Annotated in this window: 37 protein-coding genes, 6 tRNA genes, 1 pseudogene and 1 riboswitch (1 of these 45 running past the window's edge); of the genes and pseudogenes, 21 read left to right on the plus strand and 23 right to left on the minus strand. The window is 70.8% G+C overall.

Translation table 11 applies throughout. The features are described from left to right. Positions 1-257: 257 nt before the first annotated feature. Positions 258-806, minus strand: coding sequence for a MarR family winged helix-turn-helix transcriptional regulator (locus N4G66_RS37030; protein WP_261708700.1), 549 nt, complete (start codon positions 804-806; stop codon positions 258-260). Between the two features lie 185 nt (positions 807-991). Between N4G66_RS37030 and N4G66_RS37035 the strand changes: the two genes are divergently transcribed. Then, positions 992-2,266, plus strand: a complete 1,275-nt coding sequence (locus N4G66_RS37035; RefSeq protein ID WP_261708742.1) for an MFS transporter — start codon at positions 992-994, stop codon at positions 2,264-2,266. A gap of 192 nt (positions 2,267-2,458) precedes the next feature. Here N4G66_RS37035 and N4G66_RS37040 read toward each other — a convergent pair whose 3' ends face one another. Together N4G66_RS37040 and N4G66_RS37045 are read right to left on the minus strand one after the other, a co-directional pair. Then, positions 2,459-4,150 (minus strand): ATP-binding SpoIIE family protein phosphatase, encoded by a 1,692-nt coding sequence (locus tag N4G66_RS37040; RefSeq protein ID WP_261708701.1) that lies wholly within the window; start codon positions 4,148-4,150, stop codon positions 2,459-2,461. A gap of 130 nt (positions 4,151-4,280) precedes the next feature. Then, on the minus strand, positions 4,281-5,642 hold the full coding sequence (locus tag N4G66_RS37045) for an NAD(P)/FAD-dependent oxidoreductase (protein WP_261708702.1): 1,362 nt from the start codon (positions 5,640-5,642) through the stop codon (positions 4,281-4,283). Positions 5,643-6,018: 376 nt separating this feature from the next. Here N4G66_RS37045 and N4G66_RS37050 point away from each other — a divergent pair, with 376 nt between their 5' ends. Next, a complete protein-coding gene (locus N4G66_RS37050) occupies positions 6,019-6,798 on the plus strand; it encodes a TetR/AcrR family transcriptional regulator (protein WP_261708703.1) in 780 nt (259 codons plus the stop codon). Positions 6,799-7,129: 331 nt separating this feature from the next. Further along, a complete protein-coding gene (locus N4G66_RS37055) occupies positions 7,130-9,127 on the plus strand; it encodes a sigma-70 family RNA polymerase sigma factor (protein ID WP_261708704.1) in 1,998 nt (665 codons plus the stop codon). A gap of 202 nt (positions 9,128-9,329) precedes the next feature. Here the strand turns inward: N4G66_RS37055 and N4G66_RS37060 are convergent, their stop codons facing one another. Together N4G66_RS37060 and N4G66_RS37065 are read right to left on the minus strand one after the other, a co-directional pair. Next, on the minus strand, positions 9,330-12,956 hold the full coding sequence (locus N4G66_RS37060) for a BTAD domain-containing putative transcriptional regulator (RefSeq protein WP_261708705.1): 3,627 nt from the start codon (positions 12,954-12,956) through the stop codon (positions 9,330-9,332). Between the two features lie 376 nt (positions 12,957-13,332). Further along, positions 13,333-15,426: an asparagine synthase-related protein gene (locus N4G66_RS37065; protein WP_261708706.1), complete on the minus strand. Its 2,094-nt coding sequence runs from the start codon at positions 15,424-15,426 to the stop codon at positions 13,333-13,335. A 930-nt stretch (positions 15,427-16,356) separates the two neighbouring features. Between N4G66_RS37065 and N4G66_RS37070 the strand changes: the two genes are divergently transcribed. From N4G66_RS37070 to N4G66_RS37085, 4 genes are all read left to right on the plus strand, one after another. Beyond that, positions 16,357-17,778 carry an MFS transporter gene (locus N4G66_RS37070; RefSeq protein WP_261708707.1) on the plus strand — a complete coding sequence of 474 codons (1,422 nt, stop codon included), beginning with the start codon at positions 16,357-16,359 and terminating at the stop codon, positions 17,776-17,778. 149 nt (positions 17,779-17,927) lie between these two features. After that, a complete protein-coding gene (lhgO, locus tag N4G66_RS37075; RefSeq protein WP_261708708.1) occupies positions 17,928-19,133 on the plus strand; it encodes an L-2-hydroxyglutarate oxidase in 1,206 nt (401 codons plus the stop codon). Positions 19,134-19,328: 195 nt separating this feature from the next. Further along, complete coding sequence (gene trmB / locus N4G66_RS37080) at positions 19,329-20,165, plus strand: tRNA (guanosine(46)-N7)-methyltransferase TrmB (RefSeq protein WP_261708709.1); 837 nt, start codon at positions 19,329-19,331, stop codon at positions 20,163-20,165. 88 nt (positions 20,166-20,253) lie between these two features. Continuing rightward, positions 20,254-21,600, plus strand: coding sequence for a PrsW family intramembrane metalloprotease (locus N4G66_RS37085; protein WP_261708710.1), 1,347 nt, complete (start codon positions 20,254-20,256; stop codon positions 21,598-21,600). 178 nt (positions 21,601-21,778) lie between these two features. Here the strand turns inward: N4G66_RS37085 and N4G66_RS37090 are convergent, their stop codons facing one another. From N4G66_RS37090 to N4G66_RS37110, 5 genes are all read right to left on the minus strand, one after another. Beyond that, positions 21,779-22,723 carry an aldo/keto reductase gene (locus N4G66_RS37090; RefSeq protein WP_261708711.1) on the minus strand — a complete coding sequence of 315 codons (945 nt, stop codon included), beginning with the start codon at positions 22,721-22,723 and terminating at the stop codon, positions 21,779-21,781. A 254-nt stretch (positions 22,724-22,977) separates the two neighbouring features. Next, a complete protein-coding gene (locus N4G66_RS37095) occupies positions 22,978-24,012 on the minus strand; it encodes a M23 family metallopeptidase (protein ID WP_261708712.1) in 1,035 nt (344 codons plus the stop codon). Positions 24,013-24,023: 11 nt separating this feature from the next. Beyond that, a riboswitch (cyclic di-AMP (ydaO/yuaA leader) is annotated at positions 24,024-24,182 on the minus strand. 305 nt (positions 24,183-24,487) lie between these two features. Continuing rightward, positions 24,488-25,678 carry a PP2C family protein-serine/threonine phosphatase gene (locus N4G66_RS37100; RefSeq protein WP_391858950.1) on the minus strand — a complete coding sequence of 397 codons (1,191 nt, stop codon included), beginning with the start codon at positions 25,676-25,678 and terminating at the stop codon, positions 24,488-24,490. Between the two features lie 175 nt (positions 25,679-25,853). Further along, positions 25,854-25,927, minus strand: a tRNA-Met gene (locus N4G66_RS37105). Between the two features lie 129 nt (positions 25,928-26,056). Beyond that, complete coding sequence (locus N4G66_RS37110; RefSeq protein ID WP_261708713.1) at positions 26,057-27,196, minus strand: dihydrofolate reductase family protein; 1,140 nt, start codon at positions 27,194-27,196, stop codon at positions 26,057-26,059. 85 nt (positions 27,197-27,281) lie between these two features. On the opposite strand from N4G66_RS37110, the gene N4G66_RS37115 reads away from it, so the two are divergent. Together N4G66_RS37115 and N4G66_RS37120 are read left to right on the plus strand one after the other, a co-directional pair. Further along, positions 27,282-27,791, plus strand: coding sequence for a MarR family winged helix-turn-helix transcriptional regulator (locus tag N4G66_RS37115; RefSeq protein WP_261708714.1), 510 nt, complete (start codon positions 27,282-27,284; stop codon positions 27,789-27,791). Between the two features lie 121 nt (positions 27,792-27,912). Then, the gene (locus N4G66_RS37120; RefSeq protein WP_261708715.1) at positions 27,913-28,557 is read left to right on the plus strand and encodes a GTP cyclohydrolase II; all 645 of its coding nucleotides are present in this window, start codon (positions 27,913-27,915) and stop codon (positions 28,555-28,557) included. 105 nt (positions 28,558-28,662) lie between these two features. Here the strand turns inward: N4G66_RS37120 and N4G66_RS37125 are convergent. The 6 genes from N4G66_RS37125 to N4G66_RS37150 form a co-directional block, all read right to left on the minus strand. Then, positions 28,663-28,735 (minus strand) — tRNA-Lys (locus N4G66_RS37125). 121 nt (positions 28,736-28,856) lie between these two features. After that, positions 28,857-30,392: an amino acid permease gene (locus N4G66_RS37130; RefSeq protein ID WP_261708716.1), complete on the minus strand. Its 1,536-nt coding sequence runs from the start codon at positions 30,390-30,392 to the stop codon at positions 28,857-28,859. A 58-nt stretch (positions 30,393-30,450) separates the two neighbouring features. Continuing rightward, entirely contained in the window at positions 30,451-33,537 is a 3,087-nt protein-coding gene (locus N4G66_RS37135; protein WP_261708717.1) for a VCBS repeat-containing protein, read from the minus strand. Positions 33,538-33,784: 247 nt separating this feature from the next. Beyond that, positions 33,785-36,055 (minus strand): DEAD/DEAH box helicase, encoded by a 2,271-nt coding sequence (locus N4G66_RS37140; protein ID WP_261708718.1) that lies wholly within the window; start codon positions 36,053-36,055, stop codon positions 33,785-33,787. 521 nt (positions 36,056-36,576) lie between these two features. Further along, positions 36,577-37,095 (minus strand): hypothetical protein, encoded by a 519-nt coding sequence (locus N4G66_RS37145; protein WP_261708719.1) that lies wholly within the window; start codon positions 37,093-37,095, stop codon positions 36,577-36,579. Positions 37,096-37,287: 192 nt separating this feature from the next. Beyond that, positions 37,288-38,538 carry a serine hydrolase domain-containing protein gene (locus tag N4G66_RS37150; protein WP_261708720.1) on the minus strand — a complete coding sequence of 417 codons (1,251 nt, stop codon included), beginning with the start codon at positions 38,536-38,538 and terminating at the stop codon, positions 37,288-37,290. A 164-nt stretch (positions 38,539-38,702) separates the two neighbouring features. Here N4G66_RS37150 and N4G66_RS37155 point away from each other — a divergent pair, with 164 nt between their 5' ends. From N4G66_RS37155 to N4G66_RS37195, 9 genes are all read left to right on the plus strand, one after another. Beyond that, positions 38,703-39,053: a metallopeptidase family protein gene (locus N4G66_RS37155; protein ID WP_261708721.1), complete on the plus strand. Its 351-nt coding sequence runs from the start codon at positions 38,703-38,705 to the stop codon at positions 39,051-39,053. Positions 39,054-39,313: 260 nt separating this feature from the next. Further along, the gene (locus N4G66_RS37160) at positions 39,314-40,897 is read left to right on the plus strand and encodes a metallophosphoesterase family protein (RefSeq protein ID WP_391858951.1); all 1,584 of its coding nucleotides are present in this window, start codon (positions 39,314-39,316) and stop codon (positions 40,895-40,897) included. Between the two features lie 80 nt (positions 40,898-40,977). Next, a tRNA-Glu gene (locus N4G66_RS37165) sits at positions 40,978-41,050 on the plus strand. A 46-nt stretch (positions 41,051-41,096) separates the two neighbouring features. Further along, positions 41,097-41,171, plus strand: a tRNA-Asp gene (locus tag N4G66_RS37170). A 24-nt stretch (positions 41,172-41,195) separates the two neighbouring features. After that, a tRNA-Phe gene (locus N4G66_RS37175) sits at positions 41,196-41,269 on the plus strand. Positions 41,270-41,452: 183 nt separating this feature from the next. Beyond that, positions 41,453-41,869 (plus strand): hypothetical protein, encoded by a 417-nt coding sequence (locus N4G66_RS37180; RefSeq protein WP_315903736.1) that lies wholly within the window; start codon positions 41,453-41,455, stop codon positions 41,867-41,869. Between the two features lie 285 nt (positions 41,870-42,154). Beyond that, positions 42,155-46,132, plus strand: a complete 3,978-nt coding sequence (hrpA, locus tag N4G66_RS37185) for an ATP-dependent RNA helicase HrpA (RefSeq protein ID WP_261708724.1) — start codon at positions 42,155-42,157, stop codon at positions 46,130-46,132. 95 nt (positions 46,133-46,227) lie between these two features. After that, positions 46,228-46,302: transfer RNA gene (locus N4G66_RS37190), tRNA-Asp, on the plus strand. Positions 46,303-46,641: 339 nt separating this feature from the next. Next, a complete protein-coding gene (locus tag N4G66_RS37195) occupies positions 46,642-46,833 on the plus strand; it encodes a DUF6274 family protein (RefSeq protein WP_261708725.1) in 192 nt (63 codons plus the stop codon). A 467-nt stretch (positions 46,834-47,300) separates the two neighbouring features. Here the strand turns inward: N4G66_RS37195 and bldC are convergent, their stop codons facing one another. Together bldC and N4G66_RS37205 are read right to left on the minus strand one after the other, a co-directional pair. Beyond that, positions 47,301-47,507 (minus strand): developmental transcriptional regulator BldC, encoded by a 207-nt coding sequence (gene bldC / locus N4G66_RS37200; protein ID WP_003949541.1) that lies wholly within the window; start codon positions 47,505-47,507, stop codon positions 47,301-47,303. Positions 47,508-48,119: 612 nt separating this feature from the next. Next, the gene (locus N4G66_RS37205; protein ID WP_261708726.1) at positions 48,120-48,968 is read right to left on the minus strand and encodes a hypothetical protein; all 849 of its coding nucleotides are present in this window, start codon (positions 48,966-48,968) and stop codon (positions 48,120-48,122) included. 223 nt (positions 48,969-49,191) lie between these two features. Here N4G66_RS37205 and N4G66_RS37210 point away from each other — a divergent pair, with 223 nt between their 5' ends. Continuing rightward, the gene (locus tag N4G66_RS37210) at positions 49,192-50,286 is read left to right on the plus strand and encodes a Leu/Phe/Val dehydrogenase (protein WP_261708727.1); all 1,095 of its coding nucleotides are present in this window, start codon (positions 49,192-49,194) and stop codon (positions 50,284-50,286) included. Positions 50,287-50,587: 301 nt separating this feature from the next. After that, the gene (locus tag N4G66_RS37215) at positions 50,588-50,842 is read left to right on the plus strand and encodes a DUF3073 domain-containing protein (protein WP_037615441.1); all 255 of its coding nucleotides are present in this window, start codon (positions 50,588-50,590) and stop codon (positions 50,840-50,842) included. Positions 50,843-51,044: 202 nt separating this feature from the next. Here the strand turns inward: N4G66_RS37215 and purM are convergent, their stop codons facing one another. The 4 genes from purM to N4G66_RS37235 all read right to left on the minus strand — a co-directional run bounded on the left by purM (position 51,045) and on the right by N4G66_RS37235 (position 55,399). Continuing rightward, complete coding sequence (gene purM / locus N4G66_RS37220; protein ID WP_261708728.1) at positions 51,045-52,118, minus strand: phosphoribosylformylglycinamidine cyclo-ligase; 1,074 nt, start codon at positions 52,116-52,118, stop codon at positions 51,045-51,047. Between the two features lie 42 nt (positions 52,119-52,160). Continuing rightward, positions 52,161-53,687, minus strand: a complete 1,527-nt coding sequence (gene purF, locus N4G66_RS37225) for an amidophosphoribosyltransferase (protein ID WP_261708729.1) — start codon at positions 53,685-53,687, stop codon at positions 52,161-52,163. Between the two features lie 61 nt (positions 53,688-53,748). Further along, complete coding sequence (locus N4G66_RS37230; RefSeq protein WP_261708730.1) at positions 53,749-54,540, minus strand: META domain-containing protein; 792 nt, start codon at positions 54,538-54,540, stop codon at positions 53,749-53,751. A 58-nt stretch (positions 54,541-54,598) separates the two neighbouring features. Further along, positions 54,599-55,399: a maleylpyruvate isomerase family mycothiol-dependent enzyme gene (locus N4G66_RS37235; protein ID WP_261708731.1), complete on the minus strand. Its 801-nt coding sequence runs from the start codon at positions 55,397-55,399 to the stop codon at positions 54,599-54,601. Positions 55,400-55,545: 146 nt separating this feature from the next. Between N4G66_RS37235 and N4G66_RS37240 the strand changes: the two are divergent. Further along, positions 55,546-55,959: pseudogene (locus tag N4G66_RS37240) on the plus strand (Uma2 family endonuclease); the annotation flags it as partial. An 89-nt stretch (positions 55,960-56,048) separates the two neighbouring features. Here N4G66_RS37240 and purL read toward each other — a convergent pair. Beyond that, a protein-coding gene (gene purL / locus N4G66_RS37245) for a phosphoribosylformylglycinamidine synthase subunit PurL (RefSeq protein WP_261708732.1) crosses the window boundary here: on the minus strand, positions 56,049-57,671 show its 3' portion. It continues 651 nt past the right edge of the window; only the last 1,623 of its 2,274 coding nucleotides appear in the window; its start codon lies off the right edge, out of view; it ends in the stop codon at positions 56,049-56,051.

Below are 57,671 nucleotides of genomic sequence, written 5' to 3' on the forward strand. Positions count from 1 at the left end.
CTTGTCTTCGCGGCTGTTGGGCCGTTCCGACGTCTCAAACTTTAGCGGATCTTCCCGGCAGTTCCTAATCGGGCCGCCGGACCCAAATCGAATTGAATTCAGGCACGCCGAATTCGCCCCGGTTGGGAGATCGTGCTGGTGGTTTGAGTGCCGCATCAAGCGGCGGAGGTGTCGTCGCAGAACCGTTACGGCCCCGTGGCAACTCGAAGAACCTTACGGATCCGCCAGGGCAGTGTCAACCTCCCCTGTCAAGATCTTTAATCGAGGTCGCTGAGCCGGCCGCCCGCGTCCGGCTGGGCGTCCTCCACCCGTCGGAGCAGGCGGGTCAGGACCTCGCCCAGGACACCCCGGTCCTCGGCGGAGAGGTCCTGGAGCAGGTCCTCCTCGAAGACCGTGGCGAGGCGCATCGCCTCCAGCCACTTCTCGCGGCCCTCGCCGGTCAGCTCGACGATGACGCGCACACGGTTCGACTCGTCACGCTCCCGGGTCACCAGCCCCTCCGCGACCATGCGGTCGATGCGGTGGGTCATGGCGGCCGGGGTCAGGCCCAGTCGTTTGGCGAGCTCGCTCGGGCCGAGGCGGTAGGGAGCACCGGCGAGGACCAGCGCCTTCAGGACCTCCCACTCGGCGTTGCTGATGCCGAGTGCGGCGGTCTGGCGGCCGTAGGCGACGTTCATCCGCCGGTTGAGGCGGGACAGCGCCGAGACGATCTTCTCGACCTGGGGGTCGAGGTCCTGGAACTCGCGCTGGTAGGCGGCGATCTGTTCTTCGAGTGTCGGCTCACTGACGCCGGGGGTGTCGCCCATGGCCCGAGTATCGCATGACGCCGCTTGGCGTCGAAGTCCTTCGAGGTGTAGAGTTCAAGTTCTAACTTTAGCTTCGAAGTCTTCAGATCTGCATCCATGCACGGAGAACGTGTCACCGACACGGTGTCCGGCACGGGCAGGCCCACACGGCTTCACGACCAAAGCAGGTGAACGTGACCAGGGCGATGGGCGCAGCGATGCGCCGGATCCACGTGGGCAACGCGCTCGGCGCGTTCGGGCTCGGCTTTACCGTCCCCTTCCTCTACGTCTATGTGGCGCAGGTGCGGGGACTCGGCTCCATGACGGCGAGCGTCGTGCTCGCCGTCTTCGCCGTGGCCGCTCTCGTCGTGCTGCCGTTCGCCAGCCGGGCGATCGTCCGGCGAGGCCCCCTGCCGGTCTTGCTCGTCGCGCTGGTCACCGCCGCACTCGGTGCGCTGAGCCTCGGGCTGGCGGACAGCGCGACGACCGTGGTGCTGTCGGCGGCGGCGCTCGGTGCCGGGCAGGCCGTGATGCAGCCGTCGCTCGCGACGATGATCGTGGACTGCTCCTCGGCGGACACCCGGTCGCGCGCCTTCGCGACACAGTTCTTCCTGCAGAACCTGGGCCTCGGTGTCGGCGGTCTCATCGGCGGTCACATCGTCGACCCGGACCGGGCGAGCTCCTTCACTTTGCTGTTCGCGATCGAGGCGGCGATGTTCCTGGTGCTGGTCGTGATCATGGCGACGGTGCGGATGCCGCACGCGCCGCGGATCACGGGAGACACACCCCAGTCCAGGGGCGGCGGCTGGAAGCAGCTCCTCGGCAACCGGGCCATGGTGCAGCTGTCCGTGCTGGGCTTCGTGCTGTTCTTCGCCTGCTACGGACAGTTCGAGTCGGGTCTTTCCGCGTACGGCGTCGAGGCGGCCGGGATCTCCACGTCCGCGCTCGGCACGGCGATGGCGGCGAACACGGCGATGATCGTGGTCGCGCAGTTCGCGGTGCTGAAGTTCGTCGAGCGCCGCAAGCGGTCCCGGGTGATCGCCGCTGTCGGGCTCATCTGGGCCGTCGCGTGGCTGGCGGCCGGGTACGCGGGCCTCGGGCACGGCAGCCGGACCATGGCCACGGCGGCCTTCGTCTCGACGTACGCGCTCTTCGGGCTCGGTGAGGCGATGCTGTCGCCGACGGTCGCTCCGCTGGTCGCCGATCTGGCGCCGTCCGGCATGGCGGGCCAGTACAACTCCGCCTTCGCCCTCGTGAAGCAGCTCGCGCTGGCGATCGGCCCGGCGGTGGGCGGCCCGATGGGGGCTTCGCTGCACGGCCCGTACATCGCGACGTTCCTGCTCTTCTCGCTCGGCATCACCGTCCTGGCCGTGCGGCTCGGGCGGCAGCTCACCCCCGTACAGAATCAGCCGTCGCTCGCGAGGAGCCGGGTGGTCGCGCAGGGCGGGGCTCCGGCGGAGCCGGTACCGGCGAACGCCTGACCGCCGGCAGCTGACCGTCGACGCCTGACTGTCAGGCGCCGGCAGGACAGGCGCGGGACGCGGACGGACCTACGACGGCCGCCATCACGTACGACGTGATGGCGGCCGTTTCGTATGCGGATTCCGCCCCCGGAGTGCGACCCCCTGCAGGCGATCCTCCGAGTTCTGTCCTGCGGGTTCCGTCCCGCGGGTTCATCTCTTGGATTCAGCCCCCACGCGCGGGAGCGCGAACTCGCACCACACCGCCTTGCCGCCGCCCGGTGTGCGGCGGGAGCCCCAGTTCGAGGCGATCGTGGCCACGATCGCGATGCCGCGGCCCGCTTCGTCGCCGGGTTCGGCGCGGCGGCGGCGCGGGAGGTGGTCGTCGCCGTCGGTGACCTCGATGATCAGGCGGCGGTCGGTGCGGCGCAGCCGCAGCCGCATCGGCGGGGTGCCGTGCTGGAGGGAGTTGGCGACGAGTTCGCTGGCGGCCAGGACGCCGAGGTCGTGCAGTTCGCCGGGGAAGCGCCAGCTGGCCAGCACGCCGGAGGCGAAGGCACGCGCGCGTGGGGCCGCTTCCATGCCGCCGAGCAGTTCCAGGGCGGCGTTGCGGAAGAGCTCGCCGTCGGGGCCCGTACGGGAAGGGTGCTGGAGGACCAGGACGGCGACGTCGTCGTCGTGGTCGGCGGTGACGCCGGCCGCGCGGACAAGGCGGTCGCAGATCACCTGAGGGCTGCCCGTGGCACCCGCGAGGGCGCGCTCCAGGGAGGCGATGCCCTCGTCGAGGTCCTCGTCGCGGCGCTCGACCAGACCGTCCGTGTAGAGGACGGCGGTGGAGCCGGGCCCGAGCGGCACCGAGCCGGAGGCGTGCAGCCAGCCGCCGGTGCCGAGCGGCGGCCCGGTCGGCTCGTCGGCGCGGTGGATGGTGCCGTTCTCGTCGCGCACCAGGATGGGCAGGTGGCCGGCGGAGGCGTACACCAGCCGACCCTCGTTCGGGTCGTGGATGGCGTACACGCACGTGGCGATCTGGTTGGCGTCGATCTCGGCGGCGAGGACGTCGAGGAGCTGCAGGACCTCGTGCGGCGGCAGGTCGAGACGGGCGTACGCACGGACGGCCGTGCGCAGCTGGCCCATGACGGCCGCCGCGCGGACCCCGCGGCCCATGACGTCGCCGATGACGAGCGCGGTGCGGCCGCCGCCGAGGGTGATGACGTCGTACCAGTCGCCGCCGACCGCCGCCTCCGTGCCGCCCGGCAGGTAGGTCGCGGCGATGCGCAGGTCGTCGGGCTCCTCCAACTCCTGTGGGAGCAAGGAGCGCTGGAGGGTCACGGCGGTCTCGCGCTGGCGGCGCTCGCTGGCGCGCAGCCGCTCGGCGGCCTCGGCGTGATCGGTGACGTCGGTCGCGAAGACGAGCACGCCGCGGCCGTCGCCGTCCGGGGAGGTGTCGACGGGGGTGCAGGTGAACGTGTAGGAGCGGCCGGTCGACACCTTGCGGGACTTGACGGTGCGGGGCTTGGCGCTGCGCAGGACCTGGTCGAGGAGCGGCAGCAGGCCGAGTTCGTCCAGTTCGGGCAGCGCCTCGCTCGCGGGCTCGCCGACGGGGCGGGCGCCGAAGGCCGCCGTGTAGGCGTCGTTGACGTACGAGAGGCGGTGCTCGGGGCCGTGCACGAGGGCGACGAGGGCGGGGACGCGGTCGAGGACCGCGCGCACCGGGAGTTCGTCGACTGCGAGACCGGGAGGGGCGTCGTCGGTGAGCTGCTCGACGCGGGCCGCCGGCACGGAGCCTTCCCCGCGCCGGCCCGGGGCGGCCGTGTGCGCAGTCGTGTGCGCGGCCGTGTGCTCGGTCCGCGCTGCGGCGCGGCGCTGCGTTCCGGGGAGCCGGGCGCTCCAGCGCGTGAAGTTCACAGTGGGGAAAGCCTCGTGTTAGAAGGGCGAGCGGTTCACCCGCCCAAAGTCGTGGACCTGTCTGGCAGTCTGACCGACCGGGCCGACATCCGTCAGACGCCGTCCGTGCCGGTGGAGTTCCTCGGTCCGGTCAGGACGACCCCTTCGGGTCGGTCGGAGGCTTCCCCCCGGCCGCCAGTTCGAATTCCGCACGGGGGTGTTCGAGCGAACCGAGGGACACGATCTCCCGCTTGAAGAGTCCCGCCAGGGTCCATTCGGCGAGCACACGGGCCTTGCGGTTGAAGGTCGGCACCCTGCTGAGGTGGTAGACGCGGTGCATGAACCAGGCAGGATAGCCCCTCAGCTTGCGCCCGTAGACGTGTGCGACTCCCTTGTGCAGTCCCAGGGACGCGACCGAGCCGACGTATTTGTGGGAGTACGTCTCCAGGGGCTCGCCGCGCAGGGCGTGCGCGAGGTTGTCGCCGAGGACCTTCGCCTGGCGCACGGCGTGCTGGGCGTTGGGCGCGGTCTCCTTGCCGGGCTCCGCGGTCACGTCGGGGACGGCCGCGGCGTCTCCGGCCGCCCACGCGTGCGTGACGCCGTCGACGGTGAGCTGGGGGGTGCACCTGAGCCGGCCGCGCTCGTTCAGGGGGAGGTCGGTCGCGGCGAGGACGGGGTGCGGTTTCACGCCGGCCGTCCATACGACAGTGCGCGTCGGGAAGCGCGCGCCGTCACTGAGGACGGCGACCCGGTCCGCGCAGCTGTTGAGGCGGGTCTCCAGGCGTACCTCGATGTTGCGCCGGCGCAGCTGGGTGACCGTGTACCTGCCCATCTCCTCGCCGACCTCGGGCAGGATGCGGTCCGAGGCCTCGACGAGGATCCATTTCATGTCCTCGGGCTTGAGGTTGTGGTAGTACCGCGCGGTGTAGCGGGCCATGTCCTCCAGCTCGCCGAGCGCCTCGACGCCGGCGTAACCGCCGCCTACGAAGACGAAGGTCAGGGCCGCGTCACGGATCGCGGGGTCGCGGGTGGAGGAGGCGATGTCCATCTGCTCGATGACGTGGTTGCGCAGGCCGATGGCCTCCTCGACCGTCTTGAAGCCGATGGCGTACTCGGCGAGCCCGGGGATCGGCAGCGTGCGCGCGATCGAGCCGGGCGCGAGCACGAGTTCGTCGTACGTGATCTGCTCCGCGCCCGCGCCCTCCTCCTCGGTGGCGAGCGTGCTGAGCGTGGCGGTGCGTTTGGCGTGGTCGATCGACTGCACCTCGCCGATGACGATCCGGCACCGGCCGAGGACACGGCGCAGCGGAACGACCACGTGGCGCGGCGAGATCGAGCCCGCGGCGGCCTCGGGAAGGAACGGCTGATACGTCATATAAGGGTCGGGCGAGACGACCGTGATCTCGACCTCGCCCCGCTTCAGTTCGGGCTTCAGCTTCCGCTGGAGGCGCAGAGCGGTGTACATCCCGACGTAGCCACCGCCGACAATGAGAATGCGCGCACGTTCCTTCACCGTCCCATGACGCACCCCGCTCCGGAGTTTGTCCACAGCCCCGACAATTTGTGTGACCGGTCGCCGACAACGTGCAGAGTTGGCCGATTTGCCGGAGTCCAAGGAAAAAGCGCAGGTCAAGGTGGGTGAGGGGGGTACTCGGAGGGGGCGCAACCGGGACGTACCCGGCCCGTACTCCGATCGGGGGGCGCTCTGTGCGGAACCTGCCCCTTCTGAATTGACCCCCTCTCAACTATGTTCGTGTGTCGACGGGGTGTAGGGGGATGCGCTCGGCGAGTCCGTACGACGGGCTCGCGCACAAGCTGTTCCACACGCTCCGGTCTGTCGATGGCGGGGAGTGTCTCCGGGGGGAGACGTCATTACCGGGGGAACGCTTATGCACATTCAGGACTCTCATTGGTCTTCCGCGTCGGCCATCGCACCTGGTGGTGCGATCGGCACGGCGACGAGCGGCAACGGCCGCGGTCCGGCGGACGGATCGCGCACGACGCCGCTGCGTGTGGACGCACAGCGCAATCTGGAACATGTACTGCGCGCGGCGCGCGAGGTCTTCGGCGAACTGGGGTACGGCGCGCCGATGGAGGACGTCGCCCGGCGCGCGCGGGTCGGCGTCGGCACGGTGTACCGACGCTTCCCCAGCAAGGACGTCCTGGTGCGCCGGATAGCCGAGGAGGAGACCTCCCGGCTGACCGACCAGGCCCGCGCCGCACTCGGCCAGGAGGACGAGCCGTGGTCGGCCCTCTCGCGCTTCCTGCGGACGTCGGTGGCCTCGGGCGCCGGACGGCTGCTGCCGCCGCAGGTGCTGCGGGTCGGCGTCGCGGAGGACGAGCCCGAGGCGGACGAGGCACGGGTGCCGCAGCAGCGGTCCCAGCTCGCGCCCGAGTTGCGGCTCGTCGAGCAGCGGCCCGCTCCCGAGGACGAGCCGGTGATCGCCTCGGTGGACGACGCCGGCGCGACGGCGCTGCTCGAAGTGGTCGGCAGGCTCGTCGACCGGGCACGCGCGGCGGGCGAGTTGCGCGCCGATGTCACGGTGGCGGACGTACTGCTGGTCATCGCGACGGCGGCGCCCTCGCTGCCGGACGCGGCCCAGCAGGCGGCGGCCTCGGCCCGGCTCCTCGACATCCTGCTGGAGGGCCTGCGCTCGCGTCCGGCGTGAACCGGACCGAGTTTCTCCGAGCACGTGGGTGTTCCGAGTATGTGCGGGCTCCCGGGCGCGAGTGCGATGTCACCCGCGCCCGGGAGCCTCGCTCGTTCATGACGCCATGCGCCCGTGCCGTCATGGCACCACTCCCGTGCAGGGCGGCAACTTCCGTGCATGCGGCGGCTGTCGACCGTTGACCATTCCCCGAACGAGTGGCAGTTAGTACTGCCGAGCGATAAATCCCCCCGGACGAGTGGTTGGTCCGTACGAGGAGGCTCCGCCCGGGAAGCCTGTGGCACTCTGTCCCGGTATTCGGGTCCGAGTGTGCAGGCGGGGGCTTTCCGCGATGAGTGGTGACGGGCGGGACGAGTCGCTCGGTGACGGTGGCACCGACGGCGGCACGGAAACCGGCGGCTCACCGTCGCGGCAGGTGCCGAGCCAGGGCGGCCCGCACAGTGGAAGTCCGCAGAGCGGAAACCCGGACACCGGCACCGCCGACCCCAGCGTGCCTTTGCAGCGCGACCGGTGGGACCCGCGCGAGGGCAGCGTTCTGCCTCCCCCGCTGGACCCGCCTCCCCCGGTGGACCCGGTCCCCCCGGTGGACCTGCCTCCCCCCGACGCCGGTCTGATCGAGCGGATGCGCGCGGGCGACGACACGGCGTACGAGGAGCTGTACCGCCGGCACGCCGAAGCCGTCCGCCGCTACGCCCGCACCTGCTGCCGCGACTCGCACACCGCCGACGACCTCACGGCCGAGGTGTTCGCCCGCATGCTCCAGGCCGTACGCGGCGGCAGCGGCCCCGAGCACGCCGTGCGCGCGTATCTCCTCACCACCGTCCGCCGGGTCGCCGCGAACTGGACGAAGACCGCAAAACGCGAGCAACTGGTCGACGATTTCGCGGTGTTCGCCGCACAGGCCGTCCGGGGATCCGAGGTCTCCGACGACACCCTCGACCTCGGCGCGGACGTACGCGCGATGCACGAGGCCGAGCAGTCCATGGCCATGCGGGCCTTCCGCTCGCTGCCGGAACGCTGGCAGGCCGTGCTGTGGCACACCGAGGTCGAGGACGAGTCCCCGAGCGAGGTCGCCACGCTCTTCGGCCTCGACGCCAACGGCACCCGTGTGCTCGCCAGCCGCGCCCGCGAGGGCCTCAGGCAGGCCTACCTCCAGGCGCACGTCAGCACCACGCTCACGATGGACGAGGAGTGCGCGCGCTACGCCGACCGGCTCGGCGCCCATGCCCGCGGCGGCCTGCGCACCCGCGCCGAGCGGGGGCTGCGCAAGCACCTGGACGAATGCGCCAAGTGCCGCCTGGCCGCGGGCCAGATCAAGGAAGTGGCCGGCGGCATCCCCGCGGTCGTGCCGGTCGCGGTCATCGGCTGGTTCGGTGCCGCCGGATACGCGAAGGCCGTCGCGCTCATCGCGGGTGGCGCCGGAGCGGGTGCCGCGGGCGCGGCGGCCGCGGCGGGCGGCGGTTCGGGAGGAGCGAGCGCCGGAGGCGGCGCCGCGCTCTCCGAGGGGATCGGCGCACCGGTCAAAGCCGGTATCGCAGCGGGTGTCGTCGCGGTGGCCGCGGCGGCGGTGGCACTCGCCCTGGTCGGCAACGAGAGCCCCGCCCCGCGGCCCGAGGCCGGACCGGCCGCCTCACCCGCCGTCGAAGCGCCGTTGCCGTCGCCGACTCCGCCCAGGAGATCCCCCGCGCCGAATCCGCCGGCGGTGGCTCACACACCGGCACCCACCCCGCCCTCCGAGCCGGGTCCGAAGCCCACGCCGAAACCGGCACCCAAGGCGGCCCCGAGCCCGCCCCCCGCACCGACTCCGACTCCGGCTCCCACTCCGCCGCCGAAGCCCACCCCGACGAAGGCCGACCCGGAGCCCACGCCGACCCCGACGCCTCCCCCGCCCGCCCCGCTCGTCTACCGGTGGAGCGAGCTGGAGTACGACGTCATCGGCGACCACACCAAGCCGGAGATGCGGCTGGGCGAGAGCAGCTGGGTCTGGCGGCGCGACGGAATGAAGATCGCGGACACCCGGTACGCGCACGGCGTGACCGTCCACGGCCGGTCCTCGGTCACCATCGACCTCAACCGCAGTTGCAGCTCGTACGAAGCGATGGTCGGGATCGACGACCTGATGATGGGCATGGGCAAGGTGAGGTTCTCCGTCTCCGCGGACGGGTCTCCCCTGTGGCGGTCGCCGCTGATCGAGGGCGGCGACCGGGCGGTCCCCGTCCATGTGAACCTCACCGGCCGCCGGACGATCCGGCTGGCCGTCGAGCCCCACAGCCCGTTCGACTCGGCGGCGCTGGGGGATTGGGCGGAGTCGAAGTTCCTGTGCCGGTAAGGGCTCAGCGCGAGCCGGCGTCCTTGCGCCACTGAGAGCTCGACTCGGCCCTGCGTACCCGAGGGAGGTACGGGTGCACCCCCAGGCACCGAGACACCCAGGGCACCCCCAGGGCACCCCCGAGACACCCAGGGCACCCCAGCGCACTCCAGGGCACGCCAGGCACCCGACGTACTCGACCTACCCGACGTACAGGTGACGCCTATTGCGCGGGGAGCTCCGCGAGTGCTTCGGTCAGGTCGCTCAGGGCCTCCTCCTGCGTGTAGCCGGAACCCCGGGCGCGCTCGGACTCGTAGCGGTCCGGGCCGAGCGCCGCGAGAGCCGCGGCTTCGACGCGCCGGGCATCGCCGCTCTCACGCTCGGGCCGCGGATCCCCTCCGCGCCAGCGGGTGCCGGCGGCCAGCAGCCGGGCCGCGACCGGGTGGGCACCCACCTCCGTGAGGAGACGCGCCGCGCCCTCGACGAGGCCTGATGCCACCACGTCGGCGCACCGCCCCTCCATCGCGTCCCGCAGCGCGGCGTTCAGCTTCCGCAGGCCGCGCACAGGGCCGGACTCGGCGGCCATGACAATGGCGTCGAGCCAGTCCAGCGCCGCCGTGAACTGCGGTGGCGGGGTGCCCCGGAGACTCTCCACACGCGCCTTCTCGCACAGTTCGCGCGCGAGAGCGACCTCCCCGTCGTCCAGGACCACTTGGGCACGCAGCAGATGGACGAACGCCCGGGAATCCATCACCCCGTACAGGTCGGCCGCGGCGCTCGCCTCGTCCAGGGTGGCCAGGGCCACGGACCGCTCGCCGGCGCGGTAGGCGATCTCGGCCAGCCGCGCCATCAGGAACGGCACCTCGGCATAGGCCCCCACCTCGTAGGCGAGCCGCAGCGCCTCCTCGTACTCGCCCTTCGCCTCGTCGAACCGGCTGCGCGCCATCGCGGCCTCCCCGGCCGCGCTGCACACCTGGGCCCGCATCCAGCGGTCCCCCACCCGTCGGCTGAGCCCGCGCAGTTCCGCCAGGTCCTCGTCCACCCCGGGCATACCTCCGGGGGCGTCGACGGCCACGTGCGTACGGAACATCAGGGCGACACCGATCTCCCATTCACCGCCGTACTCACGGCAGTTGGCGACCGTTTTGTCCATCGCGGGCCGTATGTCGTCCGGATCGCCCAGGAAGTGCGCGGCCATCGGCCAGATGATCCCCGGCATGCGCGCCGCGTCCGGACCGCCCTTCTCGAAAGCGGCTCGCACCCGCCCCACGTACTCCCGCAGCCGGACGTCCCCCCACTCGTCCAGCGGGACGACGTCCACCTTCATGAACAGGTGGAGCATGCGCAGCCGCATCCGCATGGCGTGCAACGGGTGCCGTTCGTCGCGCTCGGGATGATCGAGAAGTGCGCCGACCGGATCGACGCCTTCGAACTCGGAAAAAAGGCTTTCCCCGGCGGCGGACGCGACGGCGACGGAGGTCTCCGCGCCGAGGGCGGTCGACGCTCCGCCGCTCGCGGCATGCAGCCCACTGTCGCCACGGCCACCGCTGCTGTCACCACGGCCACCGCTGCGGATGCCACTTCTGCTCCCACTGCCGACTCCGCTGCCGCTGTGGCTGACGCCACCCGTGCAGTCGCCGCCCGTCGCCGCACGGTCGCCGGTCGACGCATCGAGCAACGCACCCAGCCTCAGAACGAGTTCCGTCCATTCGGCGCCCTCGCGGTGGAAGTTGCGCAGCCACCAGAACCAGCCCATGTCGAGGACCAGGGCACCCGCCTCTTCCTCGTCATGGGCGGCGAGTGTGCGGTGGAGGGCCGCCCGGACGTTGTCGAGCTCGGTCTCCAGGCGCCGGATCCAGGGGAGTTGGCCGGCCGAGCGCAGCTGGGGCTCTGCCTCCTCCGTCAGGGCGCGTACCCACGCGCGGTGGCGCCGCTCGGCAGCGGCGCGCAGTTCGGGAACCTCGGCGGCGCGCTCGGTGGCGTACTCGTGGATGGTCTCCAGCATGCGATAGCGCATCCCGCCACCGACACCGCCCTCGATGCTCCCCGCGCTCCCGGCGCCACCCGGAGCCGGCGGCACCGGATACGGCGCCGCCGTACCGTCCGTACCGTCCGTGCCGTCCGGGGTGGCGACGAGGAGGGACTTGTCGACGAGTGCGCCGATGAGGTCGTCGGCGGGACCGGTGCACACGGCCTCCGCGGCCGCCAGGTCCCAGCCGCCCGCGAACACCGACGCCTCGCGGAGCACGGTCCGCTCGCGCTCGTCGAGCAGATCCCAGGACCAGTCGACGACGGCACGCAGGGTCTGCTGGCGGGGCAGCACCGTACGGCTTCCGGAGGTGAGCAGCCGGAAGCGGTCGTCGAGCCGGTCGGCGATCTGCCGCGGGGTGAGCAGCCGCAGCCGGGCGGCGGCCAGCTCGATGGCCAGGGGCAGCCCGTCGAGCCGTCGGCAGATCTCGTCCATGGCGGCGGAGTCGTGGAGCGCGGTGCCGGCGTCGGGACGCACGCCGGAGGCCCGCTCCATGAAGAGGCGGCGGGCGGAATCGGGCAGGAGCGGCTCGACCGGGCGCACCGACTCGCCGGGGACGCCGAGGGGTTCACGACTCGTGGCGAGGATCGTGAGTCCCGGGCAGCGGGTCAGCAGCGTCTCGGCGAGTTCGGCCGCCGCGTCGATGACATGCTCGCAGTTGTCAAGGATCAGGAGCTGGCTGCGCGGGGCGCAGTACTCGACGAGCAGGGCGACCGGGTCGTCCTGCGGAACCGCCATCTCGTTGGTGATCAGCGCGGTTTCGCGCAGACCGAGGGCGCTGACCACCGCGCCCGGGACCGCCTCGGGCCGGTCGAGCGGGGCCAGCTCGACCAGCCACGCCTGCGAAAGCCCGGCGGCGGCTTCCTCGGCGAGGCGGGTCTTTCCCGAACCGCCCGGTCCGGTCAGCGTGACCAGGCGTGCCCTCTGCACATCCGAACGGATGGCCCCGATCTCGCGTTCCCGCCCGACGAACGAGTTCAAACGGGCACGAATGTTCCCGGTCCGCTGAGCACGGGAGGGATCCCCGGAGCCGGGACCGGCCTTCGGTCCGGACGGCACGGCGCCGCCCGTGCCGGATCGGGGCGCCTGCGGCCCGCGGACATCCGGCGGATCCAGCAACGCGGCGTGCAGGTCACGGAGTTCCGGCCCGGGATCCGCGCCGAGACCGTCCATCAGCCCACGCCGCACGTCCTCGTACGCGGCCAGCGCGTCGGCACCCCGGCCGCTCTCGCGCAGGGCGCGGATGAGCAGAACGTGCAGTGCCTCGTCGTACGGGTGGGCCGTCGTCAGCTCCTTCAGCTCCGGTACGACGTCGACGGCACGGCCGAGTCGCAGGTCCGCCTCGACGCGGCTGCGCGTCGCCTCCAGGCGCAGGGCCTCCGGGCGGGTCGCGGCGGCGCGGTCGGGGAGGTCCGCGAGGGCGGGGCCGTGCCACAGGGTGAGGGCTTCGCGCAGTCGGGCGGCGGCGGTACGGGCGTCGCCGTGGTCGAGCGCGGTCCTGCCCTCCGAGACGAGCCGTTCGAACACGAACAGGTCCACGTCGTTCTCGGCGGCCCGGAGCCGGTAGCCGCCGGTCTCCGAGGTGACCGCGTCCTTCCCGATGGCCCGGCGGAGGCGGCCGACCAGTGCCTGCAGCGCGGCCGGGGCGTCCTGGGGAGGATCGTCCGCCCACACCTCGTCGATCAGGGTGTCCGGGGTGATCGTGCGGGCGGGGTGGCACGCCAGGGCCGTGAGCAGCGCGCGGACCCGGGGGCCGCCCACAGTGACCAGGGCCCCCCGGTCGTCCTCCACCTGGGCAACCCCCAGAATCCTGTACCGCACGCCCCTATTCTCACCGCCTCACCCCGGCTAGGACACCGCGTTACCCCGGCGAGCCCATCACGACTGCCCCCGCCTTCCCGAGTCCCCCGAACCCCGGCCCAGCCACAACCCTGTTTTCGCCCCCTCCGCCCCTGCCCTCCCCCAAGGTCTCGGCTTCGCTCGGCCAGGGGGACCCCCATCACCCCTGGGGCTCCGCCCCAGGCCCCGCTCCTCAAACACCGGAGGGGCTGAATCCTGCCCCCGCAGCCAAAACGTGCGGGGCGGGGTGGGCTGCGCCCAAGCCAGGACGCACCCGCAGGGGTCCTCCGGCGGAAGGGGCCGTGCCACAACGCACCCGGCCCGGCGGCCGGCACCCGATGGCCGGACGCCCGGGGGCTCAGCCCCGTTGAGCCCCCGCCCCCAACGCCCTCCCCTGCGGAACGACCCCCGCGGGAACGGCCCGCTGCCGCGCCGGCGTCCCCGTCCAGCACGTCCCGCGCCGAGCCAGCAACCGGCGCAGCCACAGTTCGAGCGAGACGAGATCGGCCAGCCCGTCGAGGGGCAGCGGCGCCCCCTCCGCGGCCGAGCGCAGCGCCTTGCGGACGACTCGCGCCTCGACCAGCCCCGCCTGGGCGAGCAACGGCGTGTCGAACAGGGAGACAAGGGAATCGGCCGCCACCCGCAGCCCCGTGCGGGCCGCCGCGGCGGAGGACGCGTGGGACGGCGCACCCCACCCGGGAGGCAGATCGGCCACCCCGGCCCCCTCCAGCACCGTACGCAGAATCGCCGCCCTTGCCCCGGGCTGCACCCGCAGCGCCTCCGGCAGCTCACGGCACGCCCGGACGACCTGGTTGTCCAGGAACGGCGTGTGCAGCCGCTGGAAGCGGATTTCGGCGGCCTGTTCCAGGACGCGTACGTCCGCCGCGTGACGGGCCAGCGCGGCACGCGCGCGGAAGTCCCCCGGCCGCTGCCCGGGACCGACGTTCAGCCGCCCCCCGCCCCCTTGGAGGCGAACCGATACTTCAGCCAGCGCCTCCCCGGTCAGCCAGCGCGCCGCGGGCCCGGGTCCGGCCCAGCTCAGCGCGGCCAGCGACGCGCCCACCGCCCCTCCGGGATCCTCGAACCGCCGGTGCAGCAACTGCTCGGCGAGGACGTCGACTCCCGTGCGGTACGGCGTCCGGGCGAGCTTGCGCGCCGCGCCGTACACGCGCGCGGGGACCATCACCGACCCGTCGGCCTTCGTCAACGCGGCGACGGGCCGCACCAGATGGCGCCGCTTGCGGTCCATGAGCAGGTCGGCGAGGCGGGCCGGATGGGCGTCCAGCACCTGCCGCGCGCCGTAGCCCGTGAAGTGGTCCGCGCTGCCGGAGGCGAGCCGCGCGCGGTGGCGTGCCGCCGTCACCAGGGAGGGCCCCGGCTCGTCGGTCAGCGGCCCCTCCAAGTCGGCGTAGGGAAGGGTCTCTTCGCCCCCGGTGACGACCACGTGGTGCAGCCGGGGATTCGCGGCCAGCGTCCCGGCCCGCTCCAGCTCGGCCTCGCGCCCCCGCACGGCGAGGTCGTTGAAGGTCACCGCCAGGAGCCGTTCCCCTGCGCCGGTACCGTGTCCGAGGACCGTGCCGGGCGCTCCGGGAAGGCCGGCGGCGAGCAGTGCGAGGGTCCCGGAAGCGGGCCCTCCGGAAAGGTCGGCTCCGATGCCCGGCACCGGCGTCCCGCGCGCGGCGCGCCGCTCGGCCGGCCCCATGCCGGGCACGGGCCCGGGGTCCACATCGGCGCCCGGCACATGGCGGGGAGCCAGGAGGCGGGCGCGGACGGCCTCCACGAGGGCGTCCCGTACGGCGTCCACGGCGGTCGTGGGATCGGCGGTGGGCGCGGCGACGGCGAGGGAGGCGACGGGCTCGTACCCGGCGATCTCACGCGCACCGGCCCGCAGGATGAGCGTGTGCCCCGGCGGAATGCGGCGCACGCCTTCGTACGGGGTGGAGTCGTGCACCGCGGCCGGTACGTCGGGGGCGGCGAGCATCGCGGCCAGGTGCCCGAAGTCGAGATTGGCCTCGATGAGGTCGGCGAGCGGGAGCGCGGCGGTGGCGTAGGCCGTGCCGCCCGCCCAGGGGGTGTAGAACACGGGCCGTGCGCCGGCGAGATCACCGCAGACGGTCACCCTGCGGTCGACCTGGACGACCGCGGTGTAGCTGCCGGACCAGTTGGTGAGATGGCGGAGTGCTCCGCCGCGCGCGGCGAACAGTCCGACCCGCAGTTCCTCGTCGGAGGCGCCGCAGGTGCCGAGGACGGCGATGCGGCTCTGCGCGCCGGCTTTCACCACACGGACCTCGTCGGGGCGCCAGTCACCGACCGCCCACAGCGGATCGGGATCGCCCCACAGGAGTTGGGAACCCACCGGGTGCACGGTCTCGCCGTCGTTCCCGGTGGCGCCCGCCGAGCCGATCACGGACGCTCTGGCGACGGTGCTGCTCCACCCCACCAACCATCGCATCGTCGCCTCCACAGGCTGTGGACAACCAGTGCACCGTACGAACTCGGCACCATGCTGCCACGAAGGAGGCGTGTGGGAGGGGCCCTGCGGCGGCTTGCACTCCCCGAAGTGCGCCCCTGTGCGGACGCCCGCGCCGTCGCGAGGCGGCCGGGCAACCGGCAAATGCCGTGCAGGCAAGGCCCGTTGAGGCAGCAGGGCGCCGCGGCGCACACCCCCGGGGAATCACCCACGAACGGCCCGGGAACCGCCGCCGATCCGCCACCGGACCACCCCGAGGGCCGCCGAACCCCCCTCCGCCCGGCAGTTGACCCGTCATCCGAGCGAACAGGACGTCCCCGACACCGCCGACGCGCCCTCCGACACCCCGACCAGCGCGCCGGAACCCCCGCGACCACCCCTCCCGCACCACCCGACCCCCGACAGGTCGACGCGAATGCGCCCCCGATACGCTCCCTCAGGACGCCCTTAGCGCCCTCAACTGACGTGGTGGGAGCCCTAATTACCCTCCGGGGCAGCCATCGATTTTCGGCCAAATCGGCGATGGACGGACAAGCGCGGATACGCTCCGTACAGGCCTTGCGCACCGCTTCGGCAACGCACAGTCCGGGAGGCGGAGTTCGCCTCCCGGACCGGTCCGCCGCCCGCGGGGATGTAGGCGGCGGTGTCCCCCAGCCCACTGGATCCAGTACAGCGGGCCGACCCACGCATGTTCCATGGAAGCGCTCCCCCTTGTGGCCGGAGAAGAGCGCACGGACGGGCGCACGGCCACACAACGGGAGCACGCCACAACCGTCCGTACAGTCGTACGGACCACAATCCCGCCAACCGGACCTACGCCCCTTAACGCTGGGGATCGGGCGAACTACGCTGGGTTTACGAATGCCGCGTGGTTATGCCAGTGCGGCAGCCGTCTGTGTCGAGGGGTGGCGCATGTCCAGGGAGCAACGCGGGCCGAACGAAAAACTCGGCGCCGTTCTCGCCCTCGCGGGAATCAGCAACGCAGGACTCGCGCGTCGTGTCAACGATCTTGGCGCTCAACGCGGGTTGACTCTTCGCTACGACAAGACGTCGGTGGCGCGCTGGGTGTCGAAAGGCATGGTGCCTCAGGGCGCCGCGCCGCACCTCATCGCGGCCGCCATCGGCCAGAAGCTCGGCCGTCCGGTGCCGCTCCACGAGATCGGGCTGGCGGACGCGGATCCCGCGCCGGAGGTGGGCCTCGCGTTCCCCCGTGACGTCGGGCAGGCGGTGCGGTCGGCTACGGAGCTGTACCGCCTCGACCTCGCCGGGCGCCGGGCGGGCGGCGGCATCTGGCAGTCACTGGCCGGCTCCTTCGCCGTGAGCGCGTACGCGACTCCGGCCTCACGCTGGCTGATAACCCCGGCCGACAGTTCGGTGGCGCGCGAGGTGAGCCCCGGTGAGAGCTCCGGAGCGCCGCTGAAGGTCGGCCACAGCGATGTGCTGAAACTCCGCGAGGCGGCGGAGGACGCCAGGCGCTGGGACTCCAAGTACGGGGGCGGCGACTGGCGTTCGTCCATGGTGCCCGAATGCCTGCGGGTCGAGGCGGCGCCTCTGCTGCTCGGCTCCTACTCCGACGAGGTCGGCAGAGCGCTGTTCGGCGCGTCCGCGGAGCTCACCCGTCTCGCGGGCTGGATGGCCTTCGACACCGGCCAGCAGGAGGCCGCGCAGCGCTACTACATCCAGGCCCTGCGGCTCGCCCGTGCCGCCGCCGACGTGCCCCTCGGGGGATACGTCCTGGCCTCCATGTCCCTCCAGGCGACCTATCGGGGCTTCGGCGACGAGGGCGTCGACCTCGCCCAGGCCGCCCTGGAGCGCAACCGCGGTCTCGCCACGGCCCGCACCATGAGCTTCTTCCGACTCGTCGAGGCACGTGCCCACGCGCGCGCGGGTGACGCCCAGGCGGCCGGCACGGCACTGAAGGCCGCCGAGGGATGGCTGGAGCGGGCCCGCGACGGCGACCACGACCCGTCCTGGCTCGGCTTCTACTCGTACGACCGCTTCGCGGCCGACGCCGCCGAGTGCTACCGCGACCTGAAGGCGCCGCGTCAGGTGCGCCGCTTCACCGAACAGGCGCTGTCGAAGCCGACGGAGGAGTTCGTACGTTCGCACGGGCTGCGGCTCGTGGTGTCGGCGGTCGCCGAGCTGGAATCCGGCAATCTGGACGCGGCGTGCGAGCAGGGCGTCCGCGCGGTGGAGGTCGCGGGGCGCATCTCCTCCGCGCGCACCACCGAGTACGTGAAGGACCTGCTGCACCGGCTGGAGCCGTACGGCGACGAGCCGCGCGTGGTGGAGCTGCGGGAGCGGGCGCGTCCGCTGCTGATGGCTCCGGCATAGAGGTACTGGATCCGGCGTAGAGCCGACGGCTTTGGCGTGGACAGTGCGCCACAGCCCCGCGGCGCAAAAAAAAAGCGCGGGGCGCGGTTCCCGGGTTTGAGGGCGTTGTCAGTGGCGCAGTGCACTATCGAAGCCGGGAGGTGGTGCGGATGCGCAGCGCGTACGACTGCGATGTATTGGTGATCGGCGGCGGGATCGTCGGCCTGTCGACGGCGTACGCCATCACGCGCGCGGCGCCGGGCACCCGGGTGACGGTGCTGGAGAAGGAACAGGGGCCCGCCCGGCACCAGACCGGGCGCAACAGCGGGGTGATCCACAGCGGGATCTACTACCGCCCCGGCTCCCTGAAGGCGCGGTACGCGGCGCGGGGCGGCGCCGAGATGGTCAAGTTCTGCGCGGAGTACGACATCGCGCACGCCGTCACCGGCAAGTTGATCGTCGCGACGGAGACGTCGGAGCTTCCGCGGCTGCACGGCCTGGTGCAGCGCGGCCGGGAGAACGGCATTCCGGTCAAGGAACTGGGCCCCGCCCAGCTCACCGAGTACGAGCCCGAGGTCCGCGGCCTCGCCGCCATCCACGTCGGCACCACGGGCGTCTGCGACTTCGTGGCGGTGGCGCGGCGGCTCGCGGAGGCCTCCGGGGCGGAGATCCGGTACGGGGCGAACGTGGTGCGTGCCGACCGCCGTCCCCGGCTCGGTGTCGCCGTGCGCACGGCCGACGGGACGGTCGTCCGTGGACGGGTACTCGTCAACTGCGCGGGGCTGCACTGCGACGAGACGGCCCGGCTCACGGGCGACGACCCCGGGATGCGGATCGTGCCCTTCCGCGGCGAGTACTACACACTGGCGCGGCCGGAGCTGGTCCGGGGCCTGGTGTACCCGGTTCCGGACCCCGCGTTCCCGTTCCTCGGTGTCCATCTCACCCGGGGCATCGACGGCGGAGTCCACATCGGCCCCAACGCGGTGCCCGCGCTCGCCCGGGAGGGGTACGGGTGGGGGGTCGTCCGGCCCCGGGAGCTGGGCGCGACCCTGTCCTGGCCGGGTTCCTGGCGGATAGCGCGCCGGCACTGGCGTTACGGAGCCGGTGAGCTGCGCCGGTCGGTGTCCAAGGCGGCGTTCACGGAGGCGGTCCGGCGACTGCTGCCCGCGGTGACCCCGGAGGACCTGATCCCCGCCAGCGCCGGCGTCCGCGCCCAGGCGGTCCTGCGGGACGGCACCCTGGTCGACGACTTCCTGATCAAGGAGGGCCCGCGGACCGTGCACGTACTGAACGCGCCGTCCCCCGCGGCCACCGCCTCCCTCCCGATCGGCCGGGAGGTCGCCCGCCGTGCCCTGGCGGCTCTGACGGCGGCCTGAGCGCCCCACCCGCCGGCACGCCGGACCACCGGGATCCCACCTGAGCCCCCGCGCCACGCCGGACCACCACCCCCCGTCGCCACGACGGGGCACCCCTGCGCACCGGCACCACGCCGGGGCACCGGCGGACGCCAAGGCACCCCCGCACACGACGGACCACCCCGCACCTCGGGCGCCCGTAAAATCGACCCCACTGTGTCTGACTTCCTCGACTCCACCGAAGAGACCCGGCCCGCCTCCGTCGAGGACGGCTCGCCGCGTCATCACCGCGCCAAGGGCGAGCCCCGCTTCCCCGACGGTCCGCAGGCCGATCCCGCCGGCTCGCACTTCGAGCGGCGGATCCGGAGCTTCCAGCCGCGGCGGAGCCGGGTGACGACCGGGCAGGCGGACGCGTTGCAGCGGCTGTGGCCCACATGGGGTCTGGACATCGACGGACAGCGGACGCTCGACCTGGCGGAACTGTTCGGGACGGACAGCCCCGTCGTGCTGGAGATCGGCTTCGGCATGGGCGAGGCCACCGCGCAGATGGCGGCCGAGGACCGGAAGACCGGAATCCTCGCCGTGGACGTGCACACCCCGGGCCAGGGCAACCTGCTCAACCTCGCCGAGCGGAGCGGCCTGACCAACGTCCGGGTCGCGAACGGCGACGCGATCATCCTGCTCCGCGAGATGCTCCCGCCCGCGTCCCTGAACGGCCTGCGCGTCTATTTCCCCGACCCCTGGCCCAAGAAGCGGCACCACAAGCGGCGGCTGATCCAGCCGGAGTTCCTGGATCTCGCCGCGACCCGCCTCAAGCCGGGCGCGCTCGTGCACTGCGCGACGGACTGGGAACCGTACGCCGAACAGATGCTCGAAGTACTGAGCGCGCACCCCGACTTCGAGAACACCCGGCCGGACGGCGGTTTCGCGCCCCGTCCGGAGTTCCGGCCGCTGACCCGTTTCGAGGGCCAGGGACTGGACAAGGGTCATGTGGTGAACGACCTCCTGTTCCGGCGCGTACAGCATCGAGACCAGCACACCCCGGGCGACTGACCCGCACACACCCTCCGACGTCCCACGGGAATTCCCGGGACTCCGGTTACCGTCGCGGGCCACGCCCTCCCTCGTTAGGGTCAATGCCGTGGCCATCCATCCTCCGTACCCGACACAGCCCGGCGGCCCCGCCGGACGTGCGCCGATACATCCGCACTGGTGGCAGCGCAGATGGGTCCGGTACGGAGCGCTGATCACGCTGCTCGCGATGTCGGGTCTGGTGATCCTCGCCCTGGTCCGCGAACAGACCGGAACCGAGGGCTTCCTGGTCGGCCTCGGACTGGCCGTGTTCCCCGTGCCGCTGCTCGTAGCCGCCTTCCGGTGGCTGGACCGGGTCGAGCCGGGCCCCTGGCGCAACCTGCTCTTCTCCTTCGCCTGGGGCGCCTGCGCGGCCGCGCTCATAGCGATCGTCGCCAACAGCTTCGCGACCCGGTGGATAGCGATGGCGACCGCGGATCCGTCCAGCGCCGACACGCTCGGCGCGACCGTCATAGCGCCCGTCGTCGAGGAGTCGGCGAAGGCGGCGGCCGTCCTGCTGGTCTTCCTGTTCCGCAGACGGGACTTCACCGGGATCGTCGACGGTGTCGTCATCGCCGGGATCACCGCCACCGGCTTCGCGTTCACCGAGAACATCCTCTACCTCGGCACCGCCTTCGGCTCCGACCAGCTCAGCGGGGAGAGCGGGCTCACCTCCGTCACCGCCGCGACCTTCTTCGTCCGCGTGGTGATGTCGCCCTTCGCGCATCCGCTGTTCACCGTGCTGACCGGCATCGGCTTCGGCTTCGCGGCGCTGTCCGCCGAGCGCCGTCATGTGCGCCGTGTGCTGCTCCCCCTCACCGGACTGCTGCTCGCGATGGGCATGCACGCGATCTGGAACAGCTCGTCGGACTTCGGCGAGTTCGGGTTCTTCGGGGTGTACGCCGCGTTCATGGTGCCCGCGTTCGGGCTGCTGACCTGGCTGGTCGTCTGGACCCGGCAGCGCGAGCTGCGCACCGTGCGCACGGAACTGCCCGCGTACACCGTCGCCGGATGGCTGGGCGCGACGGAACCGTGGGCCCTCGGCTCGATGCGGGCGCGGCGGCTCGCCCGCGAGTACGCCGACCACCACTTCGGGAAGACCGCGGCGCGCTCGGTGGCGGAGTACGAGGCGTACGCGACGTCGCTGGCGTTCCTGCGCCACCGCGGGCGCAGGGGCCGTGCGGGCGCCGACTTCGTCGTACGGGAACGCGAGTTGCTCGACGAGCTGTGGCGCCGCCGCGAGATCGCCCGCCCGGCCCTCGCCTACGCGGCCCGCGCGACGACTCCGCTGCCCGCCCCACCGCCCTGGCCGGCCCACGGATACGGGTACATCGCCCCGCCCGCGCAACCGTACGGCCCACCCGCGCAGGCGTCGGCACCGACGCCGTATCCCGCGTACAACCCGTACCGCTCGTAGCACGGAACGGCCCCGGCACCCCAGAAGGCACCGCCCTGGGAAGCCGGCACCCCGCGATACGCCACCCCGGCGCGCACGACCCGTCGACACCCCGACGCACGGCACCACCGGTCGGCACTTCCGGCGCGCGGCACCACCGGTCGACACCGGCGGTGCCGCGCGGGCGGCACAGCCCCTGTTACGCCGAGGCCTTCGACAAACGCGTCAGTTCCTCGTCCGTCAGCACCAGGTCCGCGACCGCCAGCAGGGCCGGCAGCTGCTCCACCGTGCGGGCGGAGGCGATCGGCGCGGCGACCGTCGGCTGTGCGGCCAGCCAGGCGAGGGCGACCGTCGGGACCGCGACGCCGTGGGCCCCGGCGATCTCGTCGAGGGCGGCGAGGACCCGCGGCCCGCGTTCCGTGTCGAGGTGCTTGGCCGCGCCCGCGGCCCGGGCCGAGTCGACCGTCGTTCCGGGGCGGTACTTGCCGGTGAGGAAACCGGAGGCGAGCCCGAAGTACGGGACGGCGGCGAGACCGGCCCGGGAGGCGACCTCCTGCAGAGGCCCCTCGTAGGTGTCGCGCGAGACCAGGTTGTACTGCGGCTGGAGCGCGACGTAGCGCGCGAGGCCCTCGCGGTCGGAGAACTCCAGGGACTCCTGGAGCCGCTCCGGCGAGATGTTGGAGGCGGCGATGTGCCGCACCTTGCCCGCCTTCACCAGCTCGTCGAGGGCGCCGATGATCTCGTCGACCGGCACCTCGGGCTTGTCGAAGTGCGTGTAGTAGAGGTCAATGTGATCGGTGCCCAGGCGGCGCAGCGACGCGTCGGCCGCGGCCTTGATGTTGGCACCGGACAGCCCCGGGTACCCGGGGTGCTGGCTGACCTTGGTGGCTACCACGATGTCCGCACGGTTGCCGCGGGTCTTCAGCCACTTGCCGATGATGGTCTCGGACTCGCCGCCCTCGTTGCCCTCGACCCATGCCGAGTAGGAGTCGGCGGTGTCGAGGAAGTTGCCACCGGCGGCCGCGTAGGCGTCGAGCACGGCGAAGGACCGGGTCTCGTCGGCCGTCCAGCCGAAGACGTTGCCGCCGAGGGAGAGCGGGAAGACCTCGAGGTCGGACGAACCGAGCTTGCGAAGAGAAGTCATGTACGACGTCAACACCCGTACCGGATGCATGTATTCCGCACTCATCCCGGACGGCCGGCCGGTGCCCGCTCATGTCCGCGGATCCCTGACCGGCGGTCCTGACGTCGGGGGGGATGACGTCAGGACCGCCGGAGACCAGGGAGGACACGCGCACGGCACGCGTCAGAGGTCACACCCGTCCGCGCCGGACGTCGTACGGCTCACGCGTTCATACGGCTCAGAAGCCCGTACGAATCCGTATGGATCCGTACGGATCAGGGGTTGAGGCCCTTGCTCTGGAGCCACGCCATCGGGTCGATGCCGGTGGCGGCGCCGCCGGGGTGCACTTCGAGGTGCAGGTGCGGCCCGGTGACATTGCCCGTCGCGCCCACGCGCCCGATGACATCACCCGTGGCGACCTTCTGGCCCACGCTGACGCTGATCGACGACTGGTGGCAGAACCAGAGCTCCGTACCGTCGTCGAGCGTGAGGATCGTGCGGTAGCCGTACGAGCCGGCCCAGCCGGCCTCGGTGATGGTGCCGCTGTGGATCGCCTTGATGAGCGTGCCGGTGGGCGCCGCGAAGTCGAGGCCGGTGTGGTAGCCGGAGGACCACATGGAGCCGGCCTCACCGAAGCGCGAGGTCAGCGTGTACGAGGAGGTCGGCAGCGAGTAGCTCTTGGCGAGCTCGGCGAGGCGCTCGGTCTCGGCCTTCGCCTTGGCCGCGTCCTCCGCCTTCTGCTTCGCGGCGGCGGCCTTGGCCTCCGCGTCGTCCTGCTGCTTGGCGGCGAGCGCGACGGCCTTCTTCGCGGCGGCGGCCTGGGCGGCCTGCTGGGTGGCGCTGTCGGCCTGGTTCTGCTGCGACTGGGCCTGCTGCATGATGCGCGAGCGCAGCGCCTCACCCGCGTCCGTGGCACCCTGCGCCGCGTCGGCGCTGGTCAGACCGGCGCTGGTGAGCGGAGTCGTGGAGCCCTTGGGGGCGCTGGATCCGCCGTCCGATATCAGGGCCTTGGCGGACTGGGTGACCGACGACAGGTCGGGCAGCGAGATCGAGACGGGCGGCTTGCCCGGCGCGGCGCTGGCGATGCCGCCCGCGCCGACGGCGGCTATGACGCCGACGCCGAGAACCGTGGAGCTGCGGGCGAGTCCTCCGCCGCGCTGCTTGCCCGTGCGGTGCCGGCCGCGGACGGGAAGAACGGAATCCTCGGTGGGGTTCCACTCCTCCCAGGGTCCCTCGTCCTTGCCATAGCCGAAGGTATGCGTGTCATTCGGCGTGAACGAGGTTGGCTGAGCGGGCCGGTTGGACGCCACGTGGGCGCACTCCTTTCCTTCCTTGCCGCCTACCGGGTTAGCTGACGGGTTCGGAGCAGGAAGGTCTCCTACGCGCGTATAGCCACTGTGCTTCCACAGCGGAAATACGCTCGATTCACCCCAAGTTGATGGTTCCCCGGTTCCCTTGCGGGATTCGGCGCGTACGCACGGAGCCACCTCTTGTGACGGCTGTAACGACCGCGCTGCGTTATCGAACGTTAATAGACCCAGGCACCGAATTCCAAGCTGTTCGGGCTGATCATTAACGGCTTTTGGCCAGGACTTTGGGGTCATGAGCGGCGAAAAACGGGCGAGTTGACCTTATCTCGTCGACACGGGATCCCCTGACGGTATGTCAGTCGATATGCGGAGGGACATCGTCCGATCACCGTTCGTCACCATGTCCGAAAAGGCCGTACGCGGTGCACGCGAAGGACCTCCCGAGCCCTGCGGAAATCCCCTTACCGGGCCCCCGTCAAAAGCGCCGGACGGCGAGCAGCGCCATGTCGTCCGTCAAAGCGCCGCCCGTATGCCGGCGGACCGCCTCGGAAAGGGCGGTCAGCAGGGCCTCGGGGCCGGGAAAGACCCGTCCGGCCAGCCACGCGGCCGGATCGTAGAACGTCCCGCGCGGATCTCGGGCCTCGGACAGACCGTCGGTGTGCAGAAGCAGCATCGCCCCGCGCGGAAAGCGGCCCTGGACCGTCCGGTCGGGCCAGGTTCCCAGTTCGCCCATCCCGAGGGGCAGCGCGAAAACCTCGGTGGCGAGGGTGACGAGCGTGCCGTCGGGATGCAGGAGCAGGGGCGGCGGATGGCCGCGGTTGACGACGCGTACGACGTCCTCGCCGTGCGGGATCTCCGCGAGGACGGCGGTGGTGAACTCCTCGAACGCGTCAGGGCTCTCGTGCCGGGTTCCCGGACGCGTCAGCGCCCGCTCCAGGCGCCCCGCGACCGCTTCCAGGGTCGCCTCCTCCTCGGCCGCCTCCCGGAACGCTCCGACGACCACGGCGACGGCCGCCACCGCGGTCATCCCCTTCCCCCGTACGTCGCCGACGATCAGCCGCACGCCGTGCGGGGAGTCCTGCACCGCGTACAGGTCCCCGCCGATGAACGCGTCCTCCTGTGCCGCCTCGTAGCGGGCCGCCACATCGAGGCCGTCGATCCGCGCCTCGGGCTCGGGCAGTACGGCACGCTGCGCGAACTCGGCGATCTCCCGGACGGAGGCGAGCCGCTCGTCTCCGCGCCGGACGACGATGTTGATGAGGACGGCGAGAACGGCGGCGGTCGCCACGGTGAGCACCTCGGTGACCGCGTCGACCTGCAGGACGATGTCGAGCACGCTGTGGACCACGAGCACCGCGCCGACGGCGAGGACGCCGGTGAGAACGGTGCCGCGCAGCGAGTAGAGGGGTGCGGCGATCAGGGGAGCGGCCGTGAAGAAGGGGGCCGCGGTGTAGTCCCCGGGGGTGAAGTAGTCGTAGAAGATCCCGGCGACGACGAGCAGCGCGGGCAGGCTCCGGACGAAGTTGCGCGCGAAGGAGATCCTCCGGGGAGCCGCTGCCGCCGGACCGGACGGCGGGGCGCTCCCGGGCCCGCGGACAGCGGGCGACGGCCCGTCGGCCCGGCCATGGAATTCTCCGGCCCGCTGCTCACCTCCTGGCTGCCCCACCCGTCCAGAAGACCCGGAGCGGGGGCGGTGGGCGACCGGTGTGGCCCGACCGGGGGATGCCGTCGACCGGGAGACGCCGCCGGCCGCCGGAGGGAACCGGCCTGGAGAACCGGCCGAGGGGACAAACACCAAGGGCCGGAACTCGTGAATCCGAGTTCCGGCCCTTGGCCTTGAGTAGCGGGGACAGGATTTGAACCTGCGACCTCTGGGTTATGAGCCCAGCGAGCTACCGAGCTGCTCCACCCCGCGTCGTTAAGACCAGTGTACGCCATCCGCGGGACCCGAAGCACACCCGTTTAAACGCACCCCTTCAGCGGTGTCGGCGGGCACGCGGCTTCACCTGCCACGGATGGCCTCCGGCCGGGCGGGGCGAGGCGCCTAGCCCAGCAGATGCCGGTTGGGGGCCTTGGCCTGGTCCGCGCACTCGGAGAGGACGACGACCTCGGCGCCCGCAGCGGCGAGGAGCCCGTTCCCGTCGGCGTCCGTGACGAAGGTGTCGGGCTCGCGCCAGGCCGTGACGACCCGCCGCACACCGGCGTCGAGGATGAGCCGGGCGCACGGCGCGGGCCGGGAGGCGCGGTGGGCGCACGGCTCCAGGCTGCTGTAGACGGTGGCGGCGGCCCGCCGCGGATCGGCGGGGTCGATCTTGGCGAGGGCCGCCTCCTCGGCGTGCACGACGGGGTCGTCGCCCTCGCGGGAGTGGCCCCTGGCCAGCTCGGTCCCGTCGGCCGCGACCACCACGGCGCCCACGCTGAACGCGGTCTTCGAGGGCGGGCACAGCGCCGCCAGCTCGCAGGCGAGCTCCAGCCACCGCCGGTCCGCCGCGGAGGCGAGCGGGCCGGTGCCGGGCGCGGTGGGGACGTACCGGATGAGCACGACGTCCCCGACGGCCCGTGTCTCCACCAGCCGCAGCCGGCCCAGGGGATACGCCCCGGGCCCGAACAGCCGCGGCGCGTCCGGCTGACCGACGAAGAGGGGGGCTACGGCGAGCTGCAGTTCGTCGGCGAGTTCCTCGCGCACGAGCTGGGTGTGGACCTTCCCGCCCCCTTCGACCATGAGGCGGCGCACACCCCGCACGTCGTGAAGGTGTTCGAGCAGCACACGCCAGTCGAGTTCGGGTCCGGTCGGGACGACATCGACGCCGACGAGGCCGTGCAGCAGGGCGGCTGCACGCAGCGCGCCCTTGTCCGTCGTATAGACGACCTTCTCGCCGCCCGTGTGCCAGAACTGTGCCTGCGGGTCGAGGTCGCCGGAACCGCTGACGGTGACCTTCAGGGGGTACTCGGGGCGGCCACCGGCGACGCGGGCCGCACGTCGTTCGGCGGAGTTGACCAGGAGCCGCGGGTTGTCCGTGCGCAGCGTGCCGGCGCCCACCAGGATCGCGTCACTGGACGCCCGCACCTCGTCGACCCGGTCGAAGTCGGCCGGGCCCGAGAGCAGCAGCCGCTCGGGACCGGTGTCGTCCAGGAAGCCGTCGAGGGAGACGGCGGCGGACAACAGGACGTAGGGACGGGGCATCGGGACGCATCCTCCGGTCACACGCGCGCAGTCGGATCACACGCGCACAGTGGTTCAAGTTTTAAACAATACCTAGACTGGTCTCATGACGACCCGCTGGCTCACCGCCGCCGAACAGCGCGCCTGGCGCTCGTACCTCTCCGCGACCTCCCTCCTGGAGGACGCCATCGACCGCCGGCTGCAGGCGGAGGCGGGGATGCCCCACCTTTACTACTCCATCCTGGCCAAGTTGTCCGAGGCGCCGGACCGGCGGCTGCGGATGACCGACCTCGCCGAGGCCCAGAAGATCACCCGCAGCCGTCTGACGTACGCGGTGACCCGGCTGGAGAAGGACGGCACCGTACGCCGGGAGGGCTGCCCCACCGACAAGCGCGGGCACATGGCCGTCCTCACCGACGAGGGCATGGCCCTCCTGGAGCGGGTCGCGCCGGGACACGTCGAGACGGTGCGGACGGCGATCTTCGACCATCTGACGCCTGAGCAGGTGGAACAGCTGGACGAGATCTGCGGAACCATCACCCGGGCGATCCAGGACGGGAATTCCGGGGCGTCCGGGGAAGATCTGCCGTGGCGGCGGCGTTCCTGCTCCTCGTGAAGGACGCGAGGGGCACGAACTCTATTGCTTGAAGTTTGAAGCAGATGTAGGGTCTCCTCCCGAGGCAGTGCTTCAAATCTGAAGCACCATCTCGTACGGACCCGCTGGACGGAGAGACAAGATGCGCGACCACCCCACCGCCACCGTGCGCACCCGCGTCCGCGTGCCCCTGCGCTTCGGTGACGGCTACTCCGTCGACGCGGAACTCGTGACCTTCCACGGCCTCGAGGACGGCAAGGAACACCTGGCCGTCGTCCTCGGCGAGCCCGGCGAGAACCCGTTGGTGCGGCTGCACTCCGAGTGCCTGACCGGCGATGTCTTCGGCTCGGCCCGCTGCGACTGCGGACCCCAGCTGCGCGAGGCGGTGGAGCAGATCGCGGACCGGGGCGGCGTCCTGCTGTACCTGCGCCAGGAGGGCCGCGGCATCGGCCTCTACAACAAGCTCGACGCGTACGCCCTCCAGGACCAGGGTCTCGACACCTACGCCGCCAACGCGGCCCTCGGCCTGCCCGAGGACGACCGCGACTACACGGCTGCCGCCCAGATGCTCCGGGCGCTCGGCATCGATTCCCTCGACCTGCTCTCCAACAACCCGGACAAGGCCGAACAGCTTCGCGAGCTCGGCATCACGGTCTCCCACCGGGTCCCGACGGGTGTCTTCACCACCGCCCACAACGTCCGCTACCTGCGTGCCAAGGTCCTCCAGACCCAGCACACGCTCCCGCTGCCGGAACTCACGGAGCTGACGGGCATCTCAGCGGGCTGACACACGCACCCTTCGGACCCGCAGCGGGCCGGCAGGACGGCACGAGACGGCGCGAAACGCATCGGGCCCCCGCCTCAGATTGCCTCTGAGGCGGGGGCCCTTCGGTAGACCCTGTGGGACTCGAACCCACAACCAATGGATTAAAAGTCCACTGCTCTGCCAATTGAGCTAAGGGTCCCCGCACCGGACAACACCGGCACGGCGCACCGGCCCGCGCCGATGCATCCCCGAGCATAGCGGGACGTGGCCGGGACTCCGATCGGGTATCGGGGTCCCGGCCACGCCAAAAGCGCACAAGGTCAGGGATCGACCGGTTCGGGCGCACCCTTGCGGGCGGCCTCACGGGCGATCGTGCGCTGGTGGTCGGGGTTGAGGAACCAGTGACGGGCCGAGGCCAGCCACCAGACCGCGGCGAAGCCGAGGACGGCGAGGACGGCGATCGGGGCGTAGTTGAAGGTCTCCCAGGTGACCGGGGAGACCTGGGGCAGCATGAACAGGATCGTGATGACGGCCACCCAGACGACAGCTGTCACCCCCACGGGGCGGGACCAGCGGCCCAGATGCCAGGGCCCGCGCTCGAAGGCGTCGCCCTTGCGCACCCGCAGCAGGGTCGGGATGACGTAGGCGACATAGAGGCCGATCACCGCGATCGACGTCACGGCCGCGTAGGCCGCGTAGTTGATCAGGTACGGCAGACCGAGCACCAGAGCGCCCAGCGCGGCCAGCCAGACCGCCGCCACGGGGGTCCGCGTGCGCGGATGGGCCGTGTGCCACACCTTCGAGAACGGCAGTGCGCCGTCGCGCGAAAAGGCGTAGATCATACGGCTGTTGGCCGTCACCGACGCCATGCCGCAGAACAGCTGGGCGCCGATCACGACCAGCAGCAGGAGCTTCCCGGTCGTCGCGCCGAGCGCGTCCAGCAAGATCTGCGCCGGAGGCGCGCCCGTCGCCGAGCCCAGCTCCTTGTCGTACGACTGGATGGCGAAGTTGAATCCGAGGAGCAGGACGAATCCGGCGATCCACGAGGTCCAGATGGACCGCACGATGCCCTTCGGGCCGGCCGTGGAGGCGTCGTGGGTCTCCTCCGTCATATGGGCGGAGGCGTCGTACCCGGTGAACGTGTACTGGGCCATGAGGAGTCCGATGAGGACGACGTAGACCCCGCTGCCCCAGCCCGTGTTGTTCACGAACTTCGTGAACACGAAGTCCGCCGACTGGTGGTGGTCCGGCACGAAGGTCAGCGCGCCGACGATGACGGCGACGCCGATGACGTGCCACCAGACGCTGATGCTGTTGAGGAGGGCGACGATCCCCACGCCGAAGGTGTTGAGCAGGCCGTGCAGGATCAGGATCCCGGCGAACAGCAGGACCGTGCGGCCCGGCGTCACCACGAAGTCGAACTGGAGGTTCAGATAGGCGCCGAGGAAGGACGCGGCGCCGAAGTCGATGCCCGCGGTCACCGCCACCTGGCCGAGGACGTTGAACCAGCCCGTGAACCAGGCCCAGGCGGCCGCGCTGCGCTCCGGGGCGAGCCGGTGCGCCCAGAAGTACAGCCCGGCGGACGTCGGGTAGGCCGAACAGATCTCGGCCATCGCGAGCCCGACGAACAGCGTCATCAGGCCGACCGCGACCCAGCCCCAGGTGATCACGGCGGGACCGCCGGTGTTCATGCCGAACAGATACAGCGTCAGACAGCCCGACAGGACCGAGATGATCGTGAAGGAGACCGCGTAGTTGGAGAACGCCGACATGCGGCGGGCGAGAACCTGTGTGTAGCCGAGCTGGGCGAGCCGCTCTTCGTCCGACAGCCCAGTCGCTCTGGCGTCATCTGTCATGCCCCCAGCGATTCCCTCGCCGGGGGCATGACATGCGCTACGGGGGAGAGCAAGTTGGCTAGAAAAGGCCCTTGTAGCCCTGCCAGCCGCCGGTGATCTTCACCCGGGAGCCGAACGAGCCCGTCCCCGTGCCGGCGTTGCGGTAGACGTTCCCCGAGGTGTCGCGCTCGACCAGGTCGTTCTTCCCGTCACCGGTGATGTCGCCGACCCCGACGATCGCGTTGTACGACGCGCCCCAGGCGGAGAACACCTTCACCCGGTCCTTCAACAGGCCTGTCCCGGTGCCGTTGTAGCGGTACAGCGTTCCCGCCTTGTCCCGCGCGAGCACATCACCGATCCCGTCACCGTTCAGGTCCCCGGCACCGACGATCTTCGTGTAGCCCGTCCACGCCGTACGGATCTTCTTGCCCGCGGCGAGCGTTCCGTCGCTCTTCGCGGCGAACAGGTAGAGGTCGCCGGTCGAGGCCTTCCGCGCCAGCAGATCCGGCCGCCGGTCACCGGTCAGGTCGCCGGGCGAGGTCAGGACGTTGTACGCGTTCCAGCCGGTGCCGAGCGCCTTGTACGAGGTCGAGGGGGTCGGCGCCGTGCCGCACGCGGGCTTGTAGCCGCGCAGGGACCCGTCGCTCATCCGCACCAGGACGTCGTTGCAGCGGTCGCCGTTCAGATCGCCGAACGGCACCGCGACCGCCTTGGTCGACCAGCCGTTGCCGGTGACCTTCCCGGCGAACGCGCCCTTCCCGTCGCCCTGCTGGAAGGTCAGCCCGCCCGAGGAGTTGAGGGTGAGCAGGTCGCCGATGCCGTCCGGGCCACGTCCTCCGGAGCCGGTGTGGTCGTGACGCGCCGGTGCGGCCTTGCGCAGCCCGACCGTGCCACCCACCTCCAGCGGGCCTCCGACACCGTCCGCCGGTGTGACGGACAGCGTCCAGTCGTACGAGCCGTTCGGCAGGAGCACGTCCCCGGGAAGGGTGCGGTCGACGCCGGACCAGCCGACGCTCAGCTCCCCGCGCGCGGCACCGCCGTCCTGCGTGTCCACGACCTTGCCGGCCTTGTTCCGCACGGTCAGCCGCCAGCTCGACGACGGCTTCGACAGCAGCAGGGTGGTGAGGGTGTCCGGTGTCGTGTCGATCTCGCTCTGCTCGACGTAGGAAGCCTTCTGGGCCGGCGTCAGCAGCCGCAGCGGCTGCTGGGCCACCCCGGACGCCACGAGGTGCACGCGCTGCAGACCGTCCACGTACGCGGCGTTCGCGCCGGACTCGTCGACCGTCCAGCGCACGTCGCGCTGCGAGACGCCGGTGTCGGGCAGGTCGCCGATGACCAGGCTCTCGGCGCTGCCGCCCGCCACCGCCGTGAGCGTCAGCTTCCCGGCCGCCTTGTCGTGGGTGACGACGTATCCGTCGCCGAGCTTCGCCTCGTCTGCGGGCACGGCCACGGACTTCTTCGCCGTACGGTCGAAGACACCCGCCCGGCCGTCACAGGTCCAGTAGATCCAGCGGCCGAGAGCCTGGAGCTCGGTGGGCGTGCAGCCCGCGTCGGTGGTGAGGGTCTCGGTGGTCTTCTTCGCGGTGAGGTCGTACGCGGTGACGGTGCCGGGCGTCGATCCCGCCGTCCAGAGCACGTCGCCGGAGAGCGCGGCGGCTCCCGGAGTACGGGTGAGCGCCGGGGTGCCGTCGCCGCCGATCGCGTACGCGTACTGCTTGTCGGCGGCCGTGTAGAGGACGTACCGGCCCGAGACGTCGGTGACCCGTCCGCCCGCGGGCACGGCCCGCTGCCACAGCCCCGCCGCCGTCGGGCCGTTCACCCGAAGCAGCTCGGCGGTCTCCGACCCGTGCTCCAGCCAGACGATCCGGCCGTCGGCGGTGCCGTGCAGCGGGGCACAGGACGCGCTGTCGGTATCGCAGGAGCCGATCAACACGTCGGACGTCAGGCGCGGGGTGAAGTCGCCGCGTTCGCCGTACTCGGGGCTTCCGGTCACCGCGACGGTCCGCACGTAGTCGTCACGCATTCCGTTCCTGCTGGTGTCCGTGACGACGAGACGGCCCTGGTCGAGGGAGATCCCCTGGACCGGGACGGGCGGCTTGGGCAGCGGCTTGACCTGGGTGACGACCGGGGCGCCGTCGGGACCGGGGGCGATGCGCTGGATGCCCCAGTCGTCGGCGCCGGTACGGCCGATCTTCACGGCTGTGCCGCCCTGACCGCTCACCATCCCGTAGGACGAGGACGGCATCAAGGTCACCGCCGCATCGCCGCCGATCGGCTGCGCGACCACCTGGTTGATGCCGTTGACCAGCCAGTCGCCGACGACGGCCAGGTCGTGCGTGGAGTTCACCTGGTCACCGACGTTCCGCAGGACGACCTCGGCCGGTGTCGCCGACAGGTCGGCGCGGGGGAACACCATCACCTTGGCCTTGTCGTAGGCGGCGACGACGACATGGTCCGGTGAGATCCACACCTTGCTGTACGCGATGGGGAGCGGACCGCTCCAGCTCTGCACCTGCCCGCTCTCGCGGTCGACGGCGACCAGGCGCGACTCGCCGTCCAGCGTCGCGCGCAGGAAGACACTCCTGGCGTCCGCGCCGGCCGGCAGCCCGAGCGTGAGGCCCGCGGGTCCACCGCCGACGGTCACGTCACGGGTGCCGCCGTCCACCCCCGGGGTCAGCAGGTGAATGGTCCTGGTGCTCGTGCCGTCCTCGGCGGCCACGTTGCGAAAACCGACGACCAGGTTGTCGTAGGGATTCAAGAACCCCGTACCCGCGGGCATCTGGAGGCTCTGGGTCGTGCCGTCCGCAGCGTTCCAGAACTCGACCCGGCCGTCGGCGTACCTGTAGGCCAGGACGTCACTACCGGTGGGTATGGCGGACACCCCGGTCCGGACCGGGACGGGTACCGACTCACCGTCCGCATAGCGCGTCCACATGTACAGCGCGCTGCCCTCCACACGGTGGAAGACACCCTGCGCCCCGGCACTGTCGTGGCCGTTCGCGCTCGAGGAGTTGAGGAAGGCGGCCGACATATAGGAGTTCCGCGGCTGGGACGGAACCACCGTCTCCTGTGCCACGGGCACAGCGGACGCGGATGTCGGCAGCAGCGGGATCAGACCGCCCGCGAGCGCCGCCGACGCGGCGGTGGCGACAGCGACGCGTCTCACCCGGGCGCGACGGACGAAGTCATGACGAACCAAAGGGAACCCTCCCGGAACAGTGCGGAGAGGCGTCTGCCGTCCCAGGCATCGGCCTGGCCCCCAGTCGTCGCATCCTCCACAGAAGTTCCCTGATCCTACCGGGAGTTGGAAGGTGAACGGGAAAACATTTTCCACGGCTCGACCCCCGGAAACGACGATGTGGCCCCCACCCGGACCGGGTGGGGGCCACATCACTTCACTGAGCTACTGGGCGTCAGCCGTTGCGCTTCCAGCGCGGCTTCTCGTCACGGCGGAACGAACCAGGAGCGGTGCCGGTGCCGGTCGTGCGGTGGTCGTCGCGACGGGCGGTCGGACGGTCGTGGCCGGAGCGGAAGCTGCCGCCCGCGGGACGGTCGCCCTGACGGTCACGGTTGAAGGGACGGTCGCTGCCCCGGTGGCCGGCACCACGGTTGTCGTCACGACGCTCGAAAGAACGGCCGCCACGGTCGTCGCGGTTGAAGCCGCCACCGCTGCGGTTGTCGTCACGACGCTCGAAAGAACGGCCGCCACGGTCGTCGCGGTTGAAGCCGCCACCGCTGCGGTTGTCGTCACGACGCTCGAAAGAACGGCCACCGCGGTCATCGCGGTTGAAGCCGCCACCGCTGCGGTTGTCGCGGTTGAAGCCACCGCCACGGTTGTCGTCACGGTTGAAGCCGCCACCACTGCGGTTGTCGCGGTTGAAGCCACCGCCACGGCTGTCGTCACGACGCTCGAAAGAACGGCCGCCACGGTCGTCACGGTTGAAGCCGCCACCACTGCGGTTGTCGCGGTTGAAGCCACCGCCACGGCTGTCGTCACGACGCTCGGAGGAACGGCCACCGCGGTCGTCGCGGTTGAAACCGCCACCGCTGCGGTTGTCGTCACGGCGGAAGCCGCCGCGGTCGTTGTCGCGACGCTCGTAGTTGCCCCGCTCGTCGCGGCGCTGACGCGGCTCGTAGGCGGGACGCTCGGCCGGCTCGGCGGCGACGGCCTCGGTGGCCGGGGTCTCGACGACGACCTCGGCAGCGGCCTCGGCGGCAGCGGCGACGGCCACCTCCGGGTCCTCGCCCCGCTCACGCGCGGCACGGGCGACCAGACGGTCGGCCTCACCGCGCAGCTCGGCGGCACGACGCTGCGCGCGCTCCAGTTCCTTGGTGAGCTGGGTGACCTCGCGCTCGGCCTGCTGGGCGGCGTCGCCCGCGGACTGGGCCTGGACCTCGGTCATCGACCGGGCGCCGGTGATCTCGGCGACCTCGGGCTCGAAGGCCGTGCCCGAGTTGATGATGTGACGCGCGGCGTCGACGCCCGCGTCCTCCATCAGCCGGAAGATCTGGCGGCGCTGGTGCGGCAGCGACAGCGACACGACGGTGCCGGAGCGGCCCGCGCGAGCGGTACGGCCGGAGCGGTGCAGGTAGTCCTTGTGGTCACCGGCCGGGTCCACGTTCAGGACCAGGTCGATGCCGTCGACGTGGATACCGCGGGCGGCGACGTCGGTCGCGACGAGCGCGTTGACGTAACCGTCCTTGAAGTCGGCCAGCGTCCGGGTGCGGGCGCCCTGCGTCATGCCGCCGTGCAGCGCGTCGGCCTTCACACCGGCGTCGCGCAGCTGCTCCGCGATGCGGTCGGCGCCCAGCTGGGTGCGGACGAAGATGATCGTGCGGCCCTTGCGGGAGGCGATCGCGGCGGTGACCGGCGCCTTGTCCTTGGGCTTCACGATGAGGATGTGGTGCGACATGGTCGTGACGTTGCCCTGGGCGCTGTCGACCTCGTGCGTCACCGGGTTGGTCAGGTAGCGCTTGACCAGCGTGGAGATCTCGTTCTCCATCGTGGCGGAGAACAGCATGCGCTGGCCGCCGGCCGGGATCTGGTCGAGCAGCTCGGTGACCTCGGGCAGGAAGCCCAGGTCCGACATCTGGTCGGCCTCGTCGAGGACGGCGATCTGGGTGTTCTCCAGCGAGCAGGCGCCGCGGTTGATGATGTCGCGCAGACGGCCCGGGGTGGCGACGAGGACGTCGACGCCGCGCTCCAGGGCGTAGATCTGGTTGCCCATCGACGTACCGCCGCAGACGACCTTCATCTTCAGGCCGAGGACGTCGCCGTAGGGCTGCAGCGCGTCGGCGACCTGCATGGCCAGCTCACGGGTCGGCGTGAGGATGACGGCGCGCGGCTTCTTCTTCTCGGTGTGACCGCCGGCGAGCTGCGCCAGGGCCGGCAGACCGAAGGAGAGGGTCTTGCCGGAGCCGGTGCGGCCACGGCCGAGGATGTCCTTGCCGGCCAGGGCGTCCGGGATGGTCGCGGCCTGGATCGGGAAGGGGCTGGTCACGCCGTTCTGCGCGAGCTTGCGGACGATGCCCTCGGGGAGACCGAGGTCCCCGAAGGTCATCTCGGGAGCGGACTCGACGGTCTCGACAGCCTCGATGAGCTCGGCGGTCTCGACGGCCTCGACCGCGTCGTTGTTCTCGTTGTTCTCGGGCACGACGACGTGATCAGTACTGGAAACAGACATGCGAAATGCGAACCTTCCGGAGTTCTTCGGCACGCGCCCAAACTCCGTGAAGTCGCAAACGACCGCCTCTATGCGGTCCGGCCACGGCAAGGGAGAGTACGCGCCACGCGGCGCTCTCTGCGGCGGCGCCGGGCAAATGGGATCAAACGATCTACTACCATACGCACCCTTCCCCCATGAAGGCAAACTGAGCCTCATACGAGCAGGTACGGGTGCGTTCTGGCCACCTGCTCGCTTCAACAAAGTTACCCCGGCCGCGCCGACCGCGCTGTTGAACGGGCCACATCCACGGCCCCGATCCCCGTGAACCCCGCCACACCCACCGCATCCGGTACGTCCACGAGGACCGGCACCGGCGCCCCAAGACGTCCACGGCGACCGGCGCCGGCGACCTCACGGCATCCACGGCATCCATGGCGACCAGGGCAGCCAGGGCGGCCGACACCGACCGCCCCACGACGTCCACGCGACCGACGCCGGCGCCCTCGTGCGACCCCTGCCCAGCCTCGCCTCCGGCCCCACTACACGGGTGAGCCCGCTTCGGGGGCCGGTTCCCGCTGGACCAGCTGCGTGACCGGCTGCTCGTGCGCCGACGACGACGGCTCCGCCGGGCCGGGGTCGGGGGGCGCCGGCGACGAGACGGGCGGGGACTCAGGAGTCGGCTCCGCCGTCGTCCGCGTGGGACTCGGCTCGCCGCCCGGCGGCATGGAGTCCGTGGACGGCCCTCCGCCCGTCTCCGTCGCCTTCGCGGACGGCTTCGCGCCCGGGGACGCCGACGACGACGCGCCGTCGGACGCGGACTCTCCCGGCTTCGCCGAGGCCCTGTCGCCCTTGCCGCCCTTTCCGCTCCTGCCGCCGTACGACCCGACTCCACCGCCTCCTGCCGCGGTCCCGCCGCCGGGCGCCTCGCCGGCCCGTCGCCCCGCCGAGTGCGAGGGCCCCGGGCGTCCCGCGTCGTCGCCGACGCTCATGCAACCGGCGGCGGCGGCAACGGCCATGACCGTGGCGGCCAGACGGACGGGTACGTACAAGGCGCGCACGGGCGGCCACCTCCGAACGGGGTGTCCCCCGCTCGAGAGGAGCCGGGAGCGTGGGGAGAAGCGGGAGTTCTCCCTGTCCAACTCCCGCCGCCCGCAGGAGGACACGCGTCCTCCGGGCCCAACCGGGCCCGGAGGACGTACGGGAAGCGGGCTGTTCCCGCGCGGCGCCTGCGATCCGGGAGGTGCCGCGGGTCAGCCGATCGCCAGCGGGGCCTGCGGGGCCAGCGCGGCCGCGATGCGCTGGGCGACCACTTCGGCCATGTTGCCGTCGGGCGTGTCCTTGGTCTTGGTGGCGTTGACCGCGATGGCCAGACGGTCGGACGGGAGATACGCCTGGATCGCCGCGTAGCCCGAGAACGACGGGTTCTGCAGGACCCATCCGTTGATCACGATGACACCGAGCCCGAAGTGCCTGGCCTCGGTCTGCTCCAGGCAGATCGTGGCGGGACAGGTGGCGGTCGCATGGCCGAGACCGACCGTGCCCGGGTTGAGCAGGGTGCGGTAGGAGCGGTGCGAGAGGAGCTCGCCGCTGCCGATGGCCGCTGCCGAGCGGGCCAGGTCACAGACGTGCGTGGTGATGACCGCGCCGGGCGCGGTGGTCCACGACGGGTTCCAGAAGGTGGATTCCTCGTACAGGCCGCGCTCGGAGGTGAAGGCGTGCAGGACCGGACGCGGGATGTCGGGGGTGAAGTTGTTCCGGGTGTTGTCGAGACCCAGCGGCCCCGTGACCCGCTCCCTCAGGAACTTGTCGATCCGGGTGCCGGTGATCTTCTCCAGTGCCTGGATCAGCAGCACGTAATTGGCGTGGGAATAGCTCCAGTTGGTGCCCGGCTTGTACCAGAACGGGTGGCTGTAGGGGTACGCGAGCAGCTGGTTCGGGGTCCACTGGCGGAACGGGTGGGCCTCCAGCTCGGCCAGGAACGCCGGGTCGGTGACGTAGTCGTGCAGCCCGGTGGTGTTGGTGGCCAGCATCCGCAGGGTGATCTGGTTCGCCTTGGGCAGAGTGGGCAGCCAGCGCTCCACGGTGTCGTCGAGGCGGACCTTCCCCTCCTGGACGAGCTGGAGGAGGGCCGTGCCGACATAGGAGAAGGCCACGGAACCGGCACGGAAGTGCATGTCCGGCTGGGCCGGGACACCGGTCATGGACTCGCCGAGCGCGTCGGTGAGGACCTCTCGCCCGCCGCTGGTGACCTTCAACTCCACGGATTTCAGATGGAGTTCGGCCTTCGCTTTGCGGGTGATGCTGAGAACCTCACGGGCCTCGCCGTCGAGAGGTCTCGCGGTCCTCACGCAGTCGCTTCCGTCAGGGCGTCCGGGCCCCCCGGCGAACGCCGGTGCGGCGGCGGAGGTCTGGACCGTGACGGCGAGGAGCGCGGCGCAGAGGAGGGCCGCGCGGGCGCGCGCACGCGTCCTCGGACGCGTCGGGGAAGGGGTGCGTGTCATGCCCGCACTATTGCCGGACAATCAATCGCAATTCGACAGAACACTCCGGAACTGTTATGAGACACCCCATGTGGGGCAGGCGGTCGGTTTCCCTCCGCCGGATCCGGCCCTTCGGAGTCTCCGTCGTACGCCGCCGGTGGCGCGCCGTCCCCGACAATGGCCTTGTGCTGGAGATGACGCGCGAAACCTTCGAAGAGCTCGTGAGCCAGGCGCTCGACCGGATCCCGCCCGAGCTGACCCGGGTCATGGACAACGTCGCCGTCTTCGTCGAGGACGAGCCTCCGGCGGACGACCCCGAACTGCTGGGCCTCTACGAGGGCACCCCGCTCACCGACCGCGGCGAGTGGTACGCCGGGGTGCTCCCCGACCGCATCTCGATCTACATGGGCCCCACGCTGCGCATGTGCGAGACCCCCGACGCCGTGGTCCACGAGGTCGCGGTGACCGTGATCCACGAGATCGCCCACCACTTCGGCATCGACGACGAGCGGCTGCACGAACTGGGCTGGGGCTGACCGGACCGGGGCCGCCCGAAACACCGTCGGACCCGCGGCCGAGCGCCGGAATCCCCGCACCCCGGCGCCGCGACACAGTGACCGGACGCCCGCGCACCCACCCCGGCACGGCGACCGATGGCCCGCACACCCGCCCCGGCACGGCGACCGGACGCCTTCACACCCGCCCCGGCACGGCGACCGGACGCCCGCGCACGCGCCCCCCGACAGGGCGTCGGAACTCCCGCATACCCGCCCCGGCCCTTGGGCATACGGGACCAATGGCCCGCGTCCTCGTTGCCGCAACCGCCACCGTCCGCCGCATGACCGACCGCGCCCGACCGGCGCTGCACGCGCTCACCCGCCGTCGCCACGGCCGCCGCAAGGGCCCGGTGCTCGAGCTCGCCGTCCGGCCGAACCCGTACGCCCGCGCCCTCGGGCTTCTCTGCGTGGTGCTGCTCGGCGCCTGGCTGGGACTGCTGGTCGTGGGCAACGTCCGCGTCCCGGTCGGCCCCATGAACACCACCATGACCCTGCGCCCCTCCCTCACCGGCGGCACGAAGATCAACATATCGCCGCTCGGGGCGCTGGAACTGCGCAGTCACGAGGCTCCGCTGCGCCTCGACGTGGACGTGGACCGGCTCGACCCGGAGCGCTCCCAGGCCCTCGTCGACCACCCGGAGCGCCTCGCCGGACTCCAGGACGAAGTCGTGCGGGACGTCGAGCACGGCACCCTCGACCTGGCCGTCCGCTCCTGCATAGCGGTGGTCGCCGGCGCCTCCGCCCTCGGCCTCGCGGTCTACCGCCGCCCGCGCCGGGCCCTCACCGCGGGCGGCCTCGCCCTCGCCCTGCTGACCGCCTCCGGAGCGACCGCCTTCGCCACCTGGAACCCCGAGTCGGTCCTGGAGCCCAAGTACTCCGGACTCCTCGCCTCCGCGCCTTCCCTGGTCGGCGACGCCCGCAGCATCGTCAGCGAATTCGACGTCTACCAGAAGGAGTTGGCGCGTCTGGTGACAAACGTGACGAAGCTGTACGACGTCACCTCCACCCTCCCCGTCTACGAGCCCGACCCGACCACGATCCGGGTCCTGCACGTCTCCGACATCCATCTGAACCCGGCGAGCTGGAAGATCATCGCCTCGCTCGTGAAGCAGTACGCCATCGACGTGATCGTCGACTCCGGCGACACCATGGACCACGGATCGGCGGCCGAGAACGGCTTCCTGGACCCGATCCGGGACCTGGGCGCCCCGTACGTCTGGGTCCGCGGCAACCACGACTCGCGCGAGACACAGCACTACCTGGAACGCATGAAGAACGTGCACGTCCTCGACGACGGCCGCGCGGTCACCATCGCGGGCCTGCGCTTCGCCGGCATCGGCGACCCCCAGTTCACCCCGGACCGCTCGGCCGCGCCTGGCGGTGACGCGGCGGAGGATCTCGCGGGCGCCCGGCTGGCCTCGGCCCTGCGCGACCAGCTCGCCGCGGGCACCCCGGTGGACATCGCCGTCGCCCACGAACCGTCGGCCGCGCGCGGGACGGACGGCCAGGTGCCCCTGGCGCTGGCCGGCCATCTGCACCACGAAGGGATGGAGGTCATGAAGTACGGCACACGGCTGCGCGTCGAGGGCTCGACGGGCGGCAGCGGGCTGCGCGCGGTCGAGGGCGCGTACCCGGACCCGATCGAGGCCTCCGTCCTCTACGTGGACCGGGACACCCGCCGGCTCCAGGCCTGGGACGAGATCAGACTGGGCGGGCTGGGTCTGACGACGGCCGAGGTCAGCCGCCATCTCGTGAAGGAGAACCAGCCCGGAGCCACCTCGTCGCCGACGCCCTCCCCGAGCCCCTCCGGGACCTCCCCGTAAACCGTTTTGGCGATACCCCCCGCCATCCCATATGCTCATGACGTCCCCGACGCGCTGAGAAGCGCCCAGGCGGGCCGATAGCCCTCATCGTCTAGCGGCCTAGGACGCCGCCCTTTCAAGGCGGTAGCACGGGTTCGAATCCCGTTGGGGGCACGCAACACCGTGTGCGACACTATTCACGCGTCGCACGCAACAGCTTGGTCCTGTGGAGCAGTTTGGAGTGCTCGCCACCCTGTCAAGGTGGAGGCCGCGGGTTCAAATCCCGTCAGGACCGCTGAGGTTTCTCCGGAAACCTCGTGGCTGGGTAGCTCAGTTGGTACGAGCGATCGCCTGAAAAGCGATAGGTCGCCGGTTCGACCCCGGCCCCAGCCACAGCAAAGGCCTCGATCTTCGGATCGGGGCCTTTTTTCGTTTGCGCCGAAGCCGTCGGGCTCCCCCGCGCCATCGGTGTCCCGCCCGGCCCGTCATCGACTTGGCACGGCCCATGCATGGCGCTACCTTCTGGCCGGCGGACGCGACCGCGCGGACGCCATGTCTCGGACGGGGGAACGAGTGGTGTCGAACAGTGACAGGGCGAGACCGGTACGCGAGCTGGATCTGGAGCGCTACCGCGCCCGCTACGGGCTGACGGCGGTCGTCATGAGCAACCTCGCGATCGTCGGTGTCGCGGTGTTCGGAGTGTGGCAGCTCCACGGCAACGATGCGGTGAGCGTCGGCGTGCTGACCGCCGCCTTCACCGCGGTGAGCGGCACGACCACGGCTTACCTGGGCATCAAGGCGGTCTCGAACACGGCCAGAGCCATGGCGCAACCGCAGGCCCCCGCCCCCGGAGCAGTCCCGGGTCCGGCAGCAACCTCGGAAGCGGCAGCGACTTCGGGAAAGGTCCCGGGAACAGCCGCGACCCCAGCAGCAGTCCCAGCACCGGCAGCCTCCCCGGATGCAGCCCGGGAACAGCCGCAACCCCAGGAGTAGCCCAGGGCCGACGGCGGCCCCAGGACTCGCGCGTGCCGCGGCCGGGGCGGCCGGACCGGGTTCCGCACCACGACCCAGTGGGGCATACGCACCCGGCGCCACGTCCCCGCCTCCGGCTTCATGCGGTGTCCTTCGGCTACCGCACCCCCGGCGGCACGGAGAAGAAGTTCTCCACCCGCTTCTCGCAGGTCATGGTCTCCTGACGGCACAGCGCCGTCCGGCGGCGAGGGGCGGGCCCAAAAGGGTTCGCCCCTTCTTTGCCCGAGGTGAGATCCTGGACCGCGTATGTCTACGCACCCCGCCCCCGCCCTCGGCGATCTCGCCGCCCGTCTGGCCCAGCTGTCCCTGCGCGACGCGCACCGGCTCGGGCGCAGGCTCGAAGGCGCTCGCAAGATCCACAAGCCCGAGGCCCGCTCCGCCGTGTTCGCCGAGATCGAGGCGGAGGTCGCCAAGGGCGAGGTCCGTATGGCCGAGCGCCGCGCCCGCGTGCCCGCCATCACGTATCCCGAGCAACTGCCGGTCAGCCAGAAGAAGGACGTGATCGCGGAGGCCATCCGCGATCACCAGGTGGTGATCGTCGCCGGTGAGACCGGGTCCGGCAAGACCACCCAGATCCCGAAGATCTGCATGGAGCTGGGCCGTGGCGTCCGCGGCATGATCGGGCACACCCAGCCCCGTCGTATCGCCGCCCGTACCGTCGCCGAGCGGGTCGCCGACGAGCTGGACACACCACTCGGCGAGGCCGTCGGCTGGAAGGTCCGCTTCACCGACCAGGTGAACCCGGACGCCACCTTCGTCAAGCTCATGACGGACGGCATCCTGCTCGCCGAGGTCCAGACGGACCGCGAGCTGTACGCGTACGACACGATCATCATCGACGAGGCCCACGAGCGGTCCCTCAACATCGACTTCCTGCTCGGCTACCTCGCCCAGCTGCTGCCCAAGCGGCCCGACCTCAAGGTCGTGATCACCTCAGCGACCATCGACCCGGAGCGTTTCTCCCGGCACTTCGGCGACGCCCCGATCGTCGAGGTCAGCGGGCGGACGTATCCCGTGGAGGTGCGCTACCGCCCGCTCCTCGAAGAGGACTCCGAGGACGCCGACCGCGACCAGATCACCGCGATCTGCGACGCCGTCGAGGAGCTCCAGGCCGAGGGCAAGGGCGACATCCTCGTCTTCCTGTCGGGCGAGCGCGAGATCCGCGACACGGCCGACGCGCTGGTGAAGAAGAACTACCGCTTCACTGAAGTACTGCCCCTGTACGCGCGGCTCTCGCACGCCGAACAGCACCGCGTCTTCCAGCCGCACACCGGGCGCAGGATCGTTCTGGCGACCAACGTCGCCGAGACCTCCCTGACCGTCCCGGGCATCAAGTACGTCATCGACCCGGGCACCGCGCGCATCTCCCGGTACAGCCACCGCACGAAGGTGCAGCGGCTGCCCATCGAGCCGGTCTCGCAGGCCAGCGCCAATCAGCGCAAGGGCCGCTGCGGCCGTACGTCCGACGGCATCTGCGTCCGGCTGTACTCCGAGGACGACTTCCTCGCCCGCCCCGAGTTCACCGACGCCGAGATCCTCCGTACGAACCTCGCCTCCGTCATCCTCCAGATGACCGCGGCCGGTCTCGGCGACATCGAGAAGTTCCCCTTCATCGACCCGCCGGACCACCGCAACATCCGCGACGGCGTCCAGCTCCTCCAGGAACTGAACGCGCTGGACCCGGCGGAGAAGGACGTACGCAAGCGGCTCACGCCGACCGGCCGCAAGCTCGCCCAGCTGCCCGTCGACCCCCGGCTCGCCCGGATGGTCCTGGAGGCCGACAAGAACGGCTGTGCGCGCGAGGTCATGGTGATCGCGGCCGCGCTCTCCATCCAGGACCCGCGCGAGCGGCCGTCCGAGAAGCAGGCGCAGGCCGACCAGCAGCACGCCCGCTTCAAGGACGAGACGTCCGACTTCCTCGCCTTCCTCAACCTGTGGCGCTACGTCCGCGAGCAGCAGAAGGAGCGCGGTTCGTCCGCGTTCCGCCGGATGTGCAAGCAGGAGTACCTGAACTTCCTGCGCATCCGCGAGTGGCAGGACATCTACAGCCAGCTGCGGACCGTCGCCAAGCAGATGGGCATCCATCTGAACGAGGAGGACGCGCCCGAGCAGAGCGTCCATGTGTCCCTGCTCGCCGGTCTGCTCTCGCACGTCGGCATGAAGGACGTGAAGGAGACCGGCGGGGAGAGCGGGAAGAGCACGGGGAAGAACGAGTACCTGGGCGCGCGCAACGCCAAGTTCGCGATCTTCCCGGGCTCGGCGCTCTTCAAGAAGCCCCCGCGTTTCGTGATGTCCGCCGAGCTCGTCGAGACCTCGCGGCTCTGGGCGCGCGTCAACGCCCGCATCGAGCCGGAGTGGGTCGAACCGCTGGCCGGCCATCTCCTCAAGCGGACGTACAGCGAACCGCACTGGGAGAAGGACCAGGCCGCGGTGATGGCGTACGAGAAGGTCACGCTGTACGGCGTGCCGATCGTCGCGCAGCGGAAGGTGAACTACGGGCGGATCGACCCGGAGGCCAGCCGCGAGCTGTTCATCCGCAACGCGCTCGTCGAGGGCGACTGGCGCACGCACCACAAGTTCTTCGCCGACAACCGCAAGCTCCTCACCGAGGTCGAGGAGCTGGAGCACCGCGCCCGCCGCCGGGACATCCTCGTCGACGACGAGACCCTGTACGACTTCTACGACCAACGGGTTCCCGAACACGTCGTGTCCGGGGCGCACTTCGACTCCTGGTGGAAGCACAAGCGCCATGAGGAGCCCGAGCTCCTCGACTTCGAGCGCTCGATGCTCATCAACGACCGGGCCGGGGCGGTCTCGAAGGACGACTACCCCGATTCCTGGCTCCAGGGACGGCTGAAGTTCCGGGTGACCTACCAGTTCGAGCCGGGCGCGGACGCGGACGGCGTGACCGTCCACATCCCGCTCCAGGTCCTGAACCAGGTCACGGACGAGGGCTTCGACTGGCAGATCCCGGGGCTGCGGGAGGAAGTGGTGACGGAGCTGATCCGTTCCCTCCCGAAGCCGATCCGGCGGAACTACGTTCCCGCCCCCAACTTCGCCCAGAAGTTCCTGGAGCGGGCCGTACCGCTCCAGGAGCCGCTGACGCTGACCATGGCGCGCGAGCTCAAGCGCATGGTCGGAGTGCCGCTGACGGCCGACGACTTCGACTGGTCGCGGCTCCCCGACCATCTGAAGATCACTTTCCGGATCGTCGACGAGCGGCGCCGCAAGCTCGCCGAGGACAAGGACCTGGAGACCCTGAAGGTCCGGCTGAAGCCGAAGGCGCGCCAGGCGATCTCGCAGGCCGCCGCGGCGACGGCGGAACGCGAGGGCGGCGAGTCCCTGGAACGCACGGGGCTGACGGACTGGACGATCGGCTCACTCAGTCGCCTCTTCGAGACGCGCCGGGCGGGCCAGCCGGTGAAGGCGTACCCGGCGCTGGTCGACGACGGGCCGGCGGCGAACACCGTCTCCGTGCGGCTCTTCGACACGGAGGCCGAGCAGGCCGAGGCCATGTGGAAGGGCACCCGCCGGCTGATCCTGCGGAACATCCCGGTGAACCCGGGCAAGTTCGCCTCGGACAAGCTCACCAACGCCCAGAAGCTCGCCCTGTCCGCGAACCCGCACGGCTCGGTCCAGGCCCTCTTCGACGACTGCGCCATGGCCGCCGCCGACAAGCTGATCGCGGATTTCGGCGGCCCGGCCTGGGACGAGGAGTCCTACCGGAAGCTGTACGACAAGGTGCGCGCCGAGATCGTCGACACGACCGTGCGCACGGTCGGGCAGGTCCAGCAGGTGCTCGCCGCCTGGCAAGCCTGTGAGCGCCGCCTGAAGGGCGTCAGGAGCCCGACGCTGCTCGCGAACCTCGCGGATGTACGGGGGCAGCTGGACGCCCTTGTGAAGCCCGGTTTCGTCACGGCGACGGGATTGCGGCGACTGCCGGATCTGATGCGCTATCTGGTCGCCGCGGACCGCCGCCTTCAGCAGATGCCGACCGGCGTCCAGCGGGACACCAGCCGCATGGAGAAGGTCCACGAGATGCAGGACGAGTACGCCTGGCTCCTGGAGCAACTGCCGCAGGGCCGACCGGTGCCCTCGTCGGTCCTGGACATCCGATGGATGATCGAGGAGCTGCGGGTCAGCTATTTCGCCCACGCGCTCGGCACGGCGTACCCCGTCTCGGACAAGCGAATCGTGAAGGCGATCGACGCGGCTGCCCCGTAACGGCACCTGTACGTGCGGTGAGTTCGACCCTGGGCCCGCCCTCCTGTACAGTCTCTTTTCGCAGCACAGCGCAAGAACAAGTCGCTGCGAAACCAGGTCCTGTGGAGCAGTTTGGAGTGCTCGCCACCCTGTCAAGGTGGAGGCCGCGGGTTCAAATCCCGTCAGGACCGCGTGAAGAAAGGCCCGGAGCTTCGGCTCCGGGCCTTTTCGCATGCCCGCCCCCGGCCGCTTTCGCATGTGCGGTGCGGGCCGCGGCCAGGACCCACGCGTGCACGGCCTCCGGCCTGTCCGGAGCGCGGGCGCCGGTTCGTTCGGTCGTTCGCGTCCGCGCATCAGCCGCTTCGACACGTGCGTACCGGCCCGCGTTCGCCTGTGCGCACCGGTCCGCGTACGGCCGCCAGGGCCGCAAGGGCGCCCCCTGCGGCGCGTTCACGTCCCTTGACGGCGTCACATTCCACCGGTACCCCGGAATCCAGGGCCCTCGCCCTGCCGGCCCCCTGGAGGTGCGCATGGCGGTGTCCGCTCGACACGAGACCCGGGCTCTGCTCCGAGCCCATCTGGCGGCGGCCTCCGGGTACCGCCACCTGACGCGGCACTGCCCGATCTGCCACCAGCTCGCGCGGCTGGCCATGGAACCCACCCCGCACGACGAGCAGGACCCCGGGAGCGCCCCGGAGGACGAAAGCCCCTCAACGGCGTGACCGAGGAACGCTGCCCCGACCGTCGCGCCGTGCGCGCCCCGGCGCGACGCGCCCCCTCACAACCCCAACTCCCCTAGCGCAGAAGGCTCGCAAGCGACAAGGACTGTGGCATGTGACGGGAGTCACCGCATATGTTTTCAGAAGTGTGGAACTTACCCCTCTCATACAACCAGTCAATTTAATATGTGCAATTGCACTGCTCGTCGAGGACATCCACAGCTGATCCGACACCCGCCCCCAGACTCCGACAAGGCCGCTCACAGGTCGGCCACCGAGTCGCGCGGACCGCACAAAAAAGATCGCGCTGGACTCGGCGGAGTCCAGCGCGATCTACGACGCACCCTGTTCAAGTGGCGATAAAGCTTGGGCGTGAGCTCTGTTGGGGCAGAACCCGCGTCGCTTGGAGCTGTGGCGTGGACGCCTCGACGGGTTGGGGGATCCGTTGACTTGTCCGGTTATGCGATGGTTCAGGCTTCGCTGCGCTGCTGCGGAATACCCGCGAGCAGTGCGCGGACCTCAGCCTCGCGGTAGCGGCGGTGTCCGCCGAGCGTACGGATGGATGTGAGCTTGCCGGCCTTCGCCCACCGCGTGACCGTCTTGGGGTCGACGCGGAACATCGTGGCGACCTCAGCGGGGGTCAGCAGCGGCTCGGCATCAGGGGTGCGAGCGGTCATGAGCGGCCTCCTCGGGAGAACCGAACCTTCTCGGTTCTTTCCTCTAAATTCTGCACCTTGACCCGCGTTGCCCGAAATGGCGGACGCGAGTCGAGTCGGTTATAGGACGAACGGCTTGTCCTCGGCACTACAACTACACCATCCGTCCAGCCGCGTCGGCCAAACCGATGGAATTGCCCTCCCAGGTGTTCATCAGCGACGGAAGCCGATGGACCATGCCATAGCGGACAGTCACGCCACTGTGACGATCAGTCACAGGGCGATCAGGAGTCACCAGACGTCCTAAAAGAGTGCAATGCCGAGATTCCCCCCCAAAAGCGGGCGGAGGGAGCCCTCCCCCGGGCTCCTTGTCCTATTTTGACATGAGGAGGGGGAAGCGACGCAAGAGCCGGGTAAGTGCCGTCCGTCACGCTTGACACCCGTTGACGCATAAGCCCGGATCGGGACCTACGTCCTGGACGTGAGGGTTCTTCAGCGTGTGAGGACCATACGCGAGTTCGACGGGAACCCGTGAGAAGGAGATCACACCGAAAAGGGGGCCCAAGGCCCCCTCCCGCCCCACCCGAACCAACAGGCACAGCCCGCCCCGGCCCCATCCGCCTGTGGCGCGCCTCAGTTCGACGAACGCCGGTCCCTGACCGACCGCCAGCGCTCCACCAGCCGGCCGTACGCCTCGCCCGCCGTCGCCCCGTCCCCGGTGCGCAGCGCCTCGACGCCCTCGGCGACGTCGGCGGCGGAGTGGTCGTCCTCCAGATGCCCGGCCGGCAGCGTGTGCACGAGCCCGCCGTAGTCCAGCTCGACCAGCGAGCGCGGATGGAACTCCTCCAGCCAGCGCCCCACGTCCACCAGGCCCTCGATGAGCGGTCCTTCGTCCAGGGCGTCCCTGAGCGTCCGCAGAGCCCGCGCCGTGCGCCGCCGCGCCTGCACCATCGGTGTCCGGTAGCGCAGCAGCGGCGCGGCTCCGCCGGGGCCCGTCCCCTTCTCGTACTCCCGCTCCTCGTCGGTGACGAGCACGAACCAGTTCAGCGGCACCTGCCAGGTCGAGGTGCGGATCCACGGGCGGGCGTCGGGGTTGCGCACCAGCCAGCGCTCGTAGTCCAGCGCGGCCTGACGGCGCACCAGCGGCGGCAGCACCGCGTCGAGGACGGACGCCGGGAGCTCCTCGCCCAGCCCGTCCAGGGCCTGCCAGCCGCGCAGCCGGGTGCGCCAGGGGCAGACGCACACCACACCGTCCACCTCGGCGACGAACGCGTCACCGCTCTCGTGCACCGGCACGGGGACCGGCGGGGTGGGCAGCAAGTCGGCCAGCGAGCGACGCAGTTCGTCCTGGTACGAGGGGCGCTCGGCGCGCCGGGCGTAGCGCGTCCAGTGGGCACGCTCGGACTCGGGGAACGCGGCCAGTGGCTCGTACACCCGCAGATACGACGTGTACGGGACGATCACCGCGGACACCTTGGGCACGCCTGCTCTCCTCCCCCGTCGACCACCGGGAAAACCAGCGAAAACCGATCACAGCCTGAAGAGAAATCTATGCAAATCGAACCATGGCCGTACCCCGCCCGTAGGTGATCCTGAACACTGCGCCGAGGGCGGGTCGGCTCAGGCTCTAGTCTCATTCCCACGGAGCCCGCCATCCGCACGGGCCCCGCACCCAACCGCCGCTTTTTAACTGGGAGTCACCACAGTGACCGACGTAACCGGCGCGCCTGCTGATGTACTGCACACCCTTTTCCGTTCGGATCAGGGGGGTCATGAGCAAGTCGTGCTCTGCCAGGACCGCGCCAGCGGCCTCAAGGCCGTCATCGCCATCCACTCCACCGCCCTGGGCCCGGCCCTCGGCGGCACGCGCTTCTACCCGTACGCGAGCGAGCAGGAGGCCGTCGCCGACGCCCTCAACCTCGCGCGCGGGATGTCGTACAAGAACGCCATGGCCGGGCTCGACCACGGCGGCGGCAAGGCCGTCATCATCGGCGACCCCGAGCAGATCAAGTCCGAGGAGCTACTCCTCGCCTACGGCCGGTTCGTCGCCTCGCTCGGCGGCCGGTACGTCACCGCGTGCGACGTCGGCACCTACGTGGCCGACATGGACGTCGTGGCGCGCGAGTGCCGGTGGACGACCGGCCGCTCCCCGGAGAACGGCGGCGCGGGCGACTCGTCGGTCCTGACCGCCTTCGGTGTCTTCCAGGGCATGCGGGCCTCCGCCCAGCACCTGTGGGGGGACCCGACGCTGCGCGGCCGCAAGGTCGGCGTGGCCGGCGTGGGCAAGGTGGGTCACCACCTGGTCGATCACCTGCGCGAGGACGGCGCCGAGGTCGTGATCACGGACGTACGGGCCGACTCCGTACGGCGGATCCTGGACCGGCACCCCGTGGGCGTCACGGCCGTCGCGGACACCGAGGCGCTCATCCGCACCGAGGGCCTCGACATCTACGCGCCCTGCGCGCTGGGCGGGGCGCTCAACGACGACTCCGTGCCGGTGCTCACGGCCCGGATCGTGTGCGGTGCCGCCAACAACCAGCTGGCGCACCCGGGCGTGGAGAAGGACCTCGCGGACCGCGGGATCCTGTATGCCCCCGACTACGTGGTGAACGCGGGCGGTGTCATCCAGGTCGCCGACGAGCTGCACGGCTTCGACTTCGACCGGTGCAAGGCGAAGGCAGCGAAGATCTTCGACACCACGCTGGCCATATTCACACGTGCGAAGCAGGACGGGATTCCGCCGGCCGCGGCGGCCGACCGGATTGCCGAGCAGCGGATGGCGGAGGCACGGCTTCACTGACGCCTTCCGGGGTCATAGGCCCTTGTCAGGGACCCGTCGGCGGCCGGTTGGGAGAGAACTCTCACGTCTGTCGGCGGGTCGGGCGCCAAGAAGAGGTTAAAATCGCGGTTGACCAGCGAGGACAGGGCACCTCGCGGGTTCTGGGTGAAGGCGCGTGCTGCGGGCGACGTACCGTATGGGCGCGGGCTCAGGTACCGTGGAAGCCCTACGGACCGGTCTCTCCACGGAGAGTCCGTTCCAGATCATGAACGCGTGTCAAGACTCTGGGGCCGTCGAGCCCCGTATCCGAGGGGGTCGAGCCATGGGGCGCGGCCGGGCAAAGGCCAAGCAGACGAAGGTCGCCCGCCAGCTGAAGTACAGCAGCGGCGGGACTGACCTCTCGCGTCTGGCCAATGAGCTGGGCGCTTCGACTTCGAGCCAGCCGCCGAATGGCGAGCCGTTCGAAGACGACGACGAGGAAGACGACCCGTACGCACAGTACGCGGATCTCTATAACGACGACGACGAGGACGAGGACGACCAGTCCGGTCCCCAGTCGCAACGTCGCGGCGCTTGACGCAACAGCGTCCCTCGCAGTTTCCGCGACCTCTTCTCGTAGCGGATCTCCTGGCGTGGGCTTCTGGTAGATCTCGCCTGGCGGATTTCTCGTAGCGACTGCACTTCACCCGGTCCGGGGCCTCAGCGCCGGACCGGGTTTCGTGCTGCTTCGGGGGCTTCGGCCCGCTGATCGCCGGCTTCAGCCCCCGTAGTCGCCTGCTTCAGCTCGCGTAGTCGCCGATGAGCGCCGCGCCCGTGGCGTGGTCTCCGCGCTCGGTGATCTCACCGGCGATCCAGGCGTCCACTCCGCGGTCCGCGAGGACGGCGAGGGCGACCTCGGCGGCCTCCTCGGGCACGATCGCCATCATGCCGACGCCCATGTTCAGCGTCTTCTCCAACTCCAGGCGCTCGACACCGCCGGTCCTGCCGACCAGGTCGAAGACCGGCGCGGGGGTCCAGGTCTCGCGGTCGACCACGGCGTGCAGACCGTCCGGGATGACACGCGCCAGGTTGGCCGCCAGGCCACCGCCGGTGATGTGGCTGAAGGCGTGCACCTCGGTGCTCTTCGTCAGCGTCAGGCAGTCCAGCGAGTAGATCTTGGTGGGCTCCAGGAGCTCCTCGCCGAGCGTGCGGCCGAACTCCTCGATGTGCTGGTCCAGGCGCAGGTTCGCCCGGTCGAAGAGGACGTGCCGGACGAGCGAGTACCCGTTCGAGTGAAGACCGGAGGCCGCCATGGCGATCACCGCGTCACCCGTACGGATGCGATCCGGTCCGAGCAGCTGGTCGGCCTCGACCACGCCCGTACCGGCGCCGGCGACGTCGAAGTCGTCCGGACCGAGCAGACCGGGGTGTTCGGCCGTCTCGCCGCCCACCAGGGCGCAGCCGGCCAGGACACAGCCCTCGGCGATGCCCTTCACGATGGCCGCGACCCGCTCCGGGTGGACCTTGCCCACACAGATGTAGTCGGTCATGAAGAGCGGCTCGGCGCCGCACACCACGATGTCGTCCATGACCATCGCGACGAGGTCGTGGCCGATGGTGTCGTACACGCCCAGCTGGCGGGCGATGTCGACCTTGGTGCCCACGCCGTCGGTGGCGGAGGCGAGCAGCGGACGCTCGAAACGCTTGAGGGCGGAGGCGTCGAAGAGGCCGGCGAAGCCGCCGAGGCCGCCGAGGACCTCGGGGCGCTGCGTCTTCTTCACCCACTCCTTCATCAGCTCTACGGCGCGGTCGCCCGCCTCGATGTCGACTCCGGCAGCCGCGTAGGACGCACCGGAAGCACTGCTCTCAGACATTGCCTGGGATCTTTCGGGTTGGTGAAACGGGGCTCTGCGGCACTACGGGCGACGGATGGCGTCAGCCGCGGCCGTGGCTGCGGGACCCGCGGCCAGCTCGGTCTCCAGGAGCTGCTTGCCGAGCAGTTCGGGGTCCGGAAGGTCCATCGGGTACTCGCCGTCGAAGCAGGCGCGGCACAGATTCGGCTTGTCGATCGTCGTGGCCTCGATCATCCCGTCGAGCGAGATGTACGAGAGCGAGTCGGCGCCGAGCGAGGTGCCGATCTCCTCGATGGTCATGCCGTTCGCGATCAGCTCTGCGCGGGTCGCGAAGTCGATGCCGAAGAAGCAGGGCCACTTCACGGGCGGGGAGGAGATCCGGATGTGGACCTCGGCCGCACCGGCCTCGCGCAGCATCCGGACGAGGGCGCGCTGCGTGTTGCCGCGCACGATCGAGTCGTCGACGACGACCAGTCGCTTGCCCTTGATGACTTCCTTGAGCGGATTCAGCTTCAGGCGGATTCCGAGCTGGCGGATCGTCTGCGACGGCTGGATGAAGGTCCGGCCGACATAGGCGTTCTTGACCAGGCCGGCGCCGAACGGGATGCCTGAGGCCTCCGCGTAACCGATCGCGGCGGGTGTCCCGGACTCCGGGGTCGCTATCACCAGGTCGGCCTCCACAGGGGCTTCCTTGGCGAGTTTGCGGCCCATCTCGACGCGCGAGAGGTACACGTTCCGACCGGCGATGTCCGTGTCGGGGCGGGCCAGATAGACGTACTCGAAGATGCAGCCCTTGGGCTTCGCTTCCGCGAATCGCGAGGTCCGCAGACCGTTCTCGTCGATGGCGACGAACTCGCCCGGCTCGATCTCGCGCACATAGCTGGCGCCGCAGATGTCGAGGGCGGCGGACTCGGAGGCCACCACCCAGCCGCGCTCCAGGCGACCGAGGACCAGCGGGCGGATGCCCTGCGGGTCACGGGCGGCGTAGAGGGTGTGTTCGTTCATGAAGACGAGCGAGAAGGCGCCCATGACCTGCGGGAGGACCTTGATGGAGGCCTCTTCTATGGTCAGCGGCTTGCCGTCGTCGTCGACCTGGGCCGCGAGGAGCGCGGTGAGCAGGTCGGTGTCGTTGGTGGCCGCCACACGGGTGGTGCGGCCTTCCTGCTTGGGCAGGTCCGCGACCATCTCGGCGAGCTGCGCCGTGTTGACGAGGTTGCCGTTGTGGCCGAGCGCGATGGAACCGTGCGCGGTGGCACGGAACGTCGGCTGGGCGTTCTCCCACACGGAGGCACCGGTGGTCGAGTAGCGGGCGTGACCGACCGCGATATGACCCTGGAGCGAACCGAGCGAGGTCTCGTCGAAGACCTGGGACACAAGGCCCATGTCCTTGAAGACGAGGATCTGGGAGCCGTTGCTGACCGCGATTCCCGCGGATTCCTGACCCCGATGCTGGAGGGCGTAGAGCCCGAAGTAAGTGAGCTTGGCGACCTCTTCGCCCGGAGCCCAGACACCGAAGACGCCACAAGCGTCCTGGGGGCCTTTCTCACCGGGGAGCAGATCATGATTGAGTCGACCGTCACCACGTGGCACGGCACCGAGTGTAGGCGAGATCGACCACTGGTCCGAATTGGGGATACGGGCCCTCAACGGATCATTCGTCGGCCACCGCACTGACGACAGTGCCGTTCGCGCTGGTCAGCGCGATGCCGCGATGATCCAACACGTAGGTGACCTTGCCGTCGAAGAGCCCCAGCAGTGTCTTCTCGGTCCTCATGAGTGAGTCTTGGCACATCATGCGGGTGGTTCTGGCCGGACCGAGGGCGATATGTCCGTCGCCGACGGTGGCCTGGGCAGACGCGTGGTTGCAGCCGAGCCGGCCGTCGAAGGTGCCGTCCGCGCGGAGGACGAAGTACGCGTTCGCCCCTTTCGGGAGCGGCTGGGAGACGTTCTTGTCACCCAGTGCCGTGACCTTCCACTTGGTCCCTCGAAGGGGCGCGTCCTTCTCCTTGGTGAGGCTGATCCGGTCGCCGCCGTCCGCGGTGAGCGTCAGCCGGTCGCCGTTGGTGTTCGCCGTGAACGGGCCCTTGTCCGCGAAGGCGCGGCCCAGGTTCCGCTCGAAGCCCATCGGGCCCTTCTCGCAGGCCATGTCCGTCGTCCACATTCCGCCGAACTCGACGCGGTCGCCCGTGAAGGTGGCCTTCGAGCCGAACCCGTTGCAGCCGAGGTTGCCGCTGACGCGGCCGTCGTCCGCGATCTTCAGATATGTGCCGGAGGGTGCCCGCGCGGTCCTCCCGCCCACGGTGAGGCTGTCGACCGTCCAGTGGACGCCGCTCACGTGCGCCGTCTCCGGCCGGGCGGAACCGCTCCCCGCCGTCTGGGTACCGCACGCGGCGGCGAGGGGAAGCAGGGTAAGGACACCGAGGGTCGTTCGCTGCTTGTCCATGCGGATGGGACGGGAGAGGGTGGGGGACCGGTTCCCCTCGGAGCTGGTGAGGGTGGGCTCAGCCCATCAGGGGCAGCAGTTTCGCGAGGTCGGCGCGCTCGCCGCTCGCGCTGACCTTCGCCTCGTCCAGCGCCGTCTTCCACTCCGTACGTCCCGTCGCGAGCCGGATCCAGGTCAGCGGGTCGGTCTCGACGACGTTCGGCGGAGTGCCGCGGGTGTGCCGGGGTCCTTCCACGCACTGCACGACGGCGTACGGCGGGATCCGCACCTCCGTGGACGCACCGGGAGCCTTCACGGCGAGCGCGTCGGCGAGCAGCCGGGTGCAGGCGGCGAGGGCCTGGCGGTCGAAGGGGATGTCGAGCCCGGGGACGGCCGTGTTCAAGTCGTCGGTGTGGACGACGAGTTCTACGGTGCGGGTGACGAGGTAGTCATCGAGGGACATGGCGCCGGTACCGGTGGCGAGCAGCCGGGTGCCGGCGGGGTGCAGGGCGAGCCGCTCGGCGAAACGCTCCCCGACGCCGGCGAGGTGGGCGACGGGATCCGGATTGCGCTCGGCGAGTTGCCGGGCCGTGTCGGCGATGTCCCCGGAGTTCGCGGACGTCCCGAACGGCCAGTCGAGCACGGTGACCTCCGCCTTCGCGGGAGCGGGCCGGTCGAGGTTCCGGCCGACCACGTCGAGGGCCGTCCCGATGTGCGCGACCAGCTCCCGCACCGACCACTCACCAAGCCGCGTGGGCAGCGCGAGGTGCTCCGGGGTGAGGGTACTGACACCCTCCCGTACGTTCCCGAACTGCGCCCGCACGGCGGCGCGGATCCTGGCGGGGTTGTACGTCCGTGCGCGCTTCTTGACCGGAGGCATGGCTTGGAGCCTACGGCTTGACGGCACAGCCGTTCAGGCCGCCAGGCAGTGGCCGGACACGGAAGGGCGACGCTCCGCGCTGAAGCGTCAACGCCCGCGCGCACCTGGCCTGCGCCTGGAGGGGTTGGCGACTGTTGCCCTCTGGCTTGCGGACCAGGCCCGACCTGGACCTGTATCAGGGCCGAGGGCTAAGAGTGGAGGCGTATCGAGAGGGCCGGGCGAAACCGGACGCGGTACTCACTCCCGAAGCCCACTTCGCGGGTGCGGGCGAATGGGCCGACCCGGACGGAACGCTCATGGTCGTCGAGGTCACCTCATACGATTCCGACACCGACCGACGGGACCGGCACGAGAAGCCGGCCGCCTACGGCCAGGCCGGAATCCCGGTGTACCTCCTGATCGACCGGGACTCCTGCACCATCACCGTGCACAGCGCCCCGGACCGCAAGGTCGGGGGCTACCGCACCCTTCACACGGCGAAGTTCGGCGAGAAGGTGTCCGTCCCCGACCCGATCGGCATCGAACTCGACACGGAGATCCTCAAGAACTACGTCCGATGAACCGAGGAGCCCCCGCCCGGATCTGCATCCGGGCGGGGGCTTCGCCGTACAAGCCGTAGAGCCGTACAAGCCCATAGGGGCTGAACCGACTACGCCAGCAGCGCCGGGATCGTCGCCTCGTGAGCCGTGCGCAGCTCGGTCAGGGAGAGCGCGAACTCGCCCTGGACCTCGACCACGGCGGCCTCGGACTCCGTGCCGTCGACGACACCGATGCGGGTGACGGGCAGACCCCGGGCACCGCACATGTCGTTGAAGCGGAGCTCCTCCGAGCGCGGGACGGCGACGACCGCGCGGCCCGCCGACTCCGAGAAGAGGAAGGTGAACGCGTCGAGACCGTCGGGGACGATCAGGCGCGCGCCCTTGCCGCCCTGCAGTGCCGACTCGACCACGGCCTGGATCAGACCGCCGTCGGACAGGTCGTGCGCGGAGTCGATCATGCCGTCGCGGGAGGCCGAGATGAGGATCTCGGCGAGCAGCCGCTCGCGCTCCAGGTCGACCTTCGGCGGCAGACCACCGAGGTGGTCGTGGACGACCTGCGACCAGGCCGAGCCGCCGAACTCCTCGTGCGTGTCGCCGAGCAGGTAGAGGAGCTGGCCCTCTTCCTGGAAGGCGACCGGGGTGCGGCGGGCGACGTCGTCGATGACGCCCAGCACCGCCACGACCGGAGTCGGGTGGATGGCGACGTCACCGGTCTGGTTGTACAGCGAGACATTGCCGCCGGTCACCGGGGTGCCCAGCTGCTGGCAGGCGTCGGCAAGTCCACGGATCGCCTCGGCGAACTGCCACATGACGGCCGGGTCCTCGGGCGAGCCGAAGTTCAGGCAGTCGGAGACGGCGAGCGGCTTGGCACCGGTCGTCGCGACGTTGCGGTAGGCCTCGGAGAGGGCCAGCTGCGCGCCGGCGTACGGGTCCAGCTTGGCGTAGCGGCCGTTGCCGTCGGTCGCGATGGCGACGCCTAGCCCGGTCTCCTCGTCGATGCGGATCATGCCCGAGTCCTCGGGCTGGGCCAGCACCGTGTTGCCCTGCACGAAGTGGTCGTACTGGGAGGTGATCCAGGACTTGGAGGCCTGGTTCGGGGAGGAGACGAGCCTGAGGACCTGGTCCTTCAGCTCCTCGCCCGTCGCCGGTCGGGGCAGCTTGTTCGCGTCGTCGGCCTGGAGCGCGTCCTGCCAGGACGGGCGGGCGTAGGGACGCTCGTAGACCGGGCCGTCGTGCGCGACCGTGCGCGGGTCGACGTCGACGATCTTGCCGCCGTGCCAGAAGATCTCCAGGCGGTCGCCGTCGGTGACCTCACCGATGACGGTGGCGATGACGTCCCACTTGTCGCAGATCTCCAGGAACCGGTCGACCTTCTCCGGCTCGACGACCGCGCACATGCGTTCCTGCGACTCGCTCATGAGGATTTCCTCGGGAGAGAGAGTCGAGTCCCGCAGGGGTACGTCGTCCAGCGTCACACGCATACCGCCGGAGCCGTTGGACGCCAGCTCGCTGGTGGCGCAGGACAGTCCGGCCGCGCCGAGGTCCTGGATACCGACGACCAGCTTCTCGGCGAAGGCCTCCAGGGTGCACTCGATGAGGAGCTTCTCCTGGAAGGGGTCACCGACCTGGACGGCGGGACGCTTCGACGGCTTGGCGTCGTCGAAGGTCTCCGAGGCGAGGATCGACGCGCCGCCGATGCCGTCGCCGCCCGTGCGGGCCCCGTACAGGATGAC

The organism is Streptomyces rhizosphaerihabitans, assembly GCF_025399795.1.
Taxonomy (GTDB): domain Bacteria; phylum Actinomycetota; class Actinomycetes; order Streptomycetales; family Streptomycetaceae; genus Streptomyces; species Streptomyces rhizosphaerihabitans.

What these genes read in the sequence shown, in the direction of transcription:
- N4G66_RS37160 (WP_391858951.1), top strand. Translation starts at nt 39,314, where the DNA reads ATGGCCCGCGTCCTCGTTGCCGCAACCGCCACCGTCCGCCGCATGACC.
- hrpA (WP_261708724.1), top strand. Translation starts at nt 42,155, where the DNA reads ATGTCTACGCACCCCGCCCCCGCCCTCGGCGATCTCGCCGCCCGTCTG.
- N4G66_RS37065 (WP_261708706.1), bottom strand. Translation starts at nt 15,426, where the DNA reads ATGCGATGGTTGGTGGGGTGGAGCAGCACCGTCGCCAGAGCGTCCGTG.
- N4G66_RS37030 (WP_261708700.1), bottom strand. Translation starts at nt 806, where the DNA reads ATGGGCGACACCCCCGGCGTCAGTGAGCCGACACTCGAAGAACAGATC.
- N4G66_RS37110 (WP_261708713.1), bottom strand. Translation starts at nt 27,196, where the DNA reads ATGCCCCGTCCCTACGTCCTGTTGTCCGCCGCCGTCTCCCTCGACGGC.
- N4G66_RS37070 (WP_261708707.1), top strand. Translation starts at nt 16,357, where the DNA reads ATGTCCAGGGAGCAACGCGGGCCGAACGAAAAACTCGGCGCCGTTCTC.
- lhgO (WP_261708708.1), top strand. Translation starts at nt 17,928, where the DNA reads ATGCGCAGCGCGTACGACTGCGATGTATTGGTGATCGGCGGCGGGATC.
- N4G66_RS37150 (WP_261708720.1), bottom strand. Translation starts at nt 38,538, where the DNA reads ATGACACGCACCCCTTCCCCGACGCGTCCGAGGACGCGTGCGCGCGCC.
- N4G66_RS37055 (WP_261708704.1), top strand. Translation starts at nt 7,130, where the DNA reads ATGAGTGGTGACGGGCGGGACGAGTCGCTCGGTGACGGTGGCACCGAC.
- N4G66_RS37235 (WP_261708731.1), bottom strand. Translation starts at nt 55,399, where the DNA reads ATGCCTCCGGTCAAGAAGCGCGCACGGACGTACAACCCCGCCAGGATC.
- N4G66_RS37195 (WP_261708725.1), top strand. Translation starts at nt 46,642, where the DNA reads ATGGCGGTGTCCGCTCGACACGAGACCCGGGCTCTGCTCCGAGCCCAT.
- N4G66_RS37230 (WP_261708730.1), bottom strand. Translation starts at nt 54,540, where the DNA reads ATGGACAAGCAGCGAACGACCCTCGGTGTCCTTACCCTGCTTCCCCTC.
- N4G66_RS37050 (WP_261708703.1), top strand. Translation starts at nt 6,019, where the DNA reads ATGCACATTCAGGACTCTCATTGGTCTTCCGCGTCGGCCATCGCACCT.
- N4G66_RS37140 (WP_261708718.1), bottom strand. Translation starts at nt 36,055, where the DNA reads ATGTCTGTTTCCAGTACTGATCACGTCGTCGTGCCCGAGAACAACGAG.
- N4G66_RS37215 (WP_037615441.1), top strand. Translation starts at nt 50,588, where the DNA reads ATGGGGCGCGGCCGGGCAAAGGCCAAGCAGACGAAGGTCGCCCGCCAG.
- N4G66_RS37120 (WP_261708715.1), top strand. Translation starts at nt 27,913, where the DNA reads ATGCGCGACCACCCCACCGCCACCGTGCGCACCCGCGTCCGCGTGCCC.
- N4G66_RS37035 (WP_261708742.1), top strand. Translation starts at nt 992, where the DNA reads ATGGGCGCAGCGATGCGCCGGATCCACGTGGGCAACGCGCTCGGCGCG.
- N4G66_RS37130 (WP_261708716.1), bottom strand. Translation starts at nt 30,392, where the DNA reads ATGACAGATGACGCCAGAGCGACTGGGCTGTCGGACGAAGAGCGGCTC.
- purM (WP_261708728.1), bottom strand. Translation starts at nt 52,118, where the DNA reads ATGTCTGAGAGCAGTGCTTCCGGTGCGTCCTACGCGGCTGCCGGAGTC.
- N4G66_RS37090 (WP_261708711.1), bottom strand. Translation starts at nt 22,723, where the DNA reads ATGACTTCTCTTCGCAAGCTCGGTTCGTCCGACCTCGAGGTCTTCCCG.
- bldC (WP_003949541.1), bottom strand. Translation starts at nt 47,507, where the DNA reads ATGACCGCTCGCACCCCTGATGCCGAGCCGCTGCTGACCCCCGCTGAG.
- N4G66_RS37115 (WP_261708714.1), top strand. Translation starts at nt 27,282, where the DNA reads ATGACGACCCGCTGGCTCACCGCCGCCGAACAGCGCGCCTGGCGCTCG.